This window comes from Rhodococcus sp. OK611, assembly GCF_003050885.1.
In the GTDB taxonomy this organism is placed as follows: Bacteria; Actinomycetota; Actinomycetes; order Mycobacteriales; family Mycobacteriaceae; genus Rhodococcus_G; species Rhodococcus_G oryzae.
Genome location: NZ_QAOZ01000017.1, coordinates 1 through 56021, shown reverse-complemented (window position 1 = coordinate 56021; position 56021 = coordinate 1). Strand labels below are relative to the sequence as shown.

Sequence of the window (56021 nt, the reverse complement as noted above, 5' to 3'; positions counted from 1 at the left end):
CCGTACGAGGATGCGGTGCAGGGGCAGCCGATCTTCGAGGAGAACGATCGGGATCACTTCAAGGGGATCGACATCATGCGGACGGTCCGCAGCTTTGACCCCTGCCTGCCCTGCGGCGTGCACATGTACCTCGGCAATGGCAAGACGCTGGAGAAGCTGCACTCGCCGACGCAGTACTCGACCGGAGAGTGACGGTGAACGGCGAGGCGGCAGGGGACGAGGAAGCACGGTGGCGCGCGGCGGGTGATCGGATAGAGACGCTTCTCGAGGCCAGTTCGGCGGGCGGCACCGTGGCGCGCGAGCGCGCCGAACAGCTGGTGCGCGAGGTGGTCGACCTCTACGGCGAGGGATTGGCGCGGGTCGTGCGGATCCTCGGCGAGCACGTGGAGGACGGGGCCGAGTGGCTCGCCGACGACGACCTGGTGGCGAGCCTGCTGCTGGTGCACGGTCTGCACCCGCACGACGTGCCGACCCGGGTGTGTGCGGCGCTCGACAGCGTGCGGCCCTATCTCGGCTCGCACGGCGGGGACGTGGAGCTGATGGGCATCGAGTTCCCGGGTGAAGGCGGGCCCGCCGATGGTGGCGGGGTGGTGCGCCTGGAGTTGACCGGCAGCTGCAGGAGCTGCCCGTCCTCGTCGGTGACGCTGGAACTGGCCGTGGAGGGCGCGGTGCTCGCTGCGGCGCCGGAGATCGCCTCGATCGAGGTGGTCGCCGCTCAGCCCGGCTCCGAGCCAGGGCTGATCGCCGCCGAGTCGCTGTTCTCGCACGTGCACGCCCCGCCGGGTCCCGCCGGAACGTGGTGCCCCGCGCCGGAACTGGAGCAGCTCGCGCCCGGCGAGGTGGGCGGGTTCGTGGTCGGGGGTCTGCCCATCCTGGTCTGCCGCATCGGCGACGACCTGCTGGCCTACCGAGACCGCTGCCCGTCGTGTACGCACTCGCTGGCGGGCGCCGTCCTGGCGCGTCGCGCCGGCCACGCGGCGGGCGACGCCGTCCTGCGGTGTCCGACCTGCCGCGCCCATTTCGACGTGGTGCACGCGGGTGCCGGGCTCGACGACGGCGACGTGCACCTCGAGCCGCTGCCGGTGCTGGTCCGGGACGGCGTGCGCTCGGTCGCGGTACCGGTGGGGGTGAGCGGATGAGCACTCCCTTCTCGGTGCTCAAACGCATCACGGCGACCCGCCCGGCTCCGCAGCCGGGCGAGCGCTGTGAGATGTGCGCGGAGGCGATCGGCGATCGCCATCAGCATGTGGTCAACGTGGAGGGGCGGGCGTTGATGTGCGTCTGCCGCGGCTGCTACCTGCTGTTCACCGACCAGGGCGCCGAGCTGCGGTACCGCGCCGTCCCGGATCGCTATCTCTCGTTCCCCGGGTTCGAGCTCGGCCAGGGCCGATGGGACGAACTCGAGATCCCGGTGGGATTGGCCTTCTTCTTCCGGAACTCGGTCCTCGGCCGGATGGTCGCGTTCTATCCCGGTCCCGCGGGGGCCACCGAGTCGGAACTGCCGCTCGACGCGTGGAACGTCGTGCGCGCGGCGAATCCGGAGCTGGACACGGCGGCCGACGACGTCGAGGCGGTGTTGATCCGGATGCCGGAGGAGGGGCGCGGCGAGGCGGAGTGCTTCCTGGTGCCGATCGACGCGTGCTACGAGTTCGTTGGTCGGCTGCGCACGCTGTGGCGCGGCTTCGACGGCGGCCAGGAGGCGCGCGGGTACATCGACGACTTCTTCGCGGGGATCGCGGCCCGGGCCGGTCGGTCTCACGCCGGCGGTGCCGGCCGGGAGTTCGGCGGCGGTGAGGCGCCGTGAGTGAGGTGTCGTTCGCCGTCCTCGACGTCGCCCCGGAGCCCTATGCGGCGGCCCCGATCCTCTCCGCTCGAGTGGCGGTGAGCGCCGCCGCGCCCGTACACGCCATCGCGCTGCGCTGCCAGGTGCGCATCGAGCCGCACCGACGGCGGTACACCGACGCCGAGGCCGCGGGGCTGGTTGACCTCTTCGGCGGTCGGGAGCGGTGGTCATCGACGCAACACTCATTCGTGTGGCTGCAGTGCGCCGCGCTGGTGCAGGGTTTCGCCGAGACCTGCGAGGCGACCCTGCCGATGCCGTGCACCTACGACTTCGAGGTGGCGGCGTCGAAGTACCTGCACGCCCTGGAGGAGGGGACCGTCCCGCTGGTGTTCCTGTTCAGCGGCACGGTGTTCACCAAGGGTGCAGGGGGGTTCGGGGTCCAGCAGATCCCGTGGGATCGTGAGGATCGCTACGACCTCCCGGTCTCGGTGTGGCGGGACCTGATCCGGATGCACTTCCCGAACACCGGCTGGGTGCGGCTCGGCCGGGAGACCCTCGAGGCGCTGGCCGAATACAAGTCCACGCGGGGCCTGGTCGGCCTCGACGAGGCCGTCACGGAACTGCTCGCGCAGACGCGGGAGCAGGCCCGGTGACCACCACCGATGTCGGAACCCGAGTCCGCGCCGTCGCCGACGCGGTGCTCTACGAGGGCTACCTGCTCTATCCGTACCGGGCGAGCTCGCGAAAGAACCAGTCGCGCTGGCAGTTCGGTGTGCTCGGTCCACCAGGGGCATCGTCGGCAGGCGTCGGCGAGGAGCCGTCGCTGTCCGCGCAGTGCGTGCTGGCGCGCGGCGCGCCGGAGGGGGAACGCGCGGCACAGGTCACGGTGACGCTTCGCTTCCTGCAGCTGCAGGCCCGCAGCGTGCAGGAGGCGTCGGGCGCGGGCGGATACCGCGCGGTGGACGAACTGGTGGTGGGGGCGCGGTCGTGGCTCAGTTGGGACGAGGCCGTCGAGCGGGAGATCGAACTCCCGGCGGTGGCGTTGTCGGAACTCGCGGTGGCCAGGGGCTTTCCGATCGACGTGGCGGGCGGCACGGACACCGAGGAGCTGCTCGCGCCGGACGGATCCACCGCGGGACGGATCGTCCGGTCCCGGTTGCCGATCGCCGCAACGGTGACTCTCGGCGCCGCGGAGGACGACGGCTTCACCCGGCTGTTGGTCGAGGTGCGAAACACCGGGCCGGAGACGATCGACAAGGATCTCGCCGTCGCGAGGTCGTTGATCGGTGCGCACGCGATCGTGACCGTCCGCGATGGGTCGTTCGTCTCCCTGCTCGAACCGCCGGATGCGGCGGCCGGCCCCGTGGCCCGGGCCGTCCACCACCGGTGCTTCCCGGTGCTGGCGGGCACGCGCGGAGAGACGGACATGGTGTTGATCTCGCCGATCATCCTGTACGACTACCCGGAGGTCGCCGCGCAGAGCGACGGCGCGCTCTTCGACTCCACCGAGATCGACGAGATCCTCACTTTGAGGGTGATGGCGATGACCGACGAGGAGAAGGCGCAGGCGCGCGCCACCGATCCGCTGGCCGCGCAGATCGTCGACCGCTGCGATGCGATGACGCCCGAGGCGATGCAGCGGCTGCACGGCACTTTCCGCGACCCGCGGCTCGATCCGGGACTGATACCCGAAGTGCCCGAGGGGGTTCCCTGGTGGGATCCCGAGGCCGACGCGAGTGTGCGGCCGGATGTGGACGCGGTGTCGGTGAACGGTGTCCGTGTGGCCAAGGGCAGCGCGGTGCGGCTGCACCCGTCTCGCCGTGCCGACGCGCAGGACCTCTTCTTCGACGGCAGGACGGCAAGGGTCGCGTCGGTGCACGCCGATGTCGACGGCAACACCCACGTCGGCGTGGTCATCGACGACGATCCCGCCGCGGACCTGCACGACTGGTACGGGCGTTATCTCTACTTCGCCCCGGACGAGCTGGAACCGCTCGGTGGCGATGAACCGGGCAGAGAGGAGAACTAGCGATGGAAACAGTGGGGCAGATCGCGACGGTGCTCGTGGTGGCGCTGGTCGCAGCCGGTGTGATCGTCGGCGTGCGTTCGGTTCCCGACATCAGGCGCTACCTACGCATGCGTCACATGTGACGACGGCGGCGCGCGGAGAGATCGGTGAACGACCAACGGCGGGTGCTGGTCGCCGGTATCGGGAACATCTTTCTCGGTGATGACGGGTTCGGCCCCGAGGTGCTGAGACGGCTGGCCGAGCGCGGGCACGCGAGTGAGCCGCGGCCGATCCCGGACGGGGTCCGGCTGGTGGACTACGGCATTCGGGGCGTTCACCTGGCCTACGACCTGCTGGACGGCTGGGATGCCCTCGTCCTGGTGGACGCGCTGCCGGATCGTGGCGCGCCGGGCGCCATCCGGGTCTTCGAGGTCGATCCGGAGCGCGGCGGCGGGGGCGGTGGGCTCGATGCCCACGGCATGGACCCGGCGTCGGTCTTCGCGAGCCTGGACGCGCTCGGCGGCACCGCGCCCCGGACGGTCGTGGTGGGCTGCGAGGCGCGGTGCGTCGCGGACGGCATCGGGTTGTCGCCGGAGGTGGCCGCGGTCGTGGACGACGCGGTCGCGGCAGTGCTCGAACTGGTCGAGGATCCGCCGAGGTGGGTGCCCGCGGCCGCCGCGGATGCGGGAGAGGAGGGCTGAGCGGATGTGCTTGGGGATCCCGGGGCAGGTGGTGCGCATGCTCGACGGCTACGGCGACCAGTTGGCGCTGGTCGACGTCGCGGGCGAGCACCGAAAGATCAACGTGGGGATGCTGCCGGACGACGTGTTCGAGCCAGGGGACTGGATCATCATCCACATGGGGTTCGCCGTCGAGAAGACGGATGCGGCGGGTGCGCAGAGTGCCCTCGCCGGTCTCGAGTTGATGGGGCGGCCTCGGGAACCGGACGAACAGTCGATGTGAGGGTCGCGGGCGGACCCAGGAGGATCTATACTAGCTATCTAGATAGATCCGCCAGGCGTCCCCGGAGGCAGACATGTCGAACAGTGCAGCACGCGCCCGCGGCGTCCCGGAGCGTCACCGCGACCACCCACGCCGCCTGACCGCAGTCGGCGATTCGGTCAGCGACCACGACCTCATCGAGCTCATCCGATCCGAACTGGCCAGCCGTCCCACCCTGAGCCTGGTCGCGGGTCGGGTCTCCCACCTGCTGCTGGCCGGCCAGGTCGACGGCGACGATCCGATCCTCGACCTCATCGATCCGGGCAACATCCTCGACGAGAAGACGGTGATGCGCGACGCCGTCGAGTACATCCTGTCGTTCCCGCACCTCTCCGCGGGAGAGGTTGCCGTCAAATATCGCAAGACCTGGGCCAACCCGAGCGACGCACTGCGCAAGCGGGCCGGACAGATCATCGGCCTCAAGCAGGGCAGGCGATACCGCTACCCGGAGTTCCAGTTCTCGCTGCCCGAGGACGCGATCGAGCTGATCCGCCGGAGCAACGTCGCGCTTGGCGCCGAGAACGACCCGTGGGGCGTGGCGTCCTGGTGGCTCTCGCCCAATCCCGCCGCCACAGGCCGCACCTCGCCCGTGGACCTGCTCGAAGCGGGAGACCTCGAGCAGGTCGCCGCCCTGGTCCGGGCCGAGGTAGAGGACGACATTGCCTAACCGGGTACCCCCACCCGCGGTGACCGCAGAGGTGGCGTCGATCCCTGCCGGAACGAAGCTGTGGCGCATCCATTCCGGCGCCCCGGATCGACACGTGCTGTCCCTGAACCAGACCCCGGCCCATCCCGTCCACGGCGGCAGGTTCGACTCCCCGGACGGCTCGTTCCACTACAGCTACTTCGGCGACGACATCTCCGTCTGCATCGCCGAGACCTACTGCCGCTCACTCCCGCTCGACGACAACGTGCCCAGGATCCTGCGCAGGAAGAAGCTTGACGGGCGGGTGCTGTCGCAGGTGCAGGTGACCACCGAGTTCCCGGTCGCGCTCCTGCACGGCCGCCACCTGGCCGCCATCGGCCAGGACCTGTGGCTGACGAAATGCGATCCCGTCGACTATCCGCGGACCCAGCAGTGGGCCGCGGCGGTGCTGAACGGTTCGCAGGTGCACGGCATCAAGTACCGCGCCCGCAACGACGAGGACCGGTTCTCGGTGGTCATGACCATCCGCGCGGACACGGACCCGCCCGTCGCGCTGGCCGATCTGATGTGCGTGGTGCGGGACCCGATTCCGCTCGACGACGCTTCGGGCCTGGAACTGGTGCGCTCGCACCTCGCGGTCTACAACGCCACGCTGCGCTGATCGCAGAGTGTCGAGATGCAGGCTGAACCCCGGGTTCCATGTGTGGGCGTTGGCTAGGGTGCCAGCGTGACCTATTCGTGGGTGTTCCTCACGGTCGCCGTCGTGCTGGTGCTGACGCCGGGCGCGGACTTTGCGCTGATCGTCCGCAACAGCGCGTCCGGCGGGCGCAGGTTTGGGATGGCCACCACCTTCGGGGTCAGCTCCGCCGCGGCTGTCCAAGGCCTGCTCGTCTCGTTCGGCATCGCGAGCGTGATCATCGGTGTGCACCCGATCTTCCTCGCGATCAAGTGGCTCGGAATCGCCTACCTCGCCTGGATCGGGTGCTCGATGCTGCTCAGCGCGGTCCGAGGGCATGACGCCGCCACCGCGGGCGAAACCGGACCTGCCCCATGGACCGGATACCGGCAGGGATTCCTCTGCAACGCCACCAACCCGAAGATCTTCGTCTTCTATCTGTCGCTGCTGCCACAGTTCGTGCAGCCGGACGCGCCCTGGTGGGTCTGGCTGTTGCACGCCTGGACCCTGCCACTCATCGGAACCCTCTGGTGCTTGCTCGTCGTCGCGTTCGTGGGTTCACTACGCCAGCAGTTCGAACGCCGCACGGTTCGACGGACGATCGACGCCGCCGCAGGCGTCGTCATGCTCGGCTTCTGCTCCACGCTCGCTCGCGAAGCCTGATCCAGCCCGCCCGCCGAGCGATAGGTAACGTCCCTGTGGTGGTGACAGACGCGGCGCAGTCGTGGTGGGAAGAGTACGACGACAACATTCTCCGCGCGCGCGAAACCGGCTGGGGCGGGGAAGAGCCGTTGCTCTCGCGAGAGATGCGCGAGCTGCTCGACGACGTCGACGCAGCCTTCGCGGTCACCGGCGCGCAGACACCCGGGTGGCCGAACCCCTATAAGGACGGCCCCAGCCCGGGAGAAGAGGCGTACGAGCGTTCCAGCAACCCCGAGAAGTACCGGATCGTGGTGGCCAGAGCACAGGCATGGACTCAGGTTCTCCTCGACCGCGGCTGGGCGCGCGAAGCATCGCATGTGGACTGGGCGCTTCCTCCCATGGAGCCCGGCGGGGCCGACACCGTCCTCGAGCCGGCCGCCGCCGGCGCGGTTCCGCTGGTGTTGACGACGCACACACCCATGGACAGCGATCATCCCTTCAACATCACGATCGCCGCGGGCGACCCCGCGGTGCGGTTGGACACGCTTCCCGACTGTGCATGCGATGGGTGCGACAGCGGGTCCGCCGGCCTGCTCAAGTACCTGGACATGTTGGTGCTCTCTGTCGTCGACGGTTCTCTCGACGTTGACGTTGGCGACAACTACTACTGGCTGCGCACATCGTTCAGAGTCAAGGGCAGCGGGACCCAGAATCGCCACGCACGGACGGCGTTCACGGCTGCACCGTGGCCCGCGAACTGGACAGCCCGCCCGTTGGCACCACCTCTGAGTCGGGGTCGGCGTTGATCTCCTACACGAGTTGTCGACCTATCCCACCTGTGGAACTGACGTTGGCGAGATCGGTCGGTAGGTTCTGATCGCTCAGCCCGCGGCCTCGGTCCGTTCGAGACGGCGATTGGTCTGTGCGAGCTGCCACCCGGTCCAGTGCTGCAGGCGGTCGGTGTCCTCCGGGGTCAGCCTGTCGCACACGAAGTCCCAGTGCACGGCCACCGTGTCGCCCCTGCGGAGATCGGGGACGAACGAGCCGCCGGCCGCCCGATGGCGCACCGGCCGATCCTGTTCGTCGCCGAGGTGGAGCGCGCCGTCGTAGGTGAGCGGTCGCGCACGCACCACCACGTACTCGGCGCGCACCTCGATCACCGTCCCGCAGGTGATCCGGCAGGAGTCGAGCACCTGGAGGGGCTGCGGCACACCGGAGCCGAGCAACCGGGACCACGGATAGACGCCGAAGACGTGGAAGCCGTGGGTCGGCGCCGCCTCGGCGAGCAGGTCCTCTGTGAGGTGCTTCCAGTAGTGCCCGGCCTGGGGCGCCAGCCGGGAAAGCAGCTCCCGGCCGAAGCCTTCGCGGTCGATCTCGTCGGTCAGCTCGTTGCCGGTCCAATAGGCGCGCACCACCGACGCGTCCAACGGGTCGGTGCGCCCGGTCATCTCGGCGATGACCTGTTGGTACGGCCAGGCACCGCTGAACCTGGCGGCCAGCGACGGCACGTCCGCGATGGGCCCGTCGGTGCCCATCCCGTCACCGCACGCGACGGCCTCGAGGGCGCGCGCGTCCGCTGGGCCGCAGTAGCCGAGCGTGTTGGGGGCGTAGGCATACTGCGCGAACAGTCGGTGACCGGGCGGGCTCGGCACTCAAGCCTCCGTGGTGTTCTTGCCGACCAGCATCGCAGTCTCGCGGTGCAGTCGGCCGAAGTTGTAGTACGCCGCGCAGGCGCCCTCGGGTGAGACCATGCAGGTCCCGATCGGCGTCTCCGGCGTGCACGCGGTCCCGAACACCTTGCACTCCCACGGCTTGATGACGCCCTTGAGCACCTCGCCGCACTGGCACGCCTTCGGATCGGCGACCCGCACCCCCGGCATCGAGAATTTCTCCTCGGCATCGAACTCGGAGTAGTCGTGGTGCACCTTCAGTGCGCTCTGCGAGATGAAACCGAGTCCGCGCCATTCGAAATGCGGTCGCAGCTCGAAGGTCTCGGCCATCAGCTTCAGCGCCTGGGTGTTGCCCTCGGTCTTGACCACGCGGGTGTACTGGTTCTCCACCTCGCACCGGCCGTCCCGGTGCTGCTGCAACAGCATGTGCACGGAGGCCAGGATGTCCAGCGGTTCGAACCCGGCCACCACCATCGGTTTGCCGTACACCTCCGGCACGAAGCGGTACGGCCTGGTGCCGACGACGGTCGACACGTGACCGGGGCCGAGGAAGCCGTCGAGCCGCAGGTCGGGGGATTCGAGGATCGCCTTGATCGGCGGGACGATCGTGACGTGGTTGCAGAACACGGTGAAGTTCTTGACCCCGAGTTGTCGGGCACGCACCAGCGTCACCGCGGTGGACGGTGCGGTGGTCTCGAAGCCCACCGCGAAGAACACCACCTCCCGATCGGGGTTGTCCACGGCGATCTTGAGCGCGTCGAGCGGCGAGTACACGAATCGGACGTCGGCGCCCCTGGCCTTCGCCTCGATCAGGTTGCCCCGCGAACCGGGCACCCGCATCATGTCGCCGAAGGTCGTGAAGATGACGCCTGGCTGCTCCGCGAGCGACATGGCGTCGTCGACCCGGCCCATCGGGATGACGCACACCGGACAACCGGGGCCGTGCACCAGTTCCACGGTCGGCGGCAGCAGGTGTTCGATGCCGTGGCGGTAGATAGTGTGGGTGTGGCCGCCGCACACCTCCATGAATTTGAACTCGTCGGTGCCCGCGAGGTCGGTGATGGACCTCACGAGCGCGCGGGCTGCGGCCGGATCACGGAATTCGTCTACGAATTTCATCGTGTGTTCCTCGCTGACGGAAGATGCCCGAGATCAGGCGATTTCGGACGAGTTGTACGCGTCGATCTCGTTGGTGTAGTCGGCGCCCATCTTCTGGACCTGGTCCAGCGTCACCTGCGCCTCGGCCTCGTCGATCTTCGACATCGCGAACCCGACGTGCACCAGGACCCAGTCGCCCACGACCAGGCCCTCATCGGCGAGTAGGCGGACGCTGATGACCCGACGGATCCCGTTGACGTCGACCTTGGCCAGGTGCTGCTGGGCGTCGACGATGTCAACCACCTGCCCCGGTATGCCCAAGCACATAGCCGTCCTCCTTTCAGGAGTTCCTGTTGCTCAACAGATTCGCGGCAGCGGGTCGCCGACGAGCATGTCGACGATCCGGCTGCCCCCGAACGCGGTCCGCAGCGCCACGATGCCCTGCGGCTCGGCCATCACCTCACCGATGACGGCCGCCTGCGCGCCGCCGGGCTGCGCACGCAGCGCGTCGACCGCGGCGTCCGACTCGGCGCGCGGCACGATCGCGATGAACTTGCCCTCGTTGGCCACGTAGAGCGGGTCGATCCCCAACATGTCGCACGCGCCGAGCACCTGCGGCTGGACGGGGAGCGACTGCTCGTCGATGATCACCGCGAGACCGGAGACCTGCGCGAGCTCGTTGCAGACCGTGCCGACCCCGCCGCGGGTGGCGTCGCGCATCCACCGGGTCGACGGTGCGGCCTCGAGCAGCGCCTCGACGAGCGAGTTCACCGGCGCTGTGTCCGAGTCGATGTCGGCCTCGATGGCGAGCTCGCCGCGGGCGAGCATCACCGCCATGCCGTGCTCGCCGATGGTGCCCGACACCAGGACGCGGTCACCGGGCTGCACCCGGTCCGCGGACAGCACCCGGCCCGCGGGGATGACGCCGACGCCCGCCGTGCAGATGTACATCCCATCCGCCGCGCCCTTGCCGACCACCTTGGTGTCCCCGGTGACGATCTCGATACCGGCCGCCTGGCCGGAATCGCGCATGTCGGCGACGATCTCACGCAGCGCGGAGATTTCGAAGCCCTCCTCGATGACGAATGCGGCCGAGAGCCATTGCGGGCGGGCACCCGAGACCGCGAGGTCGTTGACGGTGCCGTGCACGGCCAGGTTCCCGATGGACCCGCCGGGGAACCGCAGCGGTTGCACCACATACGAATCGGTCGAGAACGCGAGCCGCTCGCCCGACGGGAGCGGCAGCACCGCGGCGTCGCCGAGCTGCTCGAGCTCCGGGTTGCGGAACGCCTCGACGAAGACGGAATCGACAAGGGCCGCCGAGGATTTGCCGCCCGCACCGTGGGCGAGCGTCACCACCGATTCGAGCAGGCGCGGACGGCGTTTGCGGAACTCGTCGATGCGGTCGAGTACCCGGCCCTCGCGTTCGGCCGCGGTCGAGGGTCGGTCGCCGACCTGTGAGCTGCTCATCTGGGACCGCCTGTCGTCTCTCGCGGCCCCGGTGCGGGTTTCGCGAGGTTGTCCTGCACCGCAGACCAGAGCTGGTATCCGATCAGCGCGTGGCTCTCCTGGATGCGATGGATGCTCTGGGACCGGATGGTGAAGCAGAAGTCCAGGTCGTCGCTGGTCGACATCCGGCCGCCGTCGTGGCCGGCGAACCCGACGGTCAGCAGCCCGCGCGTGCGGGCCTCGGCCAACGCCGTCATCAGATCGTCGGAGTTGCCGGAGGTGGACAGCGCGATGGCGATGTCGACCGGCTTGGCGTGGGCGATGATCTGGCGCGAGAAGATCAGCTCGAAGCCCACGTCGTTTCCCAGCGCCGTGACCACCGCCTGGTCGGCCGCCAGCGACCAGGCCGCGACCGGCCGACCGCGGGCGGGCCGGCTGAACAGCGAGGCCAGGGTGGCCGCGTCGGTGGAACTGCCGCCGTTCCCGAAGGTGTACAGCCGCGCGCCCGCGCGGAAGCGCTCGGCCATCCGGGCGCCCGCCGAGGTGATCCCGTCGCCCCATTCCTCGAGCGAGACCCGCTGCAGCCGTGCGCTCTCGGCGGCCTTGCTGCGCGCCGACGCGGCCAGGTCGGTCAGCAACGCGTCGGCGTCGTTCTCCTCCGCGTCGATGAAGGGATAGAGGAAGTTGGTGCTCTCCTGCTCGCTCATCGCGACACCTCGGCGTTGTCGATGCGGGTGATCGCCGCGCCGCCGTGCACGAGGATCAGGTCGTTCGCCTCGACCTCGCCGAGCACGGTGACGTCGACGGACTCCTCGCCGGAGCCGGTGCGGACCAGCGCGGTGTCCAGCGCGGTGGCCGGAGGCAACACCACCTCGGCGAGCCTGCCCTCGTCGCTGCAGGTGACGCACCCGTCGTCGGCGCACGCGTCCTCGTCCGGGGTCAGCAGGCCGGGATGTTCGAAACAGACGTGGGTCAGCTCCCACAGCAGGTGGTACATCAGCACGAACCTGCCGGTCGCCGGGATCATCGGATCGTCGGAGGCCACCCACAGCGTGTGATCGGCGCTGCCCGCCGGCGGGCGCGGGCCGGAGCCGATCCAGATAGTGTCGGCGCCCCACGCGGGTGCGCGCCGCATCGCGTCGCGCACCTGGGGCTGGTCGGCGGAGGCCACCGCGATGATCACGTCGCCGGGCCGGGTGGCGACGCGGCACTGCGCGACCGGGTCCGGTTCGACCAGCGCGACGGACGGCAGTGCCCGCTTGCCCATGATCACCGGGTGCACGAACTCGACCGCGACGTGATGGGCGTGCGGCTCCCACTGCGGCGAGATGACCCACAGCGTGGCGCCCGCGTTGAACCTCCTGGCGAGCGACAGCGCCGCGGACGCGAGATCCGCGGAGAGATCGTCGTCGATCAGGGGGGCGTCCGAATGCGCCGTCGTGGTCATCGCCGTGCTCCGATCTCCGATTGGTCGGTTCTGGTACCGCGCCGGTGGGCGGCGCGCTCGAGGAACGCCAGGCCGAGGACCGCCTGGCCGAGCGAGAGCCCGCCGTCGTTCGCGGGCACCCGCTGGTGGGTGAGGACCTCGACACCGTTGCCCTGCAATCGCGTTCGCAGCAGGCTCAGCAGGAGCCGGTTCTGGAAGACGCCTCCCGTGAGCCCGACGGTTCCGGTGCCGGTCCGGTCGGCGATCCGCAGGGCCAGCGCCGCGGTCGCGGTCGCGAGCGCGTGGTGGAATCCCAGCGCCAGCGAGGCCGCGGACTCGCCCCGCCGCAGGCCCGCGACGAGACCGGTCAACAGCGCATCGAGTCGCAGCTGCCCGCCGTCGATCGCCATCGTCAGCGGTGCCGGTCTGTCGGCCTGTCGCGCGAGGGCCTCCAGTTCGATGGCGGCCTGCGCCTCGTAGCTCACCCGGTGGCAGACGCCCAGCAGCGAGGAGACGCCGTCGAACAGGCGCCCGACGCTGGTCGTGCGGACGGCGCCCGCCCCGGAGGCCAGTTGAGAGGCGACGAGGAGGCGTTCCGCGGCCGCGAGCGCTCGGGTGCAGGGCAGGTCGTCGATCTCGCGGATCCCGGCCTCGTGCAGCAGCGACAGCGCGACGCGGGCGGGGTTGCGGACCGCGGCATCGCCGCCGGGCAGCCAGAACGACTGCAGGTGGCCCGACCGCTCGGTGGTCAGGATGTCCGGGCCGACCAACAGGAGCTCGCCGCCCCACACGGTCGCGTCGCACCCGTATCCGGTGCCGTCGAAGGCGACGCCGAGGACCCTCGAGTCGAGGCGGCCGTGCTCGGCGAGCAGGGAGGCGACGTGCGCGTGGTGGTGCTGCACCGTGCGCAGTTCGATCTCGTTCGCGCCGGCGTACCGCGCCGCCCACTGCCTGGTCGAGTAGCCCGGGTGATCGTCCGCGACGATCAGCGCGGGCGCGGCCCGGTGCATGGTGGTGAGCTGGCGCACCGAGGTCTCGAACGCGCGCCGGCTTTCGAGTGTGCCCATGTCGCCGAGATGTGCCGAGCAGAATGCGAGATCCTGGCGGGTCAGGCAGAAGGTGTTCTTCACCTCGGCCCCCACCGCCAGCACCACCGGACCCGGGGAGGGCAGCAGGATCGGGAGCGGCGCATACCCTCGCGACCGGCGGATCGGGACCTCCCGGTCCTCGGATACCGCCAGGACCGAATCCTCGCAGGGCACGGCGATGTCGCGATCGTGCATCAGGAAGAGGTCGGCGATCCCGGCGAGCCGCGCGCGGGCGTCGTCGTTGTCGAAGCAGAGCGGCTCGCCGCTGGTGTTCCCGGAGGTCATCACCAGGACACGGGGGTGCTCATCCGGTGGCGACCCGGGAGCCGGCGAGAAGAGCAGGTGGTGCAGCGGGGTGTAGGGCAGCATCACTCCGAGTTCGTCCAGGCCGGGCGCCACTTCGTCCGCGACGGGGCCGGTTCCCCGGGTTCGCAGCAGCACGATCGGCCGCGCGGGGTGGCCCAGCAGGCGCTGCTCGGCGTCGGACACCTCGACGATCCGCTCGGCCGTCGCCGTGTCCGCGGCCATCACCGCGAACGGCTTGGCGGGGCGGCGCTTTCGGATCCGCAGACGCCGCACCGCGCCCGGCTGGGTCGCGTCGCACACCAGGTGGAAGCCGCCGAGCCCCTTGATCGCGACGATCAGGCCGTCGTTCAGCGCCCGCTGGACGCCACCGAGCACCTCGTCGTCCCCGACGGTCCGGATGCCGTCGCGCTCCAGGAAGATCCGCGGGCCGCAGGCGTGGCAGCTGATCGGCTGGGCGTGGTAGCGCCGATCCTCCACGGTCCCGTACTCGCGCAGGCAGCGTGGGCACATCGCGAACGGGGCCAGCGTCGTCGCAGGACGGTCGTAGGGCAGGTCGGTGATCACGGTCAGGCGCGGCCCGCAGTTGGTGCAGTTGATGAAGGGATGCCGGTAGCGGCGGTCGGCGGGGTCCCGCAACTCGCGTAGGCAGTCCTCGCAGGTCGCGACGTCCGGGGAGATCAGCGTCCGCGCGCCGGGCACGTGCCTGCTCTCGGCGATGCGGAAGGATCTCTCGCCCTGCGGGGCAAGGGCTTCCGCGGCGAGGTCGACGATCACGGCGATCGGTGGCGCCTCGGCCCGTATCCGGCGCTCGAACTCCGCGAGGGCGGCGGCGGGGCCCTCCGCCTCGATGAACACACTGGCATCGTCGTTGCCGCAGTGGCCGCCGATCGCCAGGTCCGCCGCCAGCCTGGCGACGAAGGGCCGAAACCCCACCCCCTGGACGATTCCGCGAACCACGATCCGACGCCGTTCGATACGGCCTTCCGCCCGGTGTGCTGGCTGTAAGTGGGTTGTCATACCCGACTCCACATCGCAGACGGTTCACCCCGGGTCCGGGGTGCTGGGTGACGACCGGCCTTCATCGGATCTTTCTCCTCGCGCTCCGGACCCGCAAGGGGCATCGGCGCAGTATCCGCAGCATCCGGAGGACCCAGGTGCAGACGCGGAGCGGTCTACGGGTGTGTACTTGATCGCATGAGCCTCGGGCCCGGCTCGGCGGGCGGCGGTGTGTGAGCATGCCGGTGTGGCGGCTGCGTGACTTCCATGACGGGGATCTCGATCAAGCCATCCAGATCCTGGATCAGAGCCGTGCGCCGGGGTCGGAGGAGCCGGTGTTCGCGGTCGCCGAGGTGATGGCTGCGGCCCGGGCTGGTCAGCCCGCCGTGGTGGCCGCGGTCGGGGACGAACTGGTCGGGATGGCGGTGGCACAGACACAGGGCGAGCGGGCCTGGGTGCTCCTGGTGGCACTGGGATCGAGATGGCGAGGACGCGGAATCGGTAGCGCGCTGCTGGCGAATCTGGAACAACGCCTGCGTTCCTCCGGGGTTCAGCGGATCTGTGCGGTGTTGACCGAGGGTGCCACCGGTTCGGCGGCGTTCGAGAACTCCGGCTACACCCGTCGGGACGGTCTCGTCTACTACGAAATGCTCGAGCCGCTCGGCCCGGATCGGGCGTTGCTCGCCGAGTTGGGTGGTCGCATACTGCCCACTGGGTTGTGGCAGGCGATGGCCGGAATGGAGCGGGTGAAGGAAGCCATCGAGCGCCGGGTCGTCTTGCCGCTGGCGGAGCCGGACGTCGCCGAACGGTATGGCGTCCAGCCCCCCAAGGCGGTGATCCTGTTCGGCCCGCCCGGTACCGGCAAGACCAGCTTCGCGAAGGCGGTGGCATCGAGACTGGGCTGGCCGTTCGTCGAACTGTTCCCCTCTCGCCTGGCCGCGGCGGTGGACGGTGGGTTGGCCGCCTCGTTACGGGATGTCTTCTCCGAACTGGCCGAGCTCGAGGAGGTGGTGCTGTTCATCGACGAGGTCGAGGAGATCGCGGCCGCCCGCACCGGGTCGGCGGCCAATGCCGCGCATGGGGTCACCAATGAACTGCTCAAGCTGATCCCGTTGTTTCGGGAACGCGACCGGCGACTGATGGTCTGTGCGACGAACTCGGTGCACTCGCTGGACTCTGCGTTCCTGCGGCCCGGTCGATTCGACTACGTGATCCCGGTCGGCCCGCCGGATGCGCCCGCCCGTCGTGCGGTGTGGGAGCGGTACCTCGGTGCCGCACACGGTGCGGTCGACGTGAACCTGATCGTGAATTCCAGCGAGCTGTTCACGCCCGCCGACATCGAGTTCGCGGCGCGGAAGGGCGCGCAGACCGCCTTCGAGCGGGAGATTCTCCACCGCCGCGGCGAGCCGGCGAACACCGACGACTATCTCGCGGCCATCGCCGACACGCGGCCGACCCTCAGTGCCGAGTTGCTGGCCGAGTTCGACCAGGACACCGAGCAGTACACACGCCTGTGACGTTCTGACCTGCGCCGGAACACCCGCCCGAGGCGGGATCGGGCGGTAGCGTGAGCAGACGGAACGAAACGGAGTCGGTATGCCCGATTCGGCGCGTCATTCGACACCCGCGATGCGGGTCCTGCTCGTGCTGGCGTGTGCGGTGCTGGCCGCGGCATTCGGAGCGCCCGCGATGGCCGCCCGCGCCGCCCCTGCCGGCCCGGAGTCGCCCGCGTGCGCGTGGCGCTTCATGTCGAACGAGACCGTTCTCAATGTCGCGTTCCCGGACGCCAACGCGACCTACTGGGTGCTGCCGTACGCGTTGGGGGGCGACGACCGGATCGAGCTGAGCGGGGACTATCCCGCTGCGCGCTACTTCTCGCTCAACACCTACGGCACCGACCTGAACACGGTCGACACCCTGCGCGACGACCAGATCGTCCCGGATCGAGGCAGCGGGAACCCGTTCGTGGATCCCTCGCCGGCCGGGTCGCCGGAGTCGGCGGGGCGTTGGCACGCCACCGTGGTGCCCGGCGAGGCGGACCACGCGCTCAACCAGATCCGGGCGCTGCCCGCCGGAGCCGCGAGCCAGACCGTGCCGATGGGCTTCCTGATCATCCGGGTGTACGTCCCCGACGACGTGGCCTCGCCGCCGGGAGGGGTGCCGCTGCCCGCGGTCGCCCTGGTGCTGAACAACGGCGCCACCACGATCCCGATCTCGACCTGCCCGGCGGCATTCGACCCGGCGGACGCCACCAACGGACCGATGGGGCAGGCGATGGAGGCGACCTTCGACCGACTGATCGCGGGCGCGGCATCGGGCGCGTTCCCCGGGAACGTGCCCGAGGCGACCTTCGTGAACCCGGCCAGCACCTCCGGGCTGTTCCCCAACGGCGACAACAAGTACATCGGCGCCGGACTGACCTATCAGCCGGGCCGGATCGTCGTCGTGCGGGGACGGGCGCCGACCTTCCCGGACACCCGGGAGGGCGTGCCGGTGACCGAGCCGGGGCAGCAGGTGCGGTACTGGTCCATGTGTCAGAACGACCAGGTGTCGCCGTATCCCGTGGTCGCCTGCGCGGCCGACTTCCAGACCAACCTCGATGCGCGCGGCTACTACACCTATGTGGTGGCGGTGCCGGAGGACGTGCCCGCGGCCGCCGCGTCAGACCCCACGGTGACGGTTCTGCCCTGGGGTTCCACCGAGGTTCCGAAGAAGGTGCTGTTCCTGCGGCACATGCTGCCCAGCCCGGCCTTCTACCCCCAGTCGGTGCAGGCGTCCCAGGCGGCGAACTCCGACCCTGCGACGACCATGGGGGAGTACTACCCGCGGGCGACCTACTGCGCGCGCGCCGACTTCGAGGCGGGCGGTTACCTGGCCTGCCTGGACGGGGACGGCTGAGTCCGGTCGGCCGGGCGGCCGGTGAGCCCGCACAGCGCCGCCACCTGTCCGATGGTCAGTGCTCCGCCATTGTCGGTCGCAAGGGCGAACCGCCCGTCCGCCCGGACCCGCACCGCGACGGCCGCCTCCCGGCGCATTGGATCGCTCGCACGGTCGAGAAGGTACTCGTCGTCGCCCGCCGGGGTCGGCGTCACCGCGCGGACCACACCGCGCGCGTATGCCTCTTCGATGAGACGGTCGATCATGACGCTGACTCCTCACGTGTAGGCACTGTGCCCGGCCGTGAGTATTAGGTACGCCTTACCTTATTGTCAAGCCGTCATTCCCGGTCAGCAGACCTCGGCGAACGGCGTCAGCCGCCCCCCTGACGCCGCCATCACCCCAGGGTGGGCAATTCCTCGCCCTGGGGTGATGGCGGCGTCGGTGCCGCGCGGCCCAGCATTGAGGAGTAGCGAATCCGGAACTCGGATTCATCCGAATCGACCACAGAGAGCTCGGCATGAACGCGATGAACACACCGGCGTCGACCGCGACCGGGGCAACCGGAGCCGGCGGTTCCATGACCACTGAGGAGATCAAGGCCCGCCTCGGCGCGATGTTCGTGTCGGCCAGGCCGGAGGGGCGACGCCGGGGTTCCGGGCTGCGCAGATTGGATCGCGGAGCTCCGGTGTGATCGGTGCGACTGCGTCGGCACGCGCTGTTTCGGAGTGACCGACAGTGGGTATGCCGCCTTCGTCATTCTCGACCACCACTACGAAGCGGGGTTCATGCCATGATCGTGCTCGGATTGATCTTGCTTCTCATCGGCTTCCTGACCGGCATCTCCATCTTGTGGACGATCGGCATCGTCCTGGTGGTCGTCGGATTGATTTTGGCCCTGCTCGGTGCGACCGGCCGGGCCGTCGGGGGTCGGAAGTACTGGTATTGACGCTACCGACGTTGCCTACGGACTCGGCTGGGGCACATTGCAATCGGTGACCTTCGGATTCACGCCGGCGTAGTTCAGCGGCCCGGCCAGTACCGTGACCGCGATGGTGCCGACGCCGGCGCAGTTCTCCGGGGTATTCGTGTAGTAGCCGCGCTGGCCTGCCGCGATGGCCCCGACCACGAGCCAGATCAGCACGACGAGAGTGATCAAGCGCATCACGGACCTCCGACTTCGCGCGGTTGCGACCTGTCAGAGCAATACCCCGCCGTGAAGCAGCGAAACCTACGTCGACGCCTCCCGGGTTGTCCGTCTGTACAGCGGCGGTGCCATCCGGGAGGCGTCGACTTCGGCCGATCAGTCCTTGAAGGCGTCCTTGACCTTTTCGCCGGCCTGCTTGAGGTTGCCCTTGGTCTGATCCTTCTGACCGCGGGCCTCGGTTTCACGATCGCCGGTCGCCTGGCCGACCTTCTCCTTCGCCTTGCCTGCGAGCTCTTCAGCCTTGTTCTTGGCCTTGTCGGTCGCTCCCATGGGGTGCCTCCTTGTGGTCTTGGCTCAGTGATTGCGCAGAGAGTTGATGAGTTCCTTCTTGTTCAACTTCGAGTAGCCGCTGAGTCCGAGTTCTTTCGCCCGTTCTTTCAGTTCGGGCACCGTGCGGTCTTTGTACGACTCGGCCTCGCCCCCGGTCTTCCCTACGGATGAACGACCTTCGGTCGCGGCGGCATTCGAGATCCGTGCCGCCTTTTCCTTCGAATCGCCCTCCTTGCGGAGTTTCTCGTACAGGTCTTGATCCTTGAGGTGGGGGTCTGATCCCTTTCGCGGCATCGACTTCTCCTTCCTGGTCCCGCCTGTGGGAGCCGGGCCGGCGAGCAATGATCTGCCCGGGCTCTGCCCCACACTGGTACCCAGCCCGAGGCCCGCCGAAACCGAGACGTCAGCCCGATTCGTCCATCGCCGCCCGGAGCGAGGCAAGAGTCCGCGCCAGTATCCGCGACACGTGCATCTGGGAGACCCCGACCTGCTCGGCAATCTGCGTCTGGGTGAGGTTGCCGAAGAACCGCAGCATCAGAACCGTGCGTTCACGCTCGGGCAGCGCTGCGACCAGCGGCCGGAGAGCTTCACGATTGTCGATCGTGTCGAAGGCGGAGTCGAGGTTTCCGACGGACTCGGCAAGTGGCGGCGCGCCGGGGCGCTCCGTACCGGGGGCGTCCACCGACGTCGTCTGGTACGCATTGCCCGCCAGCAGTGCCTCGTTGACGTCGGCGCGACTCACGCCGAGCTCCGACGCGATCTCTGTCGGCGTCGGGGACCGGCCCAATTGTTGACTGAGAACCCCGGTCACCTTTCCGATGGCCACATGGAGTTCCTTGGTGCGGCGCGGAACACGCAGCGCCCAGCCCGCGTCGCGGAAATGGCGACGCACCTCGCCCATGACGGTCGGAACGGCGAAGGACACGAACTCCGTGCCACGTTCGGGGTCGAATCTGTTGACGGCGTTGACCAAACCCACTCGGGCGACCTGGACGAGATCCTCGTGCGGTTCGCCGCGGCCCGTGAACCGGCGGGCTATGTGCTCTGCCAACGGCAGGCAGCGCTCCACGATCTCGGCTCGAACGGTTGCTCGTGCCGGATCGTCGGGCGTCATCGCCGCGAGTACCTCGAACCGGACATTGACATCCGAGTACTCGTCAGAATCAGGGCCTGAGTGCCGGCTCACCCGGGCGTGCCCTCCGCACGGCGAGTGAAGTCGATCGTGAGGATCAACCGGGATCCATCTTCGGGGTCGGGTGCGTGGTGTGCGGAGACCTCGTCGGTGAGGGTTCGCAGCACATGCCACCCGAACCCCTGGTCCAATCCACCCACCGCTTCGTCGGAGCCGGCCGATGTCGATCCGGAGAACACGAATTCTCGGTCGTGGACCTGAACCCGACACCGGAGCAGTGCCTCCGGTAGCGCCGCCCGCACCAATCGGGTGGCGGCCTCGTCGACGGCGAGTCTCAGATCGGCGATGGTGTCGAGATCGAAGTCATTTTGTGTCGCGATGGCCGTGACCATCGCGCGAACCAGGAAAAGTTGGTCGGCGTCGGCCGGCAACCGGAGCTCCAATTCCGATCCGGTCTGCTCTCCGAACTCTTCGGCGTGCGCCCGTGACATACGGCCTCGTTCCCCCACGTGGGATGTTGCGTTCGCTGAACGCAGACTACCCACCTTCCTCATCGCCGAAACGAAGGTATGGCCTCGCTCAGATCGATCTGGTAAGAAAGAGACAGGTTGAGCCAACAGCCGGCGGTAGGTCGAGCAATCGTCGCAGCTCCCGAAAATCCACTCGAATGCCTGATGAACGATCGCAACACCACCGCTTCACTCCGCACTGTCAATTGCGATGATGAGGAGGGTGTCGTGCTTCAACGTCACCAGTTCAAGGGAACGGATCGAGTGTCGCGCCCGGTGGAATCTCCGCCGAGAAGAACATCGACGGTTGTCGTCCCGATCAGTGGAGATGTCGATGCAGCCACGCTGCCAGCCGTGCGGGAACAGATCAATGCCGGGATCGACGAGGCAGCTGACAGGCTCGTGGTGGACCTGTCGCAGGTCACGTTCCTGAGCATCAGGGGTGCGGAGGTGCTGGCCGACGCACAGTGGCGAGCCCGGGCCGACGGGGTGGAATTCTCAGTGATCACCGGGTCGCGCGCGGTCGACCACACCCTCCGGGTTGCCGAGCTGGACAACCGATTCCGCTGCTTCGCTTCGGTCGAGAGCGCGCTCGCGCTGCAGCATGATGGTCGATCGCGTCCTGTCGATACCGCTTCCCTCGGGGCTTGGCAGGCGGTCGGCTGATCGCAGCCCCTCGGGCCCGTGGTCATCGCGGCGCCGGCGGCGGTGGTGCGGGCGGCACGGGCTCGGGGGATGGTCCCGGCACCGGTCCCGGTTGCGGCGGCTGTGGCCCCGGCGGCGCGGGGTCGGGTGCCGGCCCTGGGAGGGGCGGGGTGGGGACGGGCGGAGTCGGGATCGGTGGCTGTGGAACGGGGTCACCCGGTTCCGGCTCGCCCGGATCCGAAGCGCCGCTGATTCTGGTCATGCCCCGGTGATACCCGCCGAGTGGGTGCCGGAAACCGGACCCGATGAGTGAATCGGAGGCGTGCAGTGCAGATCGGATACAAACTCTTCGCGGAGGGGTACTCGCCGACGGAGCTTGTCCGCCAAGCCGTCCACGCCGAGGCGGTGGGCTTCGACTTCGTCGAGGCAAGCGACCATTTCCATCCGTGGCTGGACAATCACGGCCACTCCGGCTTCGTCTGGTCCGTCTTGGCTGCCGTCGCCGCGCGAACCAAGACGGTGGGCCTCGCGACCGGTGTCACCTGTCCGTTCCTCCGATATCACCCCGCGCTGATCGCGCAGGCCGCGGCCACCACCGCCCTCCTGAGCGAAGGCCGGTTCACCCTCGGTGTCGGTTCAGGGGAGCGTCTGAACGAACACGTCGTCGGTAGGGGGTGGCCTGCGGTCACGCGGCGGCACGAGATGCTCCGCGAGTCGCTCGAGATCATTCGGTTGCTGTGGTCGGGCGGCTATCGGTCGTACGAGGGCAAGCACCTGACGCTCGAGGACGCGAGGGTGTTCGATCTGCCCCGAGAGCTGCCGCCGATCGCGGTCGCCGCAGGCGGACGTTCCGCCGCGACGGTGGCGGCCGAGCTGGGGGACGCGTTGTTCGCCACCGAGCCGCGGCCCGAGATCGTCGAGCGCTACCGGGGGGCAGGCGGCAAGGGGCCCACCTATGCCGAGGTACCGCTGTCATGGGCGGCCGACGACTCCGCGGCCGCCGAGTCGGCCCGCGAGAAGTTCCGGTTCGGAGTGCTGGGCTGGAAGGTGCAGGCTGAGTTGCCCAACCCCGCGGGTTTCGAGGCCGCCTCGGCGTATGTGACCGACGACGACATGCGCGCCGTGTTCGGTTGCGGTCCAAGGGTTGACGACCATCTGGCGGTGGCGCGGAAGTACGTCGATGCCGGCTTCGATCGGCTGGTGCTGATCAACGCGGGACCCGATCCGGACGGCTTCTTCGACTTCTTCGCCGACGAGCTGTCGGGCCCGCTGCGTCAGTTGGGTGGCTGAACTCCGATGCGTGTTCGGCGCCAATCGCTTCCGCCATGAGCTGTTCGGAGCCGGCATCACCGCCGTCGAACGGGCGGAATCGGCGGCTCGGGATTCTGAACCGCCGATCCCTCGGTTCCTGCGACTACCCGGGCGGCCACAGGCCCTGTCCCTTGAGTGCCCGTGCATACCGCGATCAAACGCAGAACGAGGCCTTATCCGCCCGGACGTTGCCCGTCGGCTCGGATCGACATCGTCAACAGGATGTGGTTGAAATCCTCGCGGAATCCCTGCGGTGTCGCGATCAGGCTGGAGATGTCGCGGAGCAACTGACGGGCCACGTCGCGCAGTTTGACGTTCGACTCTTGCGAACGCCAGGTCAGAACCTCGAAGGCGCGGTCAGCGGAGATCCCGTATGCGAGCATCAACGCGCCCTTCGCCTGCTCGATCGCGGCTCGTGACGAGGCGATCTCCGCGACCGCGTCATCGATCGATTCCTGGATGTCGGATTCGAACGCGTCGGTGACGTCGATGTAGAAGCCGAACGTCCCGATCACGTTGTCATCGTTGTCGAGCAGTCGGTCGCCGACGACCACCACGCGATGGGTCTCGCCCTCCGTGTCGATGATCCGGTGCCTGCTGCTGAAGGGCGCGCCGTGGGCCCGGACGTTGTCGAGGATCGCGGCGACATGTGCCTTGTCGTCGGGGTGCTTGTGCGAGAGCAGTAGCTCGGTGGTCGGCACGACCGACCCGGGCGCGTACCCGTGCATTCTGGCAACTGCGTCCGACCATTCCCACGCGTCGTCCGCGACCCGAAAGCGAAAACTGCCGACGAGCATGCCCGACTCGCCGCCGACGGGCGTCGTCGCGCTGAACTCAGGCTGCGCCTCGGGCGCGACTTCGCTCACCCTCTGAGTATGGACCCATTTCCAGGGCAGTGGCGATCAACGAGAAGCGGACCTTCTTCGGAGGCATCCGGACGGAGAGGCGTGGCGTTTCACGCCGCGTGCGGACGGGTAGCAAGGGGCGGTGAACCGAACACGCAACCCGGAAGGCGGGATCCGAAGACCCCCACACCCATTCGATCGACCGATGACGTGATCCAGTTCTTGGTCGGTCAGCACGAACAGATCAAGGCGCTGTTCAACGACGTTCTCGCCCTGTCTGGGAAGGCTCGCGGTGAGGCGTTCTTCGCGCTTCGTCGATTGCTTGCGATCCACGAGACGGCGGAGGAGGAAGTGGTCCATCCTCGGGCCCGGCGTGACCTCGACAATGGTGGCCCATTTGTTCGCGGCCATGCTCGACCGAGCACGCGACGCGATCGACGGGCCCCTCGGTGAGGAACCGGGCGAGATGAACGCAAACATACTGGAACTGCTGTTATTGCTGTTCGCGAGTGGCGGGATCGTGGTGATCGTGCGGGCGAAGGTGCGCCATCCGGCATACCGGAGGCCGCCCGGTATGAGCCAAGGCTAGAGATACCGGCCACTGCGCGGCCATGATCGACCCGCCCGTGGTCACGCACTGCCTGCCGCGATCACATCGACGAGGGCTTCGCAGAAGGCCGGAAGATCGCCCGGGTTGCGGCTCGAGACCAGGTTGCGGTCGACCACGACCTCTCGATCGACGACGGTGCCGCCCGCATTCGCGATGTCGGTCCGGATGCTGGGGTAAGCGGTCAGGGTCCGGCCGCGCACCGAGTCCGCCTCGACGAGGGTCCACGGGCCGTGGCAGATCGCGCCGACGGGCTTGCCTGCCGAGATGAAGTCGCGAACGAAGTCGACCGCCGCGCGATCCTGACGCAGATGATCGGGATTGGTGGTCCCTCCGGGCAGGACCAGTCCGTCGTATTCGGCGACCGTTGCCGCCGCCACGCGCTCGTCGACCGGGTATCGCCCCGCCTCGTGCACGTCGCCCTTCATCGCCTGGATCTCGCCGGTGTCGAGAGACAGCAATCTCACCTCCGCCCCTGCGTCCTCGAGCGCGCGTCGCGGCTCGACCAGCTCGACCTCTTCGACGCCGTCGGTGGCGAGTACGGCCACCCGCTTTCCGGCGAGCTTGACGGAATTCATGGTTCCTCCTGTTCCGTGGGCAGCGACTGCCGGTGTGACCGACGATCTATCCCGTGGCGAGAACGTTCGCGGACATGCCGAGGTAGACGAGCATCGCAATGAACAGGACCCAGCCGGCGCCGTGCCAGACGGGCCATGTCCCACCCTCCCGCCACAGGCGATAGGTGCGCACGAAGGCGCCCAGGCCGCCGAGCAGGAGGATGACAGTCGGTCCGAGCGCCAGAATGTAGCGTTCCGGGTTCGAACACACCGCGGTCGAGGCCTCCGCGCACTCGTCGCGGTTCGACAAGCCCCAGGCCAGGGAGACGGCCATCACGGTCAGCGCAAACCCGACGACGGCGAGCGTGTACACGGCGGCGCCGCGGAGCGTGTCGCGATCGCCCCAGCGCTTCTCGACGTCCCGCTTCCCGACGTCCTCGGCCATGCTCTCCTCCCGATCGAGTGCCCTGTCGGTCAGGGGATGCCCGGTAGGCACGCGGTCGAAACGGATCGAGTTCTCAAACGTTTCGGCGGCGCTCCGGTGCGGTAATCAAGAAGCGACCTCGGGAGGACAGATGTTCACACATGCATCCAGCGGCCGGCACGCAAAGAGACCGAGCCGATGGGGTCGGCGGATCGGTGTGGCACTCGCCGGCTTCGCGATCGCCGCGGTACCGGCGTGCGGCTCGGACGACGGCACGCCCACGACTCCTGAAGCGCCGTTGACCAATTCTTATGGCCCCGGAACAGGAACGATGACCGCACCCGGCACGCCGGCCGAATCCATGGTCGTCACCATCAGGGACTTCAAGTTCGAGGTCCCGACGACGGTCCGGGCGGGGGCCGAGATCTCCCTGGTGAACCAGGATGACGTGGAGCACTCGGTGACCTCGAACGAGGCGGGGAAATTCGACGAGGACGTCGACGGGAACAACACCGCGACCTTCGACGCACCGATGAACCCGGGCACCTATCCGTTCCACTGCACGTACCACCCCGAGATGCAGGGGATACTCGTCGTCGAATGACGTCGGCGGAAGGGGTGCGCTCCCCGTCCTGATCGGTGACTACACCGGCTTCGGATCAGCCTGTCGATCGAGGTGGTTCTCGGCCATCCAGGCCGCGATCTGTGTGCGCGAGGTGAACCCGAGCTTGGACAGCACGTGTTCGACGTGGCCCTGGGCGGTACGGGGCGAGATCACCAACATGGACGCGATCGCCTTGTTCGAATGGCCCGCCGCGACCAGGTGCGCCACCTCGGTCTCGCGGGGGGTCAGCACGGGCGCGACCGGCGTCGTCCGGGCCTGGGCGACGCAGCGGTCTCCGAGCGCATACGCGACAGCCTCGTCGAGACTCATGGCGGCACCGGTACGAAACGCCTCGCCGTAAGCGCGGGTACCGAGCGCGTCGCGGGCGAGCTGTTCGCACTCCTCATGGTGGGCCAGGAGATAGGGGAGGGTCGCTGAGCTGCTCCCGACAGTCCGCGAGAGCGTCTCGGCGGCGCCCATCAGCACCGCGGCACGCGTCGGCTCGTCCTCGCGGGTCGCGATCCAGGCCAGTGACTCCAGGCACCAGCCCGTCATGACAGGGTCATCGACCTTCCGGATCAGCCGCAACGCCAGCTCTGTCACGGTTGACGCGCGACCGGTGTCTCCCGTGCGGAGCGCCGTCAGTCCGAGGGTCCATGACGAGTACGCACGGAAGAAGGACTCCTCCCGTGGGGTGGTGATCGCCAGCACCTGCTCGTGACACGCATTGGCTGTCGCCTCATCCCCGGACAGTCCACTCGCGATTGCCAGGCCGAGGAGGCCACCCAGTTGTCGGCCGATCCGGGACGCGCTCGGACCTCGGTCGGCCCCGGTAGCGGACGATGCGCCCGCGCTGGCGATTGCAGTCTGGAGCGGTTCTACCGCCGCCGCGAGGTCACCGCTGAACAGCGCCCGGTATCCCCTCGCGTAGTTGCCGATCTCGAGTGACTCCGCGCTCCCCAGCTGCTCCGCAAGCGAGCAGCACTGTTCCGCCCGCGCCGAGGCCTCCCCGAGTTGACCCTGCATGCCTGCCAACACGCCGTCGCAATACAACATCTCCACGCGCTCCTCGGCCTTCATGGCGTCGGAGCTGGTGAGGCAGCGGCCCATCCATCGCCTTGCTTCCGCCAGCATGCCCCGGCACGACCAGAACATGAACAGGGCATTGGCGGTGCGTGCAGTGACATCTGGATCGATGCGGACGACCGCGTCGGTCAGACCGAACGCCAGAGCATCCCGCAGGTTCGACTGTTCCCGATCGAGTCTGGCGATCCATTCGGTTTGGCGGGGGCCGATCCACTCGGACTCGGCGCGCTCCACCACCTGCTCGTACCACGCGAGGTGCCGCCGCTGCGCCAGCGGAAGGTCGCCGGATTCGCGCAGCTTCTCGCGGCCGTAGTCGCGGATCGCCTCGGACATGCCAAGGCGCACGACCTCACCGACCTGCTCACGGGCCAGGATCGACTTGTCCACCAGGGACGACACCGCGTCCAAGAAATCGTTGGCAACCAGCGCCTCGGGGCAGACGCCCTCGGCCGCATCGAGCTCGAAACCGCCGGCGAAAACCGACAGCCAGGCCCATAGCTGCTGCTCGCGCGCCGTGCACAGGTCGTAGCTCCAGTCCACGCACGACCGTAGGGTCTGTTGTCGGGTCGGCGCGACCCGGGAACCGACGGTCAGCAACTGGTACCGGTCGGTCAGGCGGTGCAGGATCTGTTCGGCGGTCATCGCCCGGATCCGCACGGCCGCCAGCTCGATCGCCAACGGAAGCCCGTCCAGCCTGCCGCAGATTCCCGCAACCGCCGCGCAATTGCTCTCCGTGAGCACGAAGTCCGGCAGGCAGGCCGTGGCGCGTGCGACGAACAACGCCACCGCCTCGCAATCGGCCATCGCCTCGAGCGGCGGGGCCTGATGGGTGCTGGGCACCGCCAACGGCGGCACCCGCATCACCTGCTCGCCGTCCACCCCGAGGACCTCGCGGCTCGTCGCCAGGATCTGCAGCTCTGGACACGCTCGCAGCAGTGTCTGTACCAACGCAGCAGCGGCGCAGAGCACGTGTTCGCAGTTGTCCAGCACCAACAGCGTCTGTTTGCTGGAGAGGCGATCGATCAGCAGGCGAGAGACCGAACGTCCGGGCCGATCCGGCAGCCCGAGCGCCGCGGCGATGGTCTCGGGCAACAACGCAGGATCATGAAGGTCGCCGAGCGCGACGAACCACACACCGTCGGCGAACGCGCGCCGCGAATCCTCGGCTACCCGCAAAGACAATCTGGTCTTGCCGACCCCGCCGATGCCGGTCAACGTGACCAACCGCGAGGTGGACTGCAGCCGCCGTGCCTCGGTTATCTCGTGGCGCCTGCCGATGAAACTGGTCAATTCAACCCGCAGGTTTCCGGGCTTTTCCTTGACAGAGGTTGTCATCGAACGTCATCTCGTTTCGCGGTGTGCTGTGATCGACGCTATCCCTGGAAGGCTATGCCCGGCCGATGGTGGCCATATCGTTGCGTTCATTTTGTTCAGCCGCTCGGCTCATACTCGGTCCACCGCACCGATCACCCCGGTATGCAGGGCGTTCCCGTACGTTTCGGCCGCGTCGGCGCGGGGGAGGGGCGTGCCCCTCGAGACGAGTTGGTAGGCCGGATTCAGGGCAGCGGCGTCCCGGACAGAGGCGCCCGCGCCCACCGTGTACCGCTGCGTGGTGTTCATGGACTCGTGCCCGAGCATTCGCATCAAGGTGTAGATGCTGACGTTCTGGTCCGCCATGGCGGTGGCGAAGGTATGCCGAAGCTGGTGGACGAGGGCGCCCTTGGCGCGGTCACCGTTGATCCCCGCGCGGCGATAGGCGCGTTCGACGCGGTACTGCAGCGTCCCCCTGGTGATCCGTCTGCCGTCGCCACCGACGAACATGGGGTCGGCGTCGGTGAACCGCTCCCACGGGGAGACCTCGGCCCGCGGCCTGCGTCGCGCCGTGTCGGGGAATCGCTCGGAACGGCTGACGAGGTAGTCGCCGAGTACATCGACCACAGCCGGCTCGACGGTGACGACCCGCTCTTTGTTCCCCTTACCGTGCACGTGGATCACCTTGGCGTGGCCGTCCCCGTCGTCGATCGCGTCGCGCAGGTCTCCGAGATCGACCGCGATGAGTTCGGCGGAACGCATCCCGGTCAGCAGCCCCGTGAGAATGAGCGCGAGGTCGCGTTCCGGCCAGGCGCGCGCGCCGTTGTCGTCCGACGATTGGAGCGTTGCCACGAGCCGTTCGATCGAGTCGGCACGAAACGCCTTCGGCAGTGTCTTGGGTGCCTTCGGCCGCAGCACCGCCGACATCGGGTTGGCGACGATGGCGTCGACGGAGAACAGGAAGTCGCACAGCATGTTCCAGGTGGACCAGCATCGCCTGATCGAGGCCGCCTGGTGGGTCCGCGCGTAGTCGGCGAAGGCCGCCCGCACTGTCGTCTTGTCGAGCGCGTCGAGGGTGAGGTCCGCGGCGGTCACCCCGCGGGCACGCGAGAGGGCATCGGCGATGAGGGTGTAGTCCTGACGGTAGGCCTTGAGGGTGTTCGGTGAGGGTTTGGCGGTGCTGCGGTGGACCAGGAACTCCTCGAACCAGGGGGACAGCCGATCCCGTGCCCGACCTCCCGTCGGGACGCTCTCGTCATCGGGGTCTCGCTCCGTCACCATGAGCGGGCACGCTAGCGGCAGGCACCGACATCGAGGGGAGCGGGTCCGGGGATTTCCGTCAAACACGTTGGGGCAGGGGCCTTTGGGCGGCAGCGGCCGCCGCCGACACGGGAGCGCGTCGATCCGAGCGATCGGGTGGTCTTGATAATGTCATAACGCCGAGGATATCGGCACTCGTGCCGCAGCGGGGGTCATTCGCCGTAGTCGGCCGCCTGTTCGTGCCCGCTCGCGTCTGCCGGCAAGGAGAAGGGGGGCCTGCGTCGGCGTCCGGGGCGTGTGCGGTCGTGATTCCTCGTGTCGAGCGGAGGGCCTGCCGCGGCCGCCCGCCCGCGACGGTGAGTCGTCCTCGCCGCGGGGGAGTGCGGTGGCGCCAGGGCGTGGTCGCGATCCCCCCGGTCGACAGTGGAGGGGGAGTCGACGTTCTTTGCGGCGCCCGCTCTTGCATCAGTCGTCGAGGTGGTACGGCGGGGGAGTTGGCTGCGTTAGCCGGGTGTCGATTCCAGGGGAGGCGATCGGCGATCGGGCCTTGCGGTCATTCGTCGCGCGGCGGTATCCCTGGTGATAATGACATAACGCCTGGCCTATCGGCTCCTGAGCCGAACCGAGGGAACCTCCCACGGTCTTCTCACGTCCACCGACGCTGCCGTCCGTTGGCACAGAAAAGGGGAGGGCCGCGCCTCGGCCGCGGACGTGCCGCGACGCCCTAGGCTCGGGTGCAGTGTTCCGTGCGAATGTTCCGGCAGGGGGTTGTCGTGGAGACGGTCGAACTATCGGTGGGGACGATCGAGTACGAGGACACGGGTGGGCCGGGGCCCGTGATCGTGTTCCTGCACGGGCTGACCATGGACGGGACGCTCTGGCGGCACGTGGTCGCCGACCTGCGCGACGACTATCGGTGCATCCTGCCGACGTGGCCGCTCGGCGGCCACCGGATTCCGATGAAGCCGGATGCGGATCTGTCGCTCTCCTCGCTCGCTGTGCTGATCGGGGAGTTCGTCGAACGGCTCGGGCTGACGCAGGTGACGCTCGCGCAGAATGACTGGGGCGGAGCTCAGGTCCTGATCGCGAACGGCGACACCTCGCGGATCGGCCGGATGATCATCACCGCCAGCGAGGCCTTCGAGAACTATCCGCCGCCGCCGGCCCGGCCCATCGCGGCAGTCGCCCGGATCCCGGGCGGGTTGTTCCTGACCATGCAGGCGATGCGCCTGCGTGCGATGCGACGATCGCCGAGAGCGTGGGGAGGGATGAGCAAGCGCGCGGTCCCGACCGAGGTGATGGACGGCTGGTTCCGTCCGGCCACGGAGAACGCGCAGGTGCGGCGCGACCTTCGGAAGTACGTGACCTCCGTGCCGGACCGGGACACGCTCCGGACCTGGGCCGCCGCGTCCGCCGGCTACCAGGGCCCGGTGCTGGTCGTGTGGGGGACCGAGGACCGGGTGATGCCGGTCGAGCACGGCCGCCGCCTGGCCCAGCTCTTTCCCCGCGCGGAGCTGGTCGAACTCGCCGACTGCTACACGCTGATCCCGGAGGACAGTCCGCGCGAGCTGACCTCCGCCATCCGCGGGTTCCTCTCGTCGACGTGACCGTCGGCCGAGTCGTCGTCGAAGGATCCTCCGGCCGCGCGAAGAAGGTCCGGTGCCCGACGGCCCGGTACACGCGGCGTTTCGGCCGAGTCACGTGCTGATTGCGCGTTCCTGACTCGCGAGTAGCTGACGAGGTGCGCGAATCGTAAGGGCGTGGACACCGTGCGCCACGGGGTGGACACAATCCGTCTCTAGGGTCATTCGCATCTCCACCCGCTGTCTGTCTTCACCGTCGCAGCAGCTCAGCGTGCCCCTCTGCGTCGATCGACGCGTCACCCATCGGCTGGCTTCGTCCGGCAGCGCAGGGACCATCGGTCCCTGCGACAGAACGAGAAGGAATCTCACCGACCATGAAAATGACCAAACTTGCGGCCGTCTCGGCCATGACGATCGCGTCGATGGGAATCATTGCCGGTACCGCCTACGCGGATCCCACGCCCGCCACGACGGCGGGCGTGGGGTGGAACGTCACCCGCAGCGGCAACCAGGTGATCCTCGATACGGCCGCGGGTTCGCTGGCCAAGGAGAACAACCACCTGATCGTCCGGGACTCGAGCGGCGCCATCGTCGAGTCGGTGCCGCTGGCGCTCGCGGTCGACGGCATCGCGCACCCGGTCACGGCGACGATCGACGGCCGCACCGCGACGCTGACCGCGGACACCAGCCCGGCCGCGGCGACCCCGGTCGCCCTGCCGGTCAAGGACATCGACCTGCCCGCCGCCGTCGCGGGGGTCAAGGACAACATCACCATGACGGGCGCCGTCGGCGGCTTCCTCGGCGCCGCGACCGGTCTGGTCGGCGGCTGCATCCTGGGCGCGGTCGCAGCCGGCGTGGTCTCGGCGCCTGCGGCAATGCTGTTCGGTGCGGGCCCGCTCGCGGGCTGCATCGGTGGCGCGCTGCTGGTGGGAGCCGGCGCGTCGTTGGCGGGTACCGCGATCGGGGGACTGGGTGCCGTCGCCGCCAACGCCCAGCCCTTCATCACGCTGCTGAACGCGCCGCCCGCCGCCAAGAAGTAGTCCGATAAGCGGTATCGGCGCCCGGCACGGGGCCGGGCGCCGATACCGGTCAGGTCAGTCCGGAGCCGTGTCGGCGGCCCGGCCGAGGTGGCGAGCGAAGAACCGGGCCGAGCTGTCGCGCTCGTATTCGGGCACCTGGTTGTGCCTGCCCGGGTGGGCGTGCATTGCCTTCTCGCTCGAGGCGAAGGCGTCGAACAACGCCACCGCGGAGGTGTGGTCGATTTCGTCCTCGTCCCACGGAATCCGGTACTCGACCGGGACGGTGATCTTTCTCGCCGCCTCGATCAGAGCGTCGTGCACGTAAACCCCGCCGAAGCTCACGGCAGCGATCCGGGATTCGACCGCGGTCAACATCAGCCCTGTCACGACACCCAGATTCACCCCGCCGTAGCCGATCGGCGCTTCGGCGCCGATTTCGGGTAGAGCCTGCAGGGCGTCCAGGGTCGTCTGCCATTCCGGCACCGCACGCTCCGCCAGCGACATGTTGTAGTCGATGACGATAGGGGCGATCGGCTCGATCGCCGCCCTGGCCTGATGGATCGCCTCGACCCACCGTTGATCCTGAGGGTTTCGCGGCCGGTCACCGTGCCCGGGCGCGTCGATGGCGGCGACGGTGAACCCATAGGTGGTCACGCTGTGGAGTGCACTGGCCACCAGCCCCGGCGCCTTCTTGTGCATGCCGCCGGAGTGCCCCAACAGCAGCAGCGGTGCGCCAACCGTTCCGGATGTGGGCGACCAGAGCACGCCGGTGATCTCGTTCAGAGTGAAATTGCGTTCGATGACACCGCTCGACGGTGTCTCAGAGGTGAAATGCATGGTGTTGCCTTTCGGGATTGCCTTGTAGTCGAGGCGCTCCCGGCGACACCTACGTCAATCGCCGAACCGTGAAACGAGTGGGAGCACCCACATGATTACTGCGTTCATGGGTCTCACCTCCTCGCGTGATGCACGGTCTCGTAGACGCTATCAACCTGAAACGAATCCCGTCCAACCTATTTCCTGTCCACCCACCCGACCGGCGTGGTTCAACTGGCGCGTGTCGGACGGATCGCCGTCGCGGGGGATCGGTCAATAGGACCGCCGGCTCGGCCGCGGCGACGAGGTGGTGGAGGAGTGGGCCGGGTGGTGCGCTGGGGGGAGTCGTGGCCCGAGGTCGGCCTCGGGGCACCCGGTCTGAGTGGCGGGGAACCCGGGACGGGTCGGGTGGCGCCGCGTCGACTGGGTTCAGGTTCTGGCAAATCCCGACGGGGATACTTGAAAATCACGTATTCTGTTGTACTGCACCGAGTTTCATGGATAACAGTGATTATCCATGAAACTCGGTTGCGGTACCGACGATCGGTGTGCCCGTGCCGCCGGTGGGGGTCTGCGGTAGGTCTCGGTCGCCGGGCGACCGACTGCGGCGGCGAATTGATCCGTTCGGACGATTCGGATGCGTCGGTGCCTGGACGGCGGTCCGTCGGGACGCCGTCGTCCGCACGCGTGCGACGAACCCGTCGCTCCGGCGGAGGTGCTCGCGGGGGCGGTGCCGGGGTCCGTCTTCGGGTGATCCATCCCGTCCGATGGGTGTTCGGTGTGTGCGATGTGCTCGCGTCGATCCGAGGTCTATCCGTGCTCGTGGGGGCGGCCCGGATGCACTTTAGATGACATAATGTCGATTATCGGTTGTGCGCTGAACTGCGTTGATAACGCGTCCGCACGCGCGGCCGGTTGTTCGTTTGTTCCGTCCGCCGCCTTCAGGCGTCTTACTCGGCGCGCTCGGATGTAGAGCGCACCTTGCCGGTTGGCGATTGCCTGCAGACTCCGGCGACGGGTCCGCTGCAGGTTTGCGCGTTCCCTCGAGCCGCGTGGCCCGTGATGCCGGTGTCCGTCGCGCGCCCGTCGGGCTTGCTTCCGGGCACTTGCGACTCCCTCCTCGCGTGGGCTCCCGCTTCCGTCCTACGTCGCCCATTGCGTCACTGTGACGCAATGTTCGGTGCATGGGCTTGGCTGATGGGCGGTGTATTGATGCTCCAGGCCGGATCGGAAGCCGAGTCCGAGCTCGTCGCTCGCCCCCGTGCGCGCAGCGGTGGCGATGGTTCCGGCGCCCCGAACTGACACTGATCGGTCCCGCGGCGAAGTCGGCGCCGGGCATGACCGCGCCTCCCCTCTCGCTCCCTTGGGGCCTACCCTTTGTCATTGCGTCACTGTGATGAAATGATCCCGACGGGTCCCGGACTCGTCATCCGCGAACGTCACGTCGATTGAAGCCGACGATCGCGATGATGATCAACACCGCGACCGTCGCCGACGCGACGACCGCGGATCCGGCGGAGAACCCGTGCTGGATCGGATCGTGGCCGGCGTACTGGAAGAAGGGCGAGGTGCGCTGCCACGGCTCGAGCCAGGACACCATGGGCGCGAGACCGTTGACGATGTACGCCAGGACGGCTGCGGCAACGGGCACCGACCTGCTGACTGCTGGGTGACCGGTGATCGCACCCAACGCCAAGGCCAGTGTGCCGAAGACCAACGCGAGGAGCACCGCATGCACCATCGCGGCGGCCACCCCATTCTGGGGCAGGTCCATGTTCGCGAGCGAACCTAGCAGCATCAACGCAACGCCGGTGACCGCTCCCAGGAGCGCCGTGCCGATCAGCATGGCCGCGCCCTTCTCCAATACGATGCGGCGCCGACTGATGGGCGCGGAAAGCAGCAGATCAAGCGTCCTTCGATCCTCCTCTCCCGCTATCGCCGCGGCGCCCGCTCCGATCGCATACGTCAACAGCAGTAGTGGCACCATGAACGACAGGAGCTCGATCTTCACGTAGCCGATCGGTGTGGACATGTCCGCGCCGGACATCGCGAAGAGCGCACGAAATGTCTCCGGCATCTGGTCGAGAAACTCGTTCATCGACGGTTCGCCGCGCACACTCGGCCAGATGGCCACATACATCCCGACCAGCAGTACGAGGCCGATGGCCCAAGCGGGCAACGCGCGGCGTTGATCGTGAAGCGTCTTTGTCATCACGCTACGAAACATCGCTGGACTCTGTTCCGTAGTAGGTCATGAACGTCTCCTCGAGGTCGGCCTCGGCGCATTCGAGGTCGACCACCGTGAACTGGGCGATACGGTGGACCAATTCGTTGAGCGCCTGTTCCGGTGCATCGCACCTGAGGGTTTCCCCGTCCACATCGAGGTTGCGAACACCCTTGACGTCGCGGAACGCGTCCGCTCGCACGGGACGGTCGAACTCGACAACCACGTGGTGCAGGGACTTCTGGCGGAGCGTGTGGAGCTTTTCCACTGCGATCAACCGGCCTTCGCGGAGCATTCCGATTCGGTCCGCGACCTGCTGAACCTCACTGAGTAGATGTGATGACAGCAGCACCGTTCCCCCGGCAGCGGTGTGCTCTCGCAGTATCGCGTCGAACTCCCGTTGCATGATCGGGTCAAGACCGGTCGTCGGTTCATCGAGTATGAGCAGCTCCGGAGACGACATCAGTGCCAGCACCAGCCCGAGCTTCTGTCGGTTTCCCCGCGACATGACCCGCACGGGTTTGCCCAGATCGAGATCCAGGCGTTCGGCGATGTCGGCCGCCCGAAACCCTCCTCGGCGAGCCCCGACCTGGCCGAAGTAGGAGACATGATCGGAACCGGTCATCTTCTCGTACAGCGCGAGCTCGCCCGGAACGTAACCGACCCGACGGTGCACCCGAGGTGCTGACGACCAGCAATCGAACCCCAGCACGGTCGCCGATCCCGATGTCGGGCGCAGCATGCCCATCAGGATTCGGAGCGTCGTCGACTTCCCCGCGCCATTGGGCCCCAGATACCCGAAGATCTCCCCCGCATCGACGCTCAGATCCACGTCGACCAGCGCCAGCTGCCGGCCGTAGGACTTGGACAGGCCCGAGGTGGTGATCGCTGGGCGACGGGGCATGCCCCAAGCCTGGACCGCGCGCGCCCCACCAGATCAGGGTCCAAGGTCCCTTCCCCTGATCCAGTGCGACTCGGCAATGTGAATATCGGGTCGACAGTGCACCCAGGGAGGCGACCGTGTCACCGACCGCTTCGGTACAGGACCAGCCAGTGAATCCGCAGGAGTCGATCGACAGGCTCTTTCGTGATCTCCGCACGGGCGCGGCCGGACTAACCGAACGTGAGGCGGCGCGCCGCATGCAGGTATTCGGCCCGAACGAACTCGTCAGGCGAGCCGGGCGAGAATGGCCGGGACAGATCGTGCGCCAGTTCACTCATCCGCTGGCCCTGCTCCTGTGGCTGGCTGCGACGCTGGCAGGAGTCAACGGCGCCCCGGAGCTCGCGTTGGCCATCGTTTTCGTGATCGTGATCAACGCGGCGTTCGCCTTTATTCAGGAGCGCCACGCTGAGCGAGCAGTGGAAGCGCTGGCCGCCTATCTGCCTGCGCATGCTGCCGCAATCCGAGACGGCAGGTCCACACCGATCGAAGCTCGGCAACTCGTGCCTGGCGACGTGATTCATCTTCGGGAAGGCGATCGGGTGTCCGCCGACGCACGCCTGCTCTCGGGCAGCGTGGAGGTCGACCTGTCGACGATGACCGGAGAATCGGTGCCCACCCTGATCATGGCGAACGCGAATGTCACCGTCGGACCGCTCATCGCCGCACCCGACATCGTCTTCAGCGGAACAACCGTCGTCGGTGGCGACGCCGACGGCGTGGTCTTCGCGACCGGGATGCACACCGAGCTCGGGCGGGTCGCGGCGCTCTCGCAGCGGGTGTCGATAACCGAGAGCCCGCTCGAGCATCAGGTGAAACGAGTCGCCTGGTTGATCGCCGCGGTCGCGGTCACGATGGGAGTCGCGTTCATACCGCTCGGAACCCTGCTCGCGGGGCTCTCGCTGGACGATTCGACGAGTTTTGCCATCGGATTGCTCGTCGCCAACGTCCCGGAGGGGCTGTTGCCCACGATCACGCTCGCGCTCGCCGTCGGCGTGAGCGAACTGGCCAGGCGCGGCGCGCTGGTCAAACGGATCTCGGCCGTCGAAACACTGGGATCCACCAGCGTCATCTGTACCGACAAGACCGGCACGCTGACGATGAACAGGATGCGGACCGTCAAGATGTGGACCCCGGGCGTGGTCGTCGACTTCGCCGGACCCCTTCCAACCATCGCTGCGGGATCCCAGCCGGCCAGGGCGGCGCGGGTGCTCGCGGGGTGCTGCACCGTGGCGATGAGCACCGATGGGACCCTCGATGAGAACGCCGATCCGACGGAATCGGCGCTGTTGCACGCCGCGCTTGTCGTGGATCCCGATGTCACGGTCGGGGTCAGGTCCCCTGCCGCGCGGTTCTACTTCGATCCGTCGCTCCGACGGATGTCGATCGTCGCCGATCTCGGTGGCTCCTTGCAGGTCTACACCAAGGGCGCTCCGGAGGAGGTGCTGGCGCGAAGCGCATTCATGGCAGGTCCGGACGGCAATGATCTGACGTTGGGCGGCGCTGAGCGCGACCGAATAGCCGATCTGATCCGTGAATGGTCTGGTGAAGGTCTTCGGCTGCTCGCGATCGCGGACAGGACGCTCGACGTCACGGACGGTTCCACGCTGACGCGAGACGCGGTCGAACGGGACCTCACCCTCCTCGGGATCGCGGCGATGGTCGATCCGCCCCGGCCGGAGGTCGCCGATGCGGTCGCACGATGTCACTCGGCGGGCATCAGGATCGTCGTCATCACCGGTGATCACGGTCTGACCGCATCCCGTATCGCCAAGGACATCGGGATCGGACGCGACGGACTTCGCGTCATCACCGGAACCGAGCTCGACGCCATGCCGGAGGCGGCGCTCGATCAGCTCCTGGCGACGGATCAGGAATTGGTCTTCGCCCGCAGCTCGCCCGAGGCCAAGCTGCGGATCACCGATGCGTTGCGGTTCACCGACCATGTTGTCGCGATGACCGGCGACGGCGTGAACGACGCACCGGCCCTTCGCCGGTCCGACATCGGCATCGCGATGGGACGCTCGGGCACCGACGTGGCACGGGAAGCCGCGACCATGGTCCTCACCGACGACAACTTCGCGACCATCGTCACGGCGGTCGAGGCGGGCCGGCGCGTCTACGACAACGTCCGTAAGTTCATCGTGTACATCTTCGCGCACGCCACCCCTGAGGTGGTCCCCATCCTCCTCTACGCGCTGTCGGGTGGGCAGATCCCGTTGCCGCTCACCGTGATGCAGATTCTCGCGATCGACCTCGGCACCGAGACCTTGCCTGCCCTGGCGCTCGGGCGCGAAGCGCCGGAGCCGGACCTCATGCAACGTGCTCCTCGCCCGCGCGGCCGCAGTATCGTCGATTCCACGCTCCTGCTCCGGTCCTGGGCGCTCCTGGGTGGGGTATCGGCGGCCCTCGTGCTGGCCGCGTTCTTCGCCACCCTCGTTCGGGGTGGTTGGTCGATGGGGGCCGATGTGTCGTCGGGGCCCCTGCACCACACCTGGCAGCTCGCGACGACGATGACCTTCCTGGGAATCGTCTCGTGTCAGATCGGCACCGCGTTCGCGGCCCGAACTGAGCGTGCCTCCCTTCGTCAGATCGGGGTGACGACGAACCGTCTCCTGCTCTGGGGAATAGCCTTCGAAATCCTGTTCGCGGCCGCGGTGGTCCTCGTCGCACCACTCCAGCGTGCTTTCGGCACGGTGACCCCGAGCTGGGATCAGGTCGTGTGGCTCCTCCCGTTCCCCATCGTGGTCTGGGGGTGCGACGAGTTCTGGCGCTGGACCCGGCGACGGCGCAACCGCGTCGGATCGGGCACGGGAGGGTCGACATGATCGTGTATCGACGGACTTGGGACGTATGGCCCTAGTCCCCCGGGCCGGCCACGCGGACGCTGGAAACGTAGCCAAAGGAGCAATCATGCGCGCGCGACACATCATGAGCAGCCCGGTCACCACCGTGACAGGGTCGGAGTCGGTCATCGACTGCCTTCGCACGATGGAGACCACGGGCTTCACGGTCCTCCCCGTCGTCGACGACTCCCAGCATCTGACCGGGATCGTCTCGGAAGGTGACCTCCTCCGTGAGCAGTTTCGTTGGTCGCATTCGAAGGCTGCCGACGACGACGAGGCGGGCAAGGCCCCGACCGCCGCAGATGCCATGAGCAGCCCCGTCGTTGCCATGACCGCAGAGGCCGACATCAGTGACCTGGCGTCGGCCATGCTCAAATCGAGGTTGCGTGGCATCCCGATCGTGCACGACAAGGACATCATCGGCATCGTGACCCGCAGAGACTTGATCGGCGTCCTGACGATGGACGACACCCACATCGCCCATGAGATCCAGCACCGCCTCGACGTCTACAGCGGCACTCGGCGATGGGAGGTCCACGTGGCGGGAGGCAGCGTGACCATCGACGGCACGGAGCGCGATGACCCGGAGTGCGGTGTCATCGCTGCGCTGGCCGAGACGGTTCCCGGCGTCAACGACGTTTCGTTTTCCTGATCCTCGGACGGTCCGGGGCGATCACCTGGCCGCGTCCTCGACACGATCGAGGGCGGGCTGCTCTCGTAGTCCCAGGACCTTGCGGAATCCCTCGGCCATCGACTCCCGTAGCGCATCGATATCCGGCACCGCTGCGCCGTCGGAGTCGAGCCCCACGCAGCAATGAGATCCGTAGGACACCATCGTCGCGTTGAATGCCGCACCGAGAGTGGGGCTGAACGCGTAGTAGCGATCGACCCGGGATCCCGCGATGAACAGCGGTTCCGGAGAGCCGACCACATCCGATGCGACGATATCGACGTGCCTGAGCATCTTCCCGAGCAGTGTCGGCGGCAGGACGTTCAGCACACCGGCGATGACAGGCGACAGGGCTATGGCCGGTTCGCTGCGCCACCTGCCGATGATCGCGTGCACTTGCCGGATCAGGACTGCCGGGTCGTCCGTGTCGGCGGGCAGTGTCAGGCGGGCCAGGGTGATCTTGTTGCCCTCCAAGGGATCCCGCTCCGTCCGCAGGCTCATCGGAATCGTGACACGCAGCCTGTCGATCGTGGCCCCGTGCCGGCGGTGGTAGTGCCGCATCGCGAGCAGTACCGCAACGATGAAGGCGTCGTTGATCGATCCGCCACCGGAGGAGGCCGCCTGGGACAGGTCCTCGATCGGCACCTCGAGCACCGCGAAGCGCCTGCGTATGGACCTGGCGGTCATCACGGGAGACAGCGTGGTCGCTATCGGTCGAACGAAACGGGCGACCGACATGAGACTCGCGGCGACCGCGCGCGCCGTTCCGTACGGGTTGCCTGCCACCCACCGTGCGCGTTCAGGTGCCCGCGCAATGATCTGTCTGGACAGCGCGGCGGCGGACAGTCGGTACCACGACGGCACCGCACCGTTCGTTGGTTCGCGCTGAACGGGCGGTGTTGCGAGGGGGCGCTCCCCCTCGCGCGTGAGATCCACGATCTCGCGGGTGATGGCCATCCCACCGACCCCATCGGTGAGTGCGTGGTGCACCTTGAGCACGAGCGCCGCACGGCCGCCGGACAGCCCGTCCAACACCGTCAACTCCCACAACGGCCGTTCCCTGTCGAAGGCCGTCGATCCTGCTGTCTGGGCGAAATCCAGCACCGACTGCATCCCGGGCTCCGTGAGGGTGAATCTCCGCAGATGCCAGGACAGGTCGAAGTCCGGGTCGACGACCCACCGCGGCGGAGCCGGACCCAGTTTCGCCTCGACCACCTTGCATCGGAAGTGGGGCGCGAGAGCGGTGGCCCTGTCCATCATCGACACCACGCGGCGCCAGTCGGGACTTCGGTCGAGTACCAACAGCGCGACGATGGTCGAGCGCAGTGGCGGATCCGCCTCCATCCGCCACGCCATCAGGTCGGCCTGGTTCATGTACAGCGGCGACTCATCGGCCATTGCCACCAACTCATTCGGTCGCGGTGCGTGCGCCGCGGTGTTCCGCGCGCACTTACGCCTCCAGTATGGATCCGTCACAGGCCTCGCTCCAGGAGTCGACTATGACCTTCGGCCCTGTGCCACGGCGGTCGCCCGGCGAATACTGGGGTTATCAGGATCCCAGCTGGCGATGTCGGATCCGGTCGAGGAGTGATGGACATGCCGAAAGATCTGATGGCCATGTGCCATGCGTTCATGATGTGGCTACACCACATGGGCGTACCCATGCCGCCGATGGACGGCATGCACTGACAACACCTCATCCGCATGCCGACAGAGCCGAGGCCGAGCCTCCCGCAGCGGGTGTCCCGCTACGGGTTGACCATCGCCCTGTTCGTTGTCACATCCGCCGGGTTGGTGGCGGGAATCGCGAGTTCCCTGATGGGCCACCGCGACCTGGCCGACGGCTGCTGGATCACGGCGACCGGGGCGGCACTCGTCCCCGCGGCCTGGTCGGTGATCGCGGGGATCCGACGCGGCCGGCTCGGCGTCGACATCATCGCAGTCCTGGCGCTGGTGGGCACAGCACTCGTGGGCGAGTACCTCGCGGGTGCCCTCATCGGCGTCATGTTCGCGTCCGGCCAGGCACTGGAGACAGCCGCCTCGACGCGGGCGACGAAGGACCTTCGCGAACTCGTCGATCGGGCGCCGCGCACCGCTCGGCTGCGCACCGGAAGTGACGTGCGCCGGGTTCCGCTCGAAGAGGTCGTCGTCGGCGATCGTGTGGCCATCGGTCCAGGCGAGCTGATTCCGGTCGATGGCTGGCTGTCGACCCCGGTCGCCATCCTGGACGAATCGGCACTGACCGGCGAACCGATGCACGTCGAACGACGCCACGGCGAGGATGTTCGGAGCGGGGTGCTCAATGCCGGCGGCCCGGTCGAGATCGTCGCCACCGCGACGGCAGCCGACAGTACGTACGCCGGGATCGTGCGTCTGGCCCAGGAAGCGGGTGCCGAGAACGCCGAAATCGTCCGCCTCGCGGACCGGTTTGCGCTGTGGTTCCTCCCGTTCGTCGCGGCCATCGTGGTTGTCGCGTGGCTGGCGAGCGGGTCCGCGACCCGAGCGGTTGCAGTGCTGGTTGTCGCGACACCGTGCCCCCTCCTGCTCGCGGCTCCGGGCTCTCACGTGCTGCTCGCCTCGGGGTGGTGATCCGCGACGGCGGCGCCCTGGAGAACCTCGGCCGGGCCCGAACACTGGTGCTGGACAAGACCGGCACGGTGACCATGGGACGCCCGACCGGGAGCGAGATCGTGGCCGGACCCGGCGTGACCGCAGACGAGATCCTGCGGGCGGCGGCTTCCGCTGACCAGTTCTCGGCCCATGTGTTCGCCGAGGCCATCGTGCGCGAGGCCCGAGTTCGAGGGCTCGACGTGGTGGTTCCCGTCGATGTCGTCGAGCAGCCGGGTACCGGTGTCAGCGCGACCGTCGACGGTCACCGCGTCACGGTCGGAGCCCTCGTCCCCCTCGCTCACCCCCCGCACTGGGTCGTCACCCTGCAGAACCGGCTCGCCTTCGACGGAACGGCAGCGGCGTGGGTCTCGATCGATGGTGTGATCCGTGGGGCGATCGTGTTGAACGACCCGATTCGAAGTGATGCCCCTCGCACCTTGCGTCGACTGCGCGCACAAGGCCTGCGTCGGGTGGTTCTGCTGACCGGCGACCGCCCCGAGCCTGCGCGTGAGATCGGCACGATTCTGGGGATCGACGAGATCTACGCCGAGCAATCACCCTCAGACAAGGTTGCGCGTGTGCGCAGCGAGACGGACGCGGCCATCACCGTGATGGTCGGCGACGGCGTGAACGACGCGCCAGCGCTCGCCGCCGCGTCGGTGGGGATAGCCATGGGCGCTCGGGGTTCGAGCGCCAGTACCGAGGCAGCTGATGTCGTCCTCACCGCAGATCGACTGGACCGGGTGGCGGATGCCATGGTCACGGCACGACGGGCGCGCCGCATTGCGACCCAAAGCGCCGTCGGCGGGATGGTGATGTCCTGTATTGCAATGGGATTCGCTGCGTTCGGCCTGCTCGCACCTGCCATGGGCGCGCTGACTCAGGAGCTCATCGATGTCGCCGTCATCCTCAACGCGATGCGAGCGCTCGGCGGACGACCGGCTGTCGACATCGACCCCAGGACCGACGCCATGCTCGTGCGGTTCAGTTCCGAGCACGACCTCATGCGCGACGAACTGTCGATCCTGCGCGAGACCGCGGAGCTGATCACCGGGGGCGATCTCGGTGCGGCACACGCGGCACTGCGCCGCACCGACGACTTCCTTCGCCGCACCCTCCTGCCGCACGAGCGCGCGGAAGACGCCGACCTGTACCCAGCATTGGCGCGTCCGCTCGGTAGCTCGGAGGCGACCGCACCCATGAGCCGCATGCATGTCGAGATCGAACGCCAATGCCAACGCCTTCAGCAGCACCTGGTCCTCGCCGATAGCGCGGGCGCGCTGAGCGCGGACCAAACCGACGACCTGCTTTCCTGCCTGTACGGTCTCCACGCCCTTCTGAGGCTTCATTTCATTCAGGAGGAAGAGTGCTATTTCTCACTCGCCGCGGATCCGGCCGAGCGCCTCGCGCGGAGCCGCGACGATCATCGGGCCAACCGGACGGGCTGATGCGTGGCGTTCTCGATGTCCCTGGATGTCGTCGCAACCAGTTGGTCCGCCAGGTCACGGAGAGCCCGCGCGGTGGCGAGCTCGTCGCCGATCACCGGCACCTCCGGGTCGGCCGGATCTCGCCTCGCGAACCCGACGCCGACGAGTCTGGATTGATCGATCGTCAGGGTGGCCTTCGCGCGGGTCCGACGATCGCGTTCGTCGATCGTCACGTCGATCATCCAGGTCTTGTCGCTCATGACGTGCTCCTTCACTGACCGAGTTGCTCGTCTCGATCTCCCCGTCAGCCTTCCCGCCGCCCGCGAATCGTTGCAGGGCACAAGGTCCCTTTGTCGGCCCATCCGAAGGGAGGGAACAAGGACCCTAGCGCCGCCGTCGTGGCAGCGGAACAGTGGTCTTTGCGGGGCGGCAGAGGCCGGGCGATCACCCGGAGAACCGGACTAGGGGGCTCGCGGAGGAGGGCATGTCATGCACTGGGACGACCACGCCTCGAATGGCTGGATGTTTGTGCTGATGATCGGATGGTTCACGATTCTCGTGGTGGTCGTGGTCCTCGCTGTCGTGGCGGTGATCAGATTCCAGAACCGGAACGCGCCGGACCGTCATTACGTCGTACCCATGAGCTCCGCGCGTCAGATCTTGCTGCAGCAATTCGCGCGCGGCGAACTGGACGAGGACGAGTTCCGGCGCAGGCTGGCGGTGCTGGACGAGGTTGAACCTTCGTAGCTGCGCGCGCTCAACATCACGGACCTCAAACATCGAATGGGAGTCGAGACGGTGTACAACCCACATCGAGACGAACCGATTGTCGTCGGCATCGATGGTTCGGACCAGGCTGTCAGGGCCGCAGAGTGGGCCACGGTCGAGGCGGTGAGTCGGCGGGTGGAACTGCACCTTGTCTACGTGATCTCGAAGGACGAACTCGAACGCAGATACGCCGAGCGTGTACTTGCCGTCGCCGAGGCCGCTGCGATGCGTGTGGACGGTTCGGTCAAGGTCGAGTCCCGTATGGTGCGCGGACCGCTTGTGTCGACCCTCCGCGCACAGACCGAATCCGCGACCGTGCTCGTACTCGGTTCGGTCGGAATGGGATTCATCCGCCGGGCGATGGTGGGATCCACCGCGTCGGCCCTTGCTGCGGGCGCGGCGTGCCCCGTTGTCGTGGTCCGTGGCTCCGACCCGGACGCAGCGCCACCATCGGCGGGGCCCGTGCTCGCCGGACTCGGTGGACATCACATCGACGATGCGTTGCTCGGATCGGCGATGCACGAGGCCTCGATCAGAAGTACACAGGTACTGGCAGTGCGCGCGCAGATGGATCTGATGCCCGACCTCCGGCGGCGGCGTGCGCTGGAGGTCGAGCGAGAGTTCGACGAGGAGATTCGCGGTCGTGTCGAACGATGGCACACGACCTTTCCCGGGATTCGCGTCGAGACCCTGGTCGTCCAGGACACCGCTGCCGAGTCCCTGACCGCGTTGAGCGCGAATGCGCAGATGATCGTCGTCGGTAGTCGCGGGCGCGGCTTCGTCGAGGGTGCAGCCCTCGGTTCGACAAGTCAGTCACTCCTGCTGAGTGCCCAGTGTCCGATTCTGGTGTACCGCGAGTCGCGATGACATCGGCAACGTTTGCTCATGGATGATTCGAAGGCCGCACGACCGGCGCATCAGCACCAAGCGCCGGACATCCGGGAGACCCACACCGGCATCGTCGTCCTCATCGGCGACCGCTGCTACAAGGGGAAGAAACCGATCGCCACCGGATTCCTGGACTTTCGCTCCGTCGAACGACGTGACGCCGCATGCAGGAACGAACTGAGTCTGAATCGGCGACTCGCGCCGGACGTCTACCTCGGTATCGCGCACCTGACGTCCCCGGACGGCGAATGCCGCGAGCCGATTCTCGTCATGCGCCGGCTTCCCGACCGCTTACGGCTGTCCCACCTGGTGACAACTCGAACACTTGCGGACAAGGATCTACAGCGGCTCGTCGAACAGCTCTGCACATTCCACGCCCGAGCCGAACGCGGCAGCGTCATCGATGAGTGTGGGACGGCCGCATCCGTACTCGCGCGGTGGCGGGCAAACATCGCAGAGATCCGTGGCTTCCACGACCAGATCCCACCGGAACGGGTCCTCGCCGAGATCGACCAGCACGCGGCCCGGTACACGAGCGGCCGGCAACGCCTGTTCGATCGGCGCATCACCGAACATCGAATCGTCGACGGGCACGGCGACCTGATCGCGGACGATATCTTCTGCCTTCCGGATGGTCCTCGGATCCTCGACTGCCTGGATTTCGACGACCGGCTGCGATTCGTCGACTGTATCGACGATGTCGCCTTCCTGGCCATGGATCTCGAGTTCCTGGGCAGGCCGGATCTGGCCCAGGACATGGTTGGACGGTATCGGGACCTCGCCGGGGACACCGCGCCGCGCTCACTGGTCCACCACTACACCGCGTACCGCGCGCTGGTTCGCGCGAAGGTCGACTGCATCCAACATTCCCAAGGCGTCGAACATGCCGGATTGTCGGCGACCCGACACACCTTGCTCACCCTCGAGCACCTGCGCGCCGGGGCGGTCCGACTGGGCCTCGTCGGTGGTCTCCCCGGCACGGGAAAGTCCACCCTGGCCACCCGGCTCGCGGAGGCGGCCGGCGCGGTGGTCGTCAGCAGCGACTCGGTCCGCGATGAGCTTCGACGTTCCGGCGTGCTGCGCGGCGAGCCGGGAGCGTACCGGCGCGGCCTGTACTCCCCCGCAGCGATCTCGGCGGTGTACGACACGATGCTCGGCCGAGCCGAGGAACACCTGCGCAACGGCGAATCGGTAGTCGTCGACGCATCGTGGTCCGATCTTCAAGAACGGCGCCGCGCGCGGGAGCTCGCGGAAAACACCGCCAGCACGCTCGTGCAGTTCCGCTGCGCGTGCCCACCAACGGTGTCCGCACAGCGGATCGCCGATCGGACGGTTGGGTTCTCTGATGCGACGGCGGCCATCGCGGACCGGATGTCCACGGACGCCGATCCGTGGACCGACGCGGTAACGATCGACACCATGCGCACGGTGGACGAGGCCGCGTCCGAGACTCTACGAATCTGGAGATCCCACCATAGTGATCCCTGACCACGTCGGGCAGCGAGCTGCGGAGGGTGAGTTCGGCTCAGGGCCCGCGAACCACGATGATGGGGCACTCCACCAGGTATAGCAGCGCCTGACTGGTCGAGCCGAGCGTCATGCCCGCGAATCCACCTCGCCCGTGGCTGCCGACGACCACGAGCTGCGCTTGTTGAGATCTCGCGAGTAGGTTGCGAACCGGGCGGTCCTTGACGACGATCCGCTGCACGTGCACGTCGGGATGGCGTTCCTGCCACCCCGCGAGGCTCTCGGCGAGCGCCATCTCCTCGGCAGTCGACACTGCCTGCCAGTCGACAGCGAAGGCGAGGGATTCGCTCACGTCACTCCATGCATATAGTGCGCGCAGTTCCGCACGTCGGTGTGAAGCCTCGTCGAATGCGACACCGAGCGCCGGTTCGCTGTTAGACGAGCCGTCCACGCCGACCAGCACCGCGCCGCCAGCCGGATCCGCGAGGACAGGGGCATCCCCCACCACCGCCACCGGGCAGCGGGAGTGCCTGGCGAGCGCGGAGCTCACCGATCCGAGCAAGCCCATGTGAAACGTGCCGAGGCCGTGCTTACCGACCACGACCATGCTCGCGTCCTCGGTCCTGCCCAACAGGATCGGCCTCACCTGGCCGTCCGCGATCTCAGTGGTCACCTCGATGGCGTGAATCGTGCTCGCCGTCTTTACGGCCAGCGGCACGGCGCGGTCGAGAATGGCTTGGGATTCGGCGCGTACCTTCGCGAGACCGGGCCCACCGTATCCAAGGCTGGGTCCACCGGCGGTGTCAGCGGCGAGCACATTGATCAGGTGCAGCGGTAGCTGGTGAAGCGCGGCGTCCTCAGCGGCCCAACGCACCGCGTTGAGGCTGGCCACCGACCCGTCAACCCCCACCAGGACCTGACGCCTGGTCGATGCGTTCACGTGATCTCGCCGCCTTGCGCGGCTGTTTCGCCGATGAGTCTCTGCAGCTTCGCAATTCGCTCGCGCTCGTGTTCCTGTCGACGGAACATCTCGGTGGCCGATACGACGAGCCAATCCCCGGCCTGGGCGCGCATGGCGGTTCTCCTTCTGCCTCGCCTCCGACGGTACGAAGGCGCGATGTGCGGTCGATAGGGCCGTTGGTCACCCGTGGTCCCGGCGTGTGGGTTCGGTAAGCCCTACCGTGGATGGCAGTTGGGCTGAACACTGGATGGGAAACGGTGTGTCCGCCTACCGCGACCGGGAGGTGACCGGTGCACGACATCGTCACGCTGACCATGAATCCCGCCCTGGACATCGCAACTGCCACCCCAAAGGTTCGACCGGACCACAAGCTGCGGTGTGCCTCGCTCCGAAACGACCCCGGAGGCGGCGGCGTCAACGTCGCTCGGATTGCGCACGCTCTCGGTGCCTCGGTCCTTGCCGTGATGCCCACCGGCGGCCCCACCGGCCAGGTGGTGCGCACCCTGCTTGCAGGCGAAGGGGTGCCGTGCGAGGTGGTGCCGATTCGAGGATCGACACGGGAGTGCATCACCGTGGCGGAGACCGACACGGCCCGCCAATACCGATTCGTCCTCCCCGGACCCACCCTCACGAGAGATGAACAGAGTTCCTGCCTGGACGCGATCGAAAGGCTCTCCGCAACGGCCCGCTTCGTGGTGGCCAGCGGCAGCCTCCCCCCTGGCGTACCGACCGACTTCTATCAGCGGGTGTCGACCGTGGTGCAGGGCTCCGAGGCGCGCTTCGTCCTGGACAGCTCGGGCGAGGCGCTGCGGCAGGTGCACTCCGGGGTGTTTCTGCTCAAACCGAGCATCCGGGAGCTACGAGACCTCACTGGACGACCGCTCGAAACGCCGAGCGACCAGGTGCGTGCGGCGCGGGAGCTGATCGAGTCGGGCGTGTGCGCTCGAGTCGTGGTTTCTCTCGGATCTCGGGGCGCTCTCGCCGTCACTCCAGACAGGCAGTACACGATCCCCGCCCTCCCCAAGGAGGTGCGCAGCGGCGTCGGTGCGGGCGACAGCCTGGTTGCGGGCACGGTGGTGGGGCTGTGTCGTGGATCGAGTTTCGGTGAGGCCGTCAGGCTCGGGGTCGCCGCGAGCGCGGCCATGCTGATGACACCGGGCACCGCCGCGTGCACCCGCGACCAGGTCGAGCAGTGTCGATCGGAGTTGCACGGCATCGAAGCGGCCTCGGGTGCGACGGATATGTGCCGCTGACCATCCCGCTCCCACCCCAGCGGTTCTGCGAGTGGTGAGCACACCTCGGTGTCGACTATCCGACACTGGTGAGGAAGTCGATGAGCAGGCGATTGACCGCGTCGGGCCGCTCGAGGTATCCGTAATGGCCGCAGTTGGCGATCTCTTCGTAGCGGGCGCCTGGGATGGCGTGGGCAACTTCGCGGCCGTACACGGGTGGTGTCATCCGGTCGTCGGCGAAGCCGATGACCATGGTGGGGACAGTGATGCAGGTATAGTCTCCGAGCCGGTTGCGCGATCTGTCCATTCCGAGTTGGGCCCGCACGCCAGCCGTGGTTCGGGATGTGGCGGAGAACTCGAAGATGTCGAGCCACTCCTGCGCCTTCTCTGGGTTCTCGAGGGTCCGCGGCGACAGGTGCAAGAGTGCGTTCACCGCCGCGGCGTACTGCGGTGGCAGTACGACTCCCTGGTCGTGGAGGGCCTGCCGCCCCAGGTTGAGAGTACTTTCGACCGGATGCGGTCTCCCGGTGGTGGCGAGCATGACGGCCTTGGCGACCAGGTCCGGGCGCGCCAGCGCGAGTTCCTGGACAACCCGTGCTCCCATGGACGTACCGACGACATGGGCCGGGCTGGCGCCGAGATGCTCAATGAGCGTAGCGGTGTCGGCAACGAGATCGTCGATGCTCATGTTGTCCGTGCCCTCGTCCGACGGCGCGATCCCACGATTGTCGAAGGTGGTGACCCGGAATCCGGCCTTCACCAGAGCTGGGACTTGGAACGAGTTCCACACGCCGCCCGGGCTGCCGCTCCCCATGACCATCAGAACAAGTGGACCGGTGCCGGTGACGGTGTAGTTGAGTCGGATCCCGTTGAGGGTGGCGATGGGCATGTGAGTGGGTCCCTTTCATCGTGCAGGAGGTGCGGGTGGGGTGTCCGTCTATTCGCCGGCCATGGACGGGATTTGCTCGCCCGTGGCCGGCGGCTCTATCCGGGCGTGCCGACCTGGACGATCGTGGGAAGGCGGGATCGGTGTGTCGTCCTCGCGTCGATGGGCGCCGCCATCGCGCCCGTCCTTCCGCGCTGTGGGAGCTCGGTTCACCTGTCAGTCCTTGTCGTATCGGGGTTCGCGGCGCGTGGACCGTCTGCCGAGATGGTGATTCCGGCGCAACGTGCGACGGCATGCCGAAAGGCCCGTGTCGCAGATCGTGGACGCACGCAGGATCTTTCGCTGGATGCGGCATCGTCTAAGGGGCCGATCGGTATCGGGTCTCGTACTCCGCACGTTCCTTGTCGAGCCGAGACTGCTTGTGTTTGTCGAGGAGCTGCGGATCGAGGCCGTGGCTGACGAGGCGGTGACGCAGGTAGATGTTCTTCAGGGCGAACAGGAAGTAGACGAACGGCAGGAACAGCAGCAGGACCATGCTGATCCGGATGAGCCACGGTCCGGGGATGAACAACAGGGCCGCGAGAATGGGGACGAGGGGAACCAGGCAGCGGATCGCGTACCGGCGGGTGGCGCCGGGCCCCGTGATGTCGTTGACGACCCAGCCGTGGAGGCTTGATGGCAGGGTTCGGCCGACGAGGTAGCCGAGACGCTGGCGTGTCGTCGGTGTGGTGGTGGGTTGGGTCTCTGGCATCGGTCAGTCCTCTGTGCTGGTGGAGGCGTAGCGGCTTTCGGGCAGGACGAGCGTTCGGGCATGGCTGATCGCTCGCGGGGTGGTGTCGAATACGTGCCGGTCCTCGCTGTCCTTGGTGGTGAACACACCGAGGACCTCGAGCGGGCGCAGATGCTCTGGTTTGGCGCCTGAGATCAGCACAGCGATGTGGCGGTGTTCGAGTTTGGTGATGGCGTCCTTGAGGACGATGGCGCCGGTCGCGTCAAGGGCGGTGACCCGTGACATGCGCAGGATCACGACCTTCACGTCCGAGACCTCGGCGAGCTCGAGGAGGAAGCGGTGCGCGGCGGCGAAGAACAATGCGCCCTCGATGCGGTAGGCGACGATGTGTTCGCGGAGGAGTTCGTGTTCCTCGGCTAGGTGATCGTCGTGCTCGAGGGGGACCTGTTCGATCCGCGCGGACTTGGCGACCGCCCGCAGGGCGAGGATCGCGGCGAACCCGACGCCGACGGCGACCGCGGTGACCAGGTCGAACACGACGGTGACGAGGAACGTTGCGACCATCACGACGGTGTCGGCGCGGGTGGCGCGGGCGATGGCGAGGATGGAGGCGGTCTCGACCATCCGGACGGTGGTGGCCAGCAATACTCCCGCGAGCGCGGCGAGGGGGATCTCGGCAACCAGCCCGGCGGCCAGGTACACGATCGCGGCGAGGATGAGCGCGTGGGTCAGGGCCGCGAGTCGGGTGCGGGCGCCGGAGCGGACATTGACGGCGGTCCGGGCAATCGCGCCGGTGGCGGGGACTCCTCCGAACAGGGGTGCGGCGATGTTCGCCAGGCCTTGCCCGAACAGTTCCCGGTCGGGATTGTGGCGCGTGCCGACGCCCATCGAATCGGCGGCCGTCGCCGACAGGAGCGATTCGAGTGCCGCCAACGCTGCGACAGCGAGGGCCGGCGCGATCAGGGAGGTGAGATCACCAAGGTGGAGAAAGCTCAGCGTCGGCGCGGAGAACCCGGACGGAATGGCGCCGATTCGCGCAATGTCCAAGCCGAACAGCTGCGCAACGGCGGTTGCTCCGGCGACCGCGACGAGGGAGAACGGGACCCTCGGGAAGTAGCGTCCGCCGATGAGGATCGCCACGGCCACCACCAGCGCGATCGACGGTGTCAGGATCGACGGGTCCGCCACGAATTTGCGAGCCGCGTCGAACGCGGACTGCCACACCTTCTCGCCTTCCGCGCCGGAGATCCCCAGTGCGGCCGGGATCTGCTGGAGGGCAATGACGACGGCGATGCCGGCGGTGAACCCCTCGATCACCGGGGCGGGCATGTACCGCACGGCCCGGCCGACGCCCGCGAACGCCAGCCCGACCAGGACCACTCCCGCGACCAACCCGACCGCCAGGACCCCGGTCGGCCCGTACTGGGCGACAATCGGCACCAGGACCACCGTCATCGCCCCGGTCGGGCCCGACACCTGGAAGCGGGAACCGCCGAACACCGCCGCGACCGCTCCGGCGATGACCGCAGTCGTCAGGCCCGCGGCGGCGCCGAGGCCGGTGCTCACTCCGAAGCCCAAGGCCAAGGGCAGCGCCACCAGCGCGACGATCAGGCCGGCGAGCAGATCCGCACCGGGTGCCCGGAGTGCGGGTTTCCACTCGCTCCATCTGGGCAGGAGTTCGGCGACCGACCGTAAGGCCCCGGCCATACGGGCTCCGGCGGGGCCGGTCGTTTTCGCGGGCCCGGTCGGGACTTCGAGTTCAGACATGTGCAGTTCCTCAGTGTGCCGTGAATCTCTCAAGCAATTCACTTCCACAGGCAGGGCCTGCTGAGGGGGAATCAGGCCCTGCCGGCGGAAGCGGCGACCCGGCGCGAGGAGGGCGATCCCTCTCCTCGCGCCGGGTCCGGGGAGGCACGGAACGCGGGTGGATCGACGTGATGCGCTCCATGCCTGGATCGTGTGCCGCGGCCGTCAGGCCTTGCCGCGGCGGGTGCGGACACGCACGCGGCGGAAGTCGGCGTCTCGTGTTGTGGCAGGTTTGCCAGGAAGCGGATCGGCGAGAGAAGGCGCACTCAGTCGGAGTTTGAGGGCGCCGAGTTCTTCGCGCAGGACATCGGGCAGGGTGTTGCCGCCGATGGTGGCGTACCACTCGTCGATCAGCCGTGTTTCGGCGATCCACTCGACCGGGTCGACCTTCAGTGCGGCAGCGATCTTGGTGCGGTCGAACTTCATTCCCGCCAGGTCGAGTGCATCGAGAGTTGGCACGTAGCCGATTGGCGTCGCGTCGGCCACGCCTTCGCCGTCGATCCGCGACAGTGCCCATTTGAGGATCCGGGAGTTCTCCCCGAATCCTGGCCACAGGAACTGGTCGTTGTCGCCGCGTCGGAACCAGTTGACGTAGAAGATCTTCGGCAACTTGGCCGGATCCGCCTTCGCTCCGATCTCGAGCCAGTGCGCGAAATAGTCGCCGACGTGATATCCCAGGAACGGCAGCATCGCCATCGGATCTCGTCGTACGACGCCGACCTGACCGGTCGCGGCGGCCGTCGTCTCGGAGGACAGGGTCGAGGCAAGGAAGACCCCGTGCTGCCAGCTCAGCGATTCGGCAACCAGAGGGACGGTGGTGGCGCGGCGGCCGCCGAAGAAGATCGCCGAGATCGGCACCCCGGCCGGGTCGTTCCATTCGGGGGCCACGGTGGGACACTGCGCGATCGGGGTGCAGTACCGCGAGTTCGGGTGCGCTGCACGCTCACCCGAGTTCGGGGTCCAGTCTCGGCGTTTCCAGTCGGTCAGGTGGGCCGGCGGCCGATCTGTCATACCTTCCCACCAGACGTCGCCGTCGTCGGTCAGCGCGACATTGGTGAAGATCGAGTTGCCCCGCTCGATGGTTGCCATGGCATGCGGGTTCGTGTGGATGCCGGTGCCGGGGGCGACGCCGAAGAACCCCGCTTCGGGGTTGACCGCGTAGAGCCGGCCGTCGTCACCGAAGCGCATCCAGGCGATGTCGTCACCGACGGTTTCCGCGGTCCATCCGTCGAGGGTGGGCTCGAGCATCGCGAGGTTGGTCTTGCCGCACGAGGACGGGAAGGCCGCCGCGATGTAGTGCGTCTTCTTCTCTGGAGAAGTGAGCTTGAGGATGAGCATGTGCTCGGCCAGCCAGCCCTCGTCCTTGGCCATCTTCGAGGCGATGCGCAGCGAGTAGCACTTCTTGCCGAGCAGGGCATTGCCGCCATAGCCGGATCCGTAGCTCCAGATCGTCCGCTCCTCCGGGAAGTGGGAGATGTACTTGGTGCCATCGCACGGCCAGGCGGAGTCGGCCTGGCCCGGGTAGAGCGGGGCGCCGACTGAGTGCAAGCACCTGACGAAGTCGACTCCGGTGGTGAGCTTGTCCCACACCGCGGCTCCGGAGCGGGTCATGATCTGCATGGACACGGCGACGTACTCCGAGTCGGTGACCTGGACGCCGAACTTCGGTTCGGCCGCGTCGATGGGGCCCATGCAGAACGCGATGACGTACATCGTGCGACCGGACATCGCACCGCGGTAGTGCTCGGTCATCACCGTCTTCATGTCGACGGGGTCCATCCAGTTGTTCGTCGGCCCGGCATCGGCCTCGAAGCGGGAGCAGATGAACGTACGATCTTCGACGCGCGCGACGTCTTCGGGGTCCGAGGCGCACCAGAAGGAGTTCGGCTTGCCCTCGAGGCGGACGAAGGTTCCCTTGTCGACCAGTTGTGTCGTCAGGCGATCCCATTCGCCGGCAGATCCGTCGCACCACACCACGGCGTCGGGCCCGGTGAGGTCGGCGACCTCCGCGACCCAGGACACGATCTCATCGTGCATTGTCGGAGCGGCCCCGATGCCGGTTGCGGGTGTGGTCACGGTGTTCTCCTCGCGAAAGTCGTCGAATGTGGTGCGGATGAAGCTGTGTGCACTGCTATTGGTGCCGGCTGCGGTCGGTGAGATGGGCGAAGATGCGCCCGACCTGGCGAGTGATCGCGCGGATGACCAGACCGTCGTCCGGCGCGGGCAGCGCCTGCCCGGCCGGCGTGGTCAGTGCCAGTGCCCGCGCGGTGGCGGCGAGCACCTCCGAGGTCACCTCCCTCGCGTCGTGCCCGCACATGGCGCTGATCAGACCCGGCACAACCAGCTGCCCCACCGAGTACGGGTCCGTCGGGTACGGCACGGTGCGGCCCGGTGCGTCGGTGTCCGCGGCTGTTCCGGCGAGGTCGATCAGAACGTCGTTTCGCTCCATCAATCGACGCAGCGGGAAGGCGTGCGCGTCGCCGCCGTGCCAGTTGGCAATCTGCCCGATCCCGGACTTCATCAAGGTGGGGCCTAGCAGGGGTGCGCACTCGGGACCATTGACCACCACCCTCCCCGAACGAGGCGCGGCGCCGCGTCGACGAAGGAGGGAGATCGTGGTCGCCGCAAGCCCGGCGGTGACCACGTCGAGTTCGGTGATGATCAAGGGCCCTCCGCGCGCCGCCACTTCACCCTTGACCTGCGAGGACTCCCGGGCGGCGAGGCCGGTCACGAACGCAACCGACACGGGTGGTGCGAGTGCGCCAATCTGCGCTGCGATGACCCTCGCGTCGCCCGTGGTCATGGGCAGCCGCAACACGCGAATCGGTGTGTGCGTACGGATCAGGCCCGCGTACTGCTCCATCGATGTCCACGGCGAGCGCGGCGGGACGGCCCGAGAACGACGGTTCTGAGCCTCTGCAACTGTCACCACGGCAACGTTGAGCCCCAATAGCTGCAGGTCCGCGTGGCCGGAGCGTCCACGCGTGTCGTCGTCCTCGTCAGTCACCCTCGTTGTCCGTTCGTGCAAGGTATGCATTTAAGAAATTCTGCAATTAGAGGTTGGCACGGATCCACGTCCAAGCTTGCTTGTCAGCTGGCGGAGTCGCTGGCCAATGCGGCCGACTCTGGTAGGTCCTCCAACAGCTCAGCCTGGCCTGCAACGACACCGGTGAGGATCCCTCTGGCGATCGCCAACAGATCCGCGACTTTCGGTGAGGTCAGCGCATAGGTGACCGACAGGCCTTCACGCCTGGCGGTGACGAGTCCGGCGCGTCGCAAAATCGACAGCTGCTGCGACAGATTCGCGGGCTCGATCCCGACCTCGGGCAGCATCTCCGAGACGGCGTGATCGCGCTCGCTCAACAATTCCAGAACCCGGATGCGCGCCGGGTGACCCAGTGTCTTGAAGAAGTCCGCTTTCATCTGATAGAGCGGTTGGCGCGAGTTTGCGACCATGGCGCCTCCTGCTGTTATCCGTTGGGCGGTGAGCCCACGACATCGTGCCTCGCCGGCATCATTCCACAATCCGAACGCTACTTGCGAATCTTAGCAATTTAGCGAGGTCGACTGATATGAAGAACAAGTTCTAGTTTGGGTTCTTCTTTGAGAGGTAGTTCACCGTGGGCACACCAGTAATCGTCGAGGCAGTCCGTACCCCGATCGGCAAGCGAGGGGGTTGGCTGTCCGGCCTGCACGCGGCGGAGACCCTGGGC

The 56021-nt window shown here is 67.7% G+C and carries 58 protein-coding genes and 2 pseudogenes (1 of these 60 running past the window's edge); 29 read left to right on the top strand and 31 right to left on the bottom strand.

Annotated features, from left to right (window positions below; translation table 11 throughout):
- The 12 genes from C8K38_RS20900 to C8K38_RS20850 all read left to right on the top strand — a co-directional run.
- Nucleotides 1-192 carry the 3' end of a nickel-dependent hydrogenase large subunit gene (locus tag C8K38_RS20900; protein WP_097213329.1) on the top strand. Its footprint begins 1605 nt before the window's first position, so 192 of the gene's 1797 nt are visible here — the last part of the coding sequence; the start codon falls outside the window, past its left edge; its stop codon occupies nucleotides 190-192.
- On the top strand, nucleotides 189-1139 hold the full coding sequence (locus C8K38_RS20895; protein ID WP_373560281.1) for a NifU family protein: 951 nt from the start codon (nucleotides 189-191) through the stop codon (nucleotides 1137-1139). Before C8K38_RS20900 ends, C8K38_RS20895 begins: the two co-directional genes overlap by 4 nt.
- Entirely contained in the window at nucleotides 1136-1804 is a 669-nt protein-coding gene (locus C8K38_RS20890; RefSeq protein ID WP_097213328.1) for a DUF5947 family protein, read from the top strand. The genes C8K38_RS20895 and C8K38_RS20890 overlap by 4 nt, the downstream gene beginning before the upstream one ends.
- Nucleotides 1801-2436, top strand: coding sequence for a DUF6084 family protein (locus C8K38_RS20885; protein ID WP_097213327.1), 636 nt, complete (start codon nucleotides 1801-1803; stop codon nucleotides 2434-2436). Before C8K38_RS20890 ends, C8K38_RS20885 begins: the two co-directional genes overlap by 4 nt.
- Nucleotides 2433-3812, top strand: a complete 1380-nt coding sequence (locus C8K38_RS20880; protein ID WP_097213326.1) for a hypothetical protein — start codon at nucleotides 2433-2435, stop codon at nucleotides 3810-3812. Before C8K38_RS20885 ends, C8K38_RS20880 begins: the two co-directional genes overlap by 4 nt.
- Before the next feature lie 2 nt (nucleotides 3813-3814).
- Nucleotides 3815-3934 (top strand): DUF6893 family small protein, encoded by a 120-nt coding sequence (locus C8K38_RS28145; protein ID WP_097213325.1) that lies wholly within the window; start codon nucleotides 3815-3817, stop codon nucleotides 3932-3934.
- A gap of 24 nt (nucleotides 3935-3958) precedes the next feature.
- On the top strand, nucleotides 3959-4492 hold the full coding sequence (locus tag C8K38_RS20875) for a hydrogenase maturation protease (RefSeq protein WP_097213324.1): 534 nt from the start codon (nucleotides 3959-3961) through the stop codon (nucleotides 4490-4492).
- A 4-nt stretch (nucleotides 4493-4496) separates the two neighbouring features.
- Nucleotides 4497-4754: a HypC/HybG/HupF family hydrogenase formation chaperone gene (locus tag C8K38_RS20870; RefSeq protein WP_097213404.1), complete on the top strand. Its 258-nt coding sequence runs from the start codon at nucleotides 4497-4499 to the stop codon at nucleotides 4752-4754.
- A 73-nt stretch (nucleotides 4755-4827) separates the two neighbouring features.
- Complete coding sequence (locus C8K38_RS20865) at nucleotides 4828-5460, top strand: hypothetical protein (protein WP_097213323.1); 633 nt, start codon at nucleotides 4828-4830, stop codon at nucleotides 5458-5460.
- A gap of 19 nt (nucleotides 5461-5479) precedes the next feature.
- Nucleotides 5480-6100 carry an RES family NAD+ phosphorylase gene (locus C8K38_RS20860; RefSeq protein ID WP_097213322.1) on the top strand — a complete coding sequence of 207 codons (621 nt, stop codon included), beginning with the start codon at nucleotides 5480-5482 and terminating at the stop codon, nucleotides 6098-6100.
- A 66-nt stretch (nucleotides 6101-6166) separates the two neighbouring features.
- A complete protein-coding gene (locus C8K38_RS20855; protein ID WP_097213321.1) occupies nucleotides 6167-6778 on the top strand; it encodes a LysE family translocator in 612 nt (203 codons plus the stop codon).
- 38 nt (nucleotides 6779-6816) lie between these two features.
- A complete protein-coding gene (locus C8K38_RS20850) occupies nucleotides 6817-7563 on the top strand; it encodes a DUF6226 family protein (protein WP_257017678.1) in 747 nt (248 codons plus the stop codon).
- A 75-nt stretch (nucleotides 7564-7638) separates the two neighbouring features.
- Here the strand turns inward: C8K38_RS20850 and C8K38_RS20845 are convergent, their stop codons facing one another.
- From C8K38_RS20845 to hypF, 7 genes are read right to left on the bottom strand one after another with little or no spacing between them, the layout of a single operon-like run.
- The gene (locus tag C8K38_RS20845; RefSeq protein WP_257017676.1) at nucleotides 7639-8409 is read right to left on the bottom strand and encodes a DUF6390 family protein; all 771 of its coding nucleotides are present in this window, start codon (nucleotides 8407-8409) and stop codon (nucleotides 7639-7641) included.
- Nucleotides 8410-9546 (bottom strand): hydrogenase formation protein HypD, encoded by a 1137-nt coding sequence (hypD, locus tag C8K38_RS20840; RefSeq protein WP_097213320.1) that lies wholly within the window; start codon nucleotides 9544-9546, stop codon nucleotides 8410-8412.
- 33 nt (nucleotides 9547-9579) lie between these two features.
- On the bottom strand, nucleotides 9580-9852 hold the full coding sequence (locus tag C8K38_RS20835) for a HypC/HybG/HupF family hydrogenase formation chaperone (protein ID WP_027501456.1): 273 nt from the start codon (nucleotides 9850-9852) through the stop codon (nucleotides 9580-9582).
- A gap of 30 nt (nucleotides 9853-9882) precedes the next feature.
- Nucleotides 9883-10995: a hydrogenase expression/formation protein HypE gene (hypE, locus tag C8K38_RS20830; protein WP_097213319.1), complete on the bottom strand. Its 1113-nt coding sequence runs from the start codon at nucleotides 10993-10995 to the stop codon at nucleotides 9883-9885.
- Nucleotides 10992-11681 carry a D-sedoheptulose-7-phosphate isomerase gene (locus C8K38_RS20825; protein ID WP_097213318.1) on the bottom strand — a complete coding sequence of 230 codons (690 nt, stop codon included), beginning with the start codon at nucleotides 11679-11681 and terminating at the stop codon, nucleotides 10992-10994. The genes hypE and C8K38_RS20825 overlap by 4 nt, the downstream gene beginning before the upstream one ends.
- A complete protein-coding gene (locus C8K38_RS20820) occupies nucleotides 11678-12421 on the bottom strand; it encodes a HypC/HybG/HupF family hydrogenase formation chaperone (RefSeq protein WP_097213317.1) in 744 nt (247 codons plus the stop codon). Before C8K38_RS20820 ends, C8K38_RS20825 begins: the two co-directional genes overlap by 4 nt.
- The gene (hypF, locus tag C8K38_RS20815) at nucleotides 12418-14811 is read right to left on the bottom strand and encodes a carbamoyltransferase HypF (RefSeq protein ID WP_097213316.1); all 2394 of its coding nucleotides are present in this window, start codon (nucleotides 14809-14811) and stop codon (nucleotides 12418-12420) included. Before hypF ends, C8K38_RS20820 begins: the two co-directional genes overlap by 4 nt.
- Before the next feature lie 218 nt (nucleotides 14812-15029).
- On the opposite strand from hypF, the gene C8K38_RS20810 reads away from it, so the two are divergent.
- The gene (locus C8K38_RS20810) at nucleotides 15030-16307 is read left to right on the top strand and encodes an ATP-binding protein (protein ID WP_097213315.1); all 1278 of its coding nucleotides are present in this window, start codon (nucleotides 15030-15032) and stop codon (nucleotides 16305-16307) included.
- 112 nt (nucleotides 16308-16419) lie between these two features.
- A complete protein-coding gene (locus C8K38_RS20805) occupies nucleotides 16420-17688 on the top strand; it encodes a hypothetical protein (RefSeq protein ID WP_097213314.1) in 1269 nt (422 codons plus the stop codon).
- On the opposite strand, the gene C8K38_RS20800 is transcribed toward C8K38_RS20805, so the two are convergent.
- The gene (locus C8K38_RS20800) at nucleotides 17658-17933 is read right to left on the bottom strand and encodes a hypothetical protein (protein WP_097213313.1); all 276 of its coding nucleotides are present in this window, start codon (nucleotides 17931-17933) and stop codon (nucleotides 17658-17660) included. The genes C8K38_RS20805 and C8K38_RS20800 overlap by 31 nt on opposite strands.
- A 527-nt stretch (nucleotides 17934-18460) precedes the next feature.
- Between C8K38_RS20800 and C8K38_RS27280 the strand changes: the two genes are divergently transcribed.
- Nucleotides 18461-18616: a DUF6131 family protein gene (locus C8K38_RS27280; protein ID WP_097213312.1), complete on the top strand. Its 156-nt coding sequence runs from the start codon at nucleotides 18461-18463 to the stop codon at nucleotides 18614-18616.
- Between the two features lie 15 nt (nucleotides 18617-18631).
- Here the strand turns inward: C8K38_RS27280 and C8K38_RS20795 are convergent, their stop codons facing one another.
- The 5 genes from C8K38_RS20795 to C8K38_RS20775 form a co-directional block, all read right to left on the bottom strand.
- Nucleotides 18632-18832: a hypothetical protein gene (locus C8K38_RS20795; RefSeq protein ID WP_097213311.1), complete on the bottom strand. Its 201-nt coding sequence runs from the start codon at nucleotides 18830-18832 to the stop codon at nucleotides 18632-18634.
- Between the two features lie 138 nt (nucleotides 18833-18970).
- Entirely contained in the window at nucleotides 18971-19144 is a 174-nt protein-coding gene (locus C8K38_RS20790; protein ID WP_097213310.1) for a CsbD family protein, read from the bottom strand.
- Nucleotides 19145-19168: 24 nt separating this feature from the next.
- Nucleotides 19169-19438, bottom strand: coding sequence for a DUF7218 family protein (locus C8K38_RS20785; RefSeq protein ID WP_097213309.1), 270 nt, complete (start codon nucleotides 19436-19438; stop codon nucleotides 19169-19171).
- A gap of 109 nt (nucleotides 19439-19547) precedes the next feature.
- Nucleotides 19548-20330, bottom strand: coding sequence for a SigB/SigF/SigG family RNA polymerase sigma factor (locus C8K38_RS20780; protein WP_097213308.1), 783 nt, complete (start codon nucleotides 20328-20330; stop codon nucleotides 19548-19550).
- Nucleotides 20327-20767 (bottom strand): ATP-binding protein, encoded by a 441-nt coding sequence (locus tag C8K38_RS20775; protein WP_179800663.1) that lies wholly within the window; start codon nucleotides 20765-20767, stop codon nucleotides 20327-20329. The genes C8K38_RS20780 and C8K38_RS20775 overlap by 4 nt, the downstream gene beginning before the upstream one ends.
- 183 nt (nucleotides 20768-20950) lie before the next feature.
- On the opposite strand from C8K38_RS20775, the gene C8K38_RS20770 reads away from it, so the two are divergent.
- Both C8K38_RS20770 and C8K38_RS20765 read left to right on the top strand, forming a co-directional pair.
- Nucleotides 20951-21451: an STAS domain-containing protein gene (locus C8K38_RS20770; RefSeq protein WP_097213306.1), complete on the top strand. Its 501-nt coding sequence runs from the start codon at nucleotides 20951-20953 to the stop codon at nucleotides 21449-21451.
- Between the two features lie 306 nt (nucleotides 21452-21757).
- Nucleotides 21758-22720, top strand: coding sequence for a TIGR03557 family F420-dependent LLM class oxidoreductase (locus C8K38_RS20765; RefSeq protein WP_097213305.1), 963 nt, complete (start codon nucleotides 21758-21760; stop codon nucleotides 22718-22720).
- A gap of 194 nt (nucleotides 22721-22914) precedes the next feature.
- On the opposite strand, the gene C8K38_RS20760 is transcribed toward C8K38_RS20765, so the two are convergent.
- Complete coding sequence (locus tag C8K38_RS20760; protein WP_373560280.1) at nucleotides 22915-23607, bottom strand: PAS and ANTAR domain-containing protein; 693 nt, start codon at nucleotides 23605-23607, stop codon at nucleotides 22915-22917.
- 171 nt (nucleotides 23608-23778) lie between these two features.
- On the opposite strand from C8K38_RS20760, the pseudogene C8K38_RS27845 reads away from it, so the two are divergent.
- Nucleotides 23779-23988, top strand: a pseudogene (locus tag C8K38_RS27845) (hemerythrin domain-containing protein); the annotation flags it as partial.
- The gene (locus C8K38_RS27275) at nucleotides 23960-24175 is read left to right on the top strand and encodes a hypothetical protein (RefSeq protein WP_179800658.1); all 216 of its coding nucleotides are present in this window, start codon (nucleotides 23960-23962) and stop codon (nucleotides 24173-24175) included. The pseudogene C8K38_RS27845 and the gene C8K38_RS27275, both read left to right, overlap by 29 nt.
- 41 nt (nucleotides 24176-24216) lie before the next feature.
- Here the strand turns inward: C8K38_RS27275 and C8K38_RS20745 are convergent, their stop codons facing one another.
- Nucleotides 24217-24771 (bottom strand): type 1 glutamine amidotransferase domain-containing protein, encoded by a 555-nt coding sequence (locus C8K38_RS20745; protein ID WP_097213303.1) that lies wholly within the window; start codon nucleotides 24769-24771, stop codon nucleotides 24217-24219.
- A 46-nt stretch (nucleotides 24772-24817) separates the two neighbouring features.
- The gene (locus tag C8K38_RS20740) at nucleotides 24818-25195 is read right to left on the bottom strand and encodes a hypothetical protein (protein WP_097213302.1); all 378 of its coding nucleotides are present in this window, start codon (nucleotides 25193-25195) and stop codon (nucleotides 24818-24820) included.
- Nucleotides 25196-25505: 310 nt separating this feature from the next.
- Here C8K38_RS20740 and C8K38_RS27270 point away from each other — a divergent pair, with 310 nt between their 5' ends.
- Complete coding sequence (locus tag C8K38_RS27270) at nucleotides 25506-25778, top strand: cupredoxin domain-containing protein (protein ID WP_179800662.1); 273 nt, start codon at nucleotides 25506-25508, stop codon at nucleotides 25776-25778.
- 39 nt (nucleotides 25779-25817) lie between these two features.
- Here C8K38_RS27270 and C8K38_RS20730 read toward each other — a convergent pair whose 3' ends face one another.
- Nucleotides 25818-28199 carry an ATP-binding protein gene (locus tag C8K38_RS20730; RefSeq protein WP_097213300.1) on the bottom strand — a complete coding sequence of 794 codons (2382 nt, stop codon included), beginning with the start codon at nucleotides 28197-28199 and terminating at the stop codon, nucleotides 25818-25820.
- A 108-nt stretch (nucleotides 28200-28307) separates the two neighbouring features.
- A complete protein-coding gene (locus C8K38_RS20725; RefSeq protein WP_097213299.1) occupies nucleotides 28308-29456 on the bottom strand; it encodes a tyrosine-type recombinase/integrase in 1149 nt (382 codons plus the stop codon).
- Nucleotides 29457-30208: 752 nt separating this feature from the next.
- Between C8K38_RS20725 and C8K38_RS20720 the strand changes: the two genes are divergently transcribed.
- A complete protein-coding gene (locus C8K38_RS20720) occupies nucleotides 30209-31042 on the top strand; it encodes an alpha/beta fold hydrolase (RefSeq protein ID WP_097213400.1) in 834 nt (277 codons plus the stop codon).
- 350 nt (nucleotides 31043-31392) lie between these two features.
- Nucleotides 31393-32058: a hypothetical protein gene (locus C8K38_RS20715; protein ID WP_097213298.1), complete on the top strand. Its 666-nt coding sequence runs from the start codon at nucleotides 31393-31395 to the stop codon at nucleotides 32056-32058.
- A gap of 54 nt (nucleotides 32059-32112) precedes the next feature.
- Here C8K38_RS20715 and C8K38_RS20710 read toward each other — a convergent pair whose 3' ends face one another.
- The 3 genes from C8K38_RS20710 to C8K38_RS20700 all read right to left on the bottom strand — a co-directional run bounded on the left by C8K38_RS20710 (nucleotide 32113) and on the right by C8K38_RS20700 (nucleotide 35981).
- Nucleotides 32113-32874, bottom strand: coding sequence for an alpha/beta hydrolase (locus tag C8K38_RS20710; protein ID WP_097213297.1), 762 nt, complete (start codon nucleotides 32872-32874; stop codon nucleotides 32113-32115).
- A 1405-nt stretch (nucleotides 32875-34279) separates the two neighbouring features.
- On the bottom strand, nucleotides 34280-35065 hold the full coding sequence (locus C8K38_RS20705; protein WP_245220939.1) for an ABC transporter permease subunit: 786 nt from the start codon (nucleotides 35063-35065) through the stop codon (nucleotides 34280-34282).
- 4 nt (nucleotides 35066-35069) lie between these two features.
- Entirely contained in the window at nucleotides 35070-35981 is a 912-nt protein-coding gene (locus C8K38_RS20700; RefSeq protein WP_097213295.1) for an ABC transporter ATP-binding protein, read from the bottom strand.
- 116 nt (nucleotides 35982-36097) lie between these two features.
- On the opposite strand from C8K38_RS20700, the gene C8K38_RS20695 reads away from it, so the two are divergent.
- Both C8K38_RS20695 and C8K38_RS20690 read left to right on the top strand, forming a co-directional pair.
- Nucleotides 36098-38845 (top strand): cation-translocating P-type ATPase, encoded by a 2748-nt coding sequence (locus tag C8K38_RS20695; RefSeq protein WP_306455752.1) that lies wholly within the window; start codon nucleotides 36098-36100, stop codon nucleotides 38843-38845.
- 85 nt (nucleotides 38846-38930) lie between these two features.
- On the top strand, nucleotides 38931-39515 hold the full coding sequence (locus C8K38_RS20690; protein WP_097213293.1) for a CBS domain-containing protein: 585 nt from the start codon (nucleotides 38931-38933) through the stop codon (nucleotides 39513-39515).
- 21 nt (nucleotides 39516-39536) lie between these two features.
- Here C8K38_RS20690 and C8K38_RS20685 read toward each other — a convergent pair whose 3' ends face one another.
- A complete protein-coding gene (locus tag C8K38_RS20685; protein WP_097213292.1) occupies nucleotides 39537-40931 on the bottom strand; it encodes a wax ester/triacylglycerol synthase domain-containing protein in 1395 nt (464 codons plus the stop codon).
- A gap of 306 nt (nucleotides 40932-41237) precedes the next feature.
- Here C8K38_RS20685 and C8K38_RS20680 point away from each other — a divergent pair.
- Nucleotides 41238-43591 (top strand): annotated as a pseudogene (locus C8K38_RS20680) (heavy metal translocating P-type ATPase).
- On the opposite strand, the gene C8K38_RS20675 reads toward C8K38_RS20680, so the two are convergent.
- Nucleotides 43567-43830, bottom strand: coding sequence for a DUF1876 domain-containing protein (locus C8K38_RS20675; RefSeq protein ID WP_097213399.1), 264 nt, complete (start codon nucleotides 43828-43830; stop codon nucleotides 43567-43569). The pseudogene C8K38_RS20680 and the gene C8K38_RS20675 overlap by 25 nt on opposite strands.
- Before the next feature lie 229 nt (nucleotides 43831-44059).
- On the opposite strand from C8K38_RS20675, the gene C8K38_RS20670 reads away from it, so the two are divergent.
- The 3 genes from C8K38_RS20670 to C8K38_RS20660 are packed head-to-tail and all read left to right on the top strand — an operon-like array spanning nucleotide 44060 to nucleotide 46714.
- On the top strand, nucleotides 44060-44317 hold the full coding sequence (locus C8K38_RS20670; protein ID WP_097213291.1) for a hypothetical protein: 258 nt from the start codon (nucleotides 44060-44062) through the stop codon (nucleotides 44315-44317).
- A 36-nt stretch (nucleotides 44318-44353) separates the two neighbouring features.
- A complete protein-coding gene (locus tag C8K38_RS20665; protein WP_097213290.1) occupies nucleotides 44354-45205 on the top strand; it encodes a universal stress protein in 852 nt (283 codons plus the stop codon).
- An 18-nt stretch (nucleotides 45206-45223) separates the two neighbouring features.
- The gene (locus C8K38_RS20660; RefSeq protein ID WP_097213289.1) at nucleotides 45224-46714 is read left to right on the top strand and encodes a bifunctional aminoglycoside phosphotransferase/ATP-binding protein; all 1491 of its coding nucleotides are present in this window, start codon (nucleotides 45224-45226) and stop codon (nucleotides 46712-46714) included.
- Between the two features lie 37 nt (nucleotides 46715-46751).
- Here C8K38_RS20660 and C8K38_RS20655 read toward each other — a convergent pair whose 3' ends face one another.
- Nucleotides 46752-47633, bottom strand: a complete 882-nt coding sequence (locus C8K38_RS20655) for a universal stress protein (RefSeq protein ID WP_097213288.1) — start codon at nucleotides 47631-47633, stop codon at nucleotides 46752-46754.
- On the bottom strand, nucleotides 47630-47767 hold the full coding sequence (locus tag C8K38_RS27265) for a hypothetical protein (protein WP_179800660.1): 138 nt from the start codon (nucleotides 47765-47767) through the stop codon (nucleotides 47630-47632). Before C8K38_RS27265 ends, C8K38_RS20655 begins: the two co-directional genes overlap by 4 nt.
- 177 nt (nucleotides 47768-47944) lie before the next feature.
- Here C8K38_RS27265 and C8K38_RS20650 point away from each other — a divergent pair, with 177 nt between their 5' ends.
- Nucleotides 47945-48907, top strand: a complete 963-nt coding sequence (locus C8K38_RS20650; protein WP_179800659.1) for a 1-phosphofructokinase family hexose kinase — start codon at nucleotides 47945-47947, stop codon at nucleotides 48905-48907.
- 55 nt (nucleotides 48908-48962) lie between these two features.
- Here C8K38_RS20650 and C8K38_RS20645 read toward each other — a convergent pair whose 3' ends face one another.
- The 6 genes from C8K38_RS20645 to C8K38_RS20620 form a co-directional block, all read right to left on the bottom strand.
- Nucleotides 48963-49775 carry an alpha/beta fold hydrolase gene (locus C8K38_RS20645; RefSeq protein WP_097213287.1) on the bottom strand — a complete coding sequence of 271 codons (813 nt, stop codon included), beginning with the start codon at nucleotides 49773-49775 and terminating at the stop codon, nucleotides 48963-48965.
- A 355-nt stretch (nucleotides 49776-50130) separates the two neighbouring features.
- A complete protein-coding gene (locus C8K38_RS20640) occupies nucleotides 50131-50523 on the bottom strand; it encodes a DUF5313 family protein (protein ID WP_097213286.1) in 393 nt (130 codons plus the stop codon).
- Between the two features lie 3 nt (nucleotides 50524-50526).
- Nucleotides 50527-52209 carry a SulP family inorganic anion transporter gene (locus C8K38_RS20635; RefSeq protein ID WP_373560284.1) on the bottom strand — a complete coding sequence of 561 codons (1683 nt, stop codon included), beginning with the start codon at nucleotides 52207-52209 and terminating at the stop codon, nucleotides 50527-50529.
- 264 nt (nucleotides 52210-52473) lie between these two features.
- The gene (locus C8K38_RS20630; protein ID WP_257017673.1) at nucleotides 52474-54384 is read right to left on the bottom strand and encodes a phosphoenolpyruvate carboxykinase (GTP); all 1911 of its coding nucleotides are present in this window, start codon (nucleotides 54382-54384) and stop codon (nucleotides 52474-52476) included.
- Nucleotides 54385-54439: 55 nt separating this feature from the next.
- Nucleotides 54440-55315, bottom strand: coding sequence for a hypothetical protein (locus C8K38_RS20625; RefSeq protein WP_257017672.1), 876 nt, complete (start codon nucleotides 55313-55315; stop codon nucleotides 54440-54442).
- 83 nt (nucleotides 55316-55398) lie between these two features.
- Entirely contained in the window at nucleotides 55399-55764 is a 366-nt protein-coding gene (locus tag C8K38_RS20620) for an ArsR/SmtB family transcription factor (RefSeq protein ID WP_097213283.1), read from the bottom strand.
- Nucleotides 55765-56021 lie beyond the last annotated feature (257 nt).

Bases quoted from the DNA above. Each gene is read 5' to 3' on its own strand.
- C8K38_RS20745 (WP_097213303.1), bottom strand. From the start codon at position 24,771: ATGAATTCCGTCAAGCTCGCCGGAAAGCGGGTGGCCGTACTCGCCACC.
- C8K38_RS20890 (WP_097213328.1), top strand. From the start codon at position 1,136: ATGAGCACTCCCTTCTCGGTGCTCAAACGCATCACGGCGACCCGCCCG.
- C8K38_RS20665 (WP_097213290.1), top strand. From the start codon at position 44,354: ATGGGAGTCGAGACGGTGTACAACCCACATCGAGACGAACCGATTGTC.
- C8K38_RS20645 (WP_097213287.1), bottom strand. From the start codon at position 49,775: ATGCCCATCGCCACCCTCAACGGGATCCGACTCAACTACACCGTCACC.
- C8K38_RS20690 (WP_097213293.1), top strand. From the start codon at position 38,931: ATGCGCGCGCGACACATCATGAGCAGCCCGGTCACCACCGTGACAGGG.
- C8K38_RS20670 (WP_097213291.1), top strand. From the start codon at position 44,060: ATGCACTGGGACGACCACGCCTCGAATGGCTGGATGTTTGTGCTGATG.
- C8K38_RS20775 (WP_179800663.1), bottom strand. From the start codon at position 20,767: ATGTCACGGGCGCACGCCGAAGAGTTCGGAGAGCAGACCGGATCGGAA.
- C8K38_RS20675 (WP_097213399.1), bottom strand. From the start codon at position 43,830: ATGAGCGACAAGACCTGGATGATCGACGTGACGATCGACGAACGCGAT.
- C8K38_RS20730 (WP_097213300.1), bottom strand. From the start codon at position 28,199: ATGACAACCTCTGTCAAGGAAAAGCCCGGAAACCTGCGGGTTGAATTG.
- hypD (WP_097213320.1), bottom strand. From the start codon at position 9,546: ATGAAATTCGTAGACGAATTCCGTGATCCGGCCGCAGCCCGCGCGCTC.
- C8K38_RS20700 (WP_097213295.1), bottom strand. From the start codon at position 35,981: ATGCCCCGTCGCCCAGCGATCACCACCTCGGGCCTGTCCAAGTCCTAC.
- C8K38_RS20870 (WP_097213404.1), top strand. From the start codon at position 4,497: ATGTGCTTGGGGATCCCGGGGCAGGTGGTGCGCATGCTCGACGGCTAC.
- C8K38_RS20785 (WP_097213309.1), bottom strand. From the start codon at position 19,438: ATGCCGCGAAAGGGATCAGACCCCCACCTCAAGGATCAAGACCTGTAC.
- C8K38_RS20620 (WP_097213283.1), bottom strand. From the start codon at position 55,764: ATGGTCGCAAACTCGCGCCAACCGCTCTATCAGATGAAAGCGGACTTC.
- C8K38_RS20715 (WP_097213298.1), top strand. From the start codon at position 31,393: ATGAAAATGACCAAACTTGCGGCCGTCTCGGCCATGACGATCGCGTCG.
- C8K38_RS20805 (WP_097213314.1), top strand. From the start codon at position 16,420: ATGCGGGTCCTGCTCGTGCTGGCGTGTGCGGTGCTGGCCGCGGCATTC.
- hypE (WP_097213319.1), bottom strand. From the start codon at position 10,995: ATGAGCAGCTCACAGGTCGGCGACCGACCCTCGACCGCGGCCGAACGC.
- C8K38_RS20770 (WP_097213306.1), top strand. From the start codon at position 20,951: ATGAACGATCGCAACACCACCGCTTCACTCCGCACTGTCAATTGCGAT.
- C8K38_RS27270 (WP_179800662.1), top strand. From the start codon at position 25,506: ATGACCGCACCCGGCACGCCGGCCGAATCCATGGTCGTCACCATCAGG.
- C8K38_RS20795 (WP_097213311.1), bottom strand. From the start codon at position 18,832: ATGCGCTTGATCACTCTCGTCGTGCTGATCTGGCTCGTGGTCGGGGCC.
- C8K38_RS20835 (WP_027501456.1), bottom strand. From the start codon at position 9,852: ATGTGCTTGGGCATACCGGGGCAGGTGGTTGACATCGTCGACGCCCAG.
- C8K38_RS20685 (WP_097213292.1), bottom strand. From the start codon at position 40,931: ATGGCCGATGAGTCGCCGCTGTACATGAACCAGGCCGACCTGATGGCG.
- C8K38_RS20635 (WP_373560284.1), bottom strand. From the start codon at position 52,209: ATGGCCGGGGCCTTACGGTCGGTCGCCGAACTCCTGCCCAGATGGAGC.
- C8K38_RS20800 (WP_097213313.1), bottom strand. From the start codon at position 17,933: ATGATCGACCGTCTCATCGAAGAGGCATACGCGCGCGGTGTGGTCCGC.
- C8K38_RS20705 (WP_245220939.1), bottom strand. From the start codon at position 35,065: ATGACAAAGACGCTTCACGATCAACGCCGCGCGTTGCCCGCTTGGGCC.
- C8K38_RS20710 (WP_097213297.1), bottom strand. From the start codon at position 32,874: ATGCATTTCACCTCTGAGACACCGTCGAGCGGTGTCATCGAACGCAAT.
- C8K38_RS20810 (WP_097213315.1), top strand. From the start codon at position 15,030: ATGCCGGTGTGGCGGCTGCGTGACTTCCATGACGGGGATCTCGATCAA.
- C8K38_RS20825 (WP_097213318.1), bottom strand. From the start codon at position 11,681: ATGAGCGAGCAGGAGAGCACCAACTTCCTCTATCCCTTCATCGACGCG.
- C8K38_RS20865 (WP_097213323.1), top strand. From the start codon at position 4,828: ATGTCGAACAGTGCAGCACGCGCCCGCGGCGTCCCGGAGCGTCACCGC.
- C8K38_RS27265 (WP_179800660.1), bottom strand. From the start codon at position 47,767: ATGCGCGCCCAGGCCGGGGATTGGCTCGTCGTATCGGCCACCGAGATG.
- C8K38_RS20790 (WP_097213310.1), bottom strand. From the start codon at position 19,144: ATGGGAGCGACCGACAAGGCCAAGAACAAGGCTGAAGAGCTCGCAGGC.
- C8K38_RS20740 (WP_097213302.1), bottom strand. From the start codon at position 25,195: ATGGCCGAGGACGTCGGGAAGCGGGACGTCGAGAAGCGCTGGGGCGAT.
- C8K38_RS20725 (WP_097213299.1), bottom strand. From the start codon at position 29,456: ATGGTGACGGAGCGAGACCCCGATGACGAGAGCGTCCCGACGGGAGGT.
- C8K38_RS20820 (WP_097213317.1), bottom strand. From the start codon at position 12,421: ATGACCACGACGGCGCATTCGGACGCCCCCCTGATCGACGACGATCTC.
- C8K38_RS27280 (WP_097213312.1), top strand. From the start codon at position 18,461: ATGATCGTGCTCGGATTGATCTTGCTTCTCATCGGCTTCCTGACCGGC.
- hypF (WP_097213316.1), bottom strand. From the start codon at position 14,811: ATGACAACCCACTTACAGCCAGCACACCGGGCGGAAGGCCGTATCGAA.
- C8K38_RS28145 (WP_097213325.1), top strand. From the start codon at position 3,815: ATGGAAACAGTGGGGCAGATCGCGACGGTGCTCGTGGTGGCGCTGGTC.
- C8K38_RS20660 (WP_097213289.1), top strand. From the start codon at position 45,224: ATGGATGATTCGAAGGCCGCACGACCGGCGCATCAGCACCAAGCGCCG.
- C8K38_RS20640 (WP_097213286.1), bottom strand. From the start codon at position 50,523: ATGCCAGAGACCCAACCCACCACCACACCGACGACACGCCAGCGTCTC.